Source organism: Afifella pfennigii DSM 17143, from assembly GCF_000688515.1.
Taxonomy (GTDB): Bacteria; Pseudomonadota; Alphaproteobacteria; order Rhizobiales; family Afifellaceae; genus Afifella; species Afifella pfennigii.
In genome coordinates this window covers 111328-166388 of the sequence record NZ_JHZK01000003.1, presented here as the reverse complement: position 1 = coordinate 166388, position 55061 = coordinate 111328, and the positions used below count along the sequence as shown (strand labels likewise).

The following is a 55061-nucleotide window of genomic DNA, read 5'->3' as shown; positions in this document are numbered from 1 at the left end:
CCGAAGAAGGGCAGCATGCGCGTGCAGGCGACCTCCACCTCACCGTCCGGCGTCTTCACCGTCGCCGCCTCCAGCTGGCCGCCCTCGCCTTTGAGGCCCGTCACCTGGCCCTGTTGGAAGGTGAGCTCGTGCTTCTCCTGCAGGGCGAACATCTTGTTCACCGAATCCGGCGCGGCGCGGAATTCCGGCCGGCGATGGACGAGCGTCAGGTTCTTGGCGATGGGCTGCAGGTTCAAGGTCCAGTCGAGGGCCGAATCTCCGCCGCCGACGATGAGCAGATCGTGGTCGCGGAAATCCTCCATCCGCCGCACCGAATAGAAGACGGAGGTGCCCTCATAGGCCTCGATGCCCGGAATCGGCGGACGCTTGGGCTGGAAGGAGCCGCCGCCGGCGGCGATCACCACCACCTTGGCCTTGATGGTGGTCCCGGCATCGGTGCGCACGCGAAAGCCACCTTCGGCCGTGCGCTCCAGCTCCGTCACCATCTCGCCGAAATGAAATTCCGGCTCGAACGGCTTGATCTGCTGCATAAGCTGGTCGACGAGCCCCTGGGCGGAGATTTCCGGCCAGCCGGGAATGTCGTAGATCGGCTTTTCCGGATAGAGTTCGGCGCACTGGCCGCCCGGCCGGTCGAGGATGTCGACGAGATGGCATTTGAGATCGAGCAGGCCGAGCTCGAAGACGGCGAACAACCCGACGGGCCCCGCGCCGATGATGACGACGTCGGTATCGAAAAGCGGTGCAGTCATGCCTGTCGCTCCGGAATGGTGATGACGAGCCCGTCCAGCTCGTCCCTTACTCTGATCTGGCAGGACAGCCGCGACGTCGGTCGCACGTCATAGGCAAAGTCCAGCATGTCCTCTTCCATCGGCTCCGGCGAGCCGGTGCGCTCGAACCATGCCTCGTCGACATAGACGTGACAGGTGGCGCAGGCGCAGGCGCCGCCGCATTCGGCCTCGACGCCGGAAAGGCCCTCTTTGAGCGCCGCTTCCATGACCGTCGAGCCGTTCTCGGCCTCCACTTCGTGACGGGAGCCGTCCTGGGCGATGAAGGTAATCTTGGGCATGTCCAATCCGTGTTGCGAGGCACGGGTTTAGGGACGCGCCCGGCTATGTCAAGCATGCCTCCAAACTGGCGCTGCTTCGTCGCACTCACCGGCCGCTAAGATGCGCCACCACCTCGGCCACGCAAGCGGCGAGTTCCGAAAGTTCCTCATCGCCTTCAAGCGCCCTTGCTTCGGCCGCCGCGGCAGCGTCCGCGAGCCGCTCCGCCCCCACATTGCGCGCCAGCCCCTTGAGGGCATGCACCCTTTCGGCGCGAATTTGCGGCCCGCTCGCCTCCCGGGCCTGGCGCAGGAGACGCTCAGCCTCGTCGATGAACAAAGCGAGGATCTCGCGCTGCAATTCGCCATCGCCCATGGTCTGGCGGGCAAGATGCGCCTCGTTCAGGATGTGTCTTGGCGCCTGCCTTCCACCCGTCATGGCCTTTCCGCCGCCCTTTGCGGCGTCCCGATTGAAGTCGGCGAAAGCGTCCGCGCTCTTGCGGGCTCCGGCTCAGTCTTATGCCCCCACATTGAGACGAGCCTGCAGCGCGTTCATATTATTTGTAAATTGTCGGGGTGGAAAGCGCGCCAGAGTGGATTCGCGCTTCTCACAGCGTTACAGAATGATTAGGATGCCCCTGCCAAATGGACAGAATGGGCGCTGCCCCTCTCAAAGGACGGGCAGCGTTGCAGTATCGGGCGGCGGCGATCCGATGCGTTCGAGGAGGTTGAGGAGCCCCGGCAAGTTTGGCCGGCGTCCGTTATCCTCATTTGCCGGCCAAGGCTGGCACGGCATCCGTTATAGTCGTTGCGTACGGACCGGAGCGAAGTGTCATGGGTAAAATACCGAAAGCGGAATCGACCGAGGCAGCCCTTTCTGCCGTGGAAGAGGCGCTGAAGATCGACTTCGGTGCCGCTGCGCGCAGCTCGGCCGAGAGCCTCGCCTCCTCCGGTGGCGCGCCGAACGGCGGCAACGCCGCCAGGAAAACCAAGGCGGCCACCCAGCCGGCACCCGCTCCGACCCTGGCTCAGCCCAAGCCGGCGGCCCGCGCCAAGAAGCCGGAGCCGGAGCCGGAGCGCTCGCGCGCCAGCGAGCGCAAGGCGCGGCGCGCCGCCAACGACGACGTGCGCTCAATCGGCAATCTCCTCTACGCCCTGCAGCGCCGGCCCTCTTATGCCCCGTTCTGGACCGCCTTCCTGCTTTCCGCCGTCTGGGCGGGCGTCGGCGCCGCCTTCGGCCTCGCGCTCTGGCCCTCCGAGATCGCCGGCATCACCAGCCTGGACGAGTTCAGCCGCGCCCCGCATCTCGTCGCCCTGGCCGTGGCCATCGTCGTTCCGGTGCTGCTTTTCTGGGTGATGGCGCTGATGATCTGGCGCAGCCAGGAGATGCGCATGGTCTCCCGGACCATGACGGAAGTCGCTCTGCGCCTGGCCGAGCCGGAGAATATCGCCAAGGAATCCATCGTCACCGTCGGCCAGGCGATCCGCCGCGAGGTCGCCTCCATGGGCGACGGCATCGAGCGTGCGCTCGCCCGCGCCAGCGAGCTGGAGGTCCTCGTGCAGAACGAGGTGGCCTCGCTGGAGCGCTCCTACACCGATAACGAGATGCGCATTCGCCGGCTGATCGACGAGCTCGTCAGCGAGCGCGAGGCGATCCTGCAGAATGCCGACCGCATCAAGTCGGCGATGGGCGGCGCGCATGAGACGCTGACCTCCGATCTGGCCAAGACCAGCGACCAGATCCTGTCGACCGCCGACGAGGCGGCGCGGCGCATCGCCGATCTTCTGGCCGAGCGCACCAGCTCCGTCACCGTCGATCTCGGCGAGGCGGGCGAAAAGCTCGTCAGCACCTTGTCGGAGCGCACCGACAATTTCCTGGAGCGTCTCGACCAGACCGGCGAGCGCCTGACCAGCGCCCTCGATTATCGCAGCGAGAATCTCGTCGACAATCTGAGCCGCAGCCAGACCGCCGCCGCCGAGAGCTTCACCGAGCGCGGCAACGAGCTACTGGAGCGCATCCGCGAGGCCCAGGACCGCCTCAACCATACGCTGACGGAGCGCTCCAGCTCCCTTCTGGACAATCTCGGCCAGTCGACGCAGCGCATCGAGAACGCCATCACGGTGGAGGGTCCGGCCCTTGCCGAGCGCATGGTCTCCGAAGGCACGGCCCTGGCCGACCGCCTGACCGGCGCCGCGGAGGATCTGTCCGGCCGCCTTTCCGGCCGCGGCGAAGAATTCACCCAGCGCATGACCGGCAGCGCCGACCAGCTTTCAGAGCGCCTCGCCGGCCATGGCGAGGAATATGCCCGCAAGATCACCGAGACCACCGAGGATCTGTCGGAGCGCCTGTCGAGCCACGGCGAGGAGCTGACCCGGCGCGTCACCACCAGCGCGGAGGATCTTTCCGAGCGGCTGGTCTCGCGCAGCGAGGAGCTGACGGGCCGTCTCACCTCTCGCGGCGAGGAGCTTGCCGGCCGCCTCACCTCCAGCGCCAGCGAGCTTTCGGAGCGGATTTCTGGCCAGAGCGAGGAGTTCGTCGAGCGCATCACCTCCAGCGCCGACGAGGCTTCGCACAAGCTGGCGACGCACGGCCAGGAGGTCGCCGGCGCCATCACCGCTAGCGCCGAGGAGACGGGCAGCCGCGTGGAGCGCGCCACCGAGATCGTCGCCGACGTTCTCGACAGCCGCTCGCGCAAGGTCATCGAGCAGCTCGGCGAAACCGGGCGCTCCGTCTCCGCCGCCATGCATGACGAGCTGTCGGGCGTCACCCAGCGGCTTGAAGACGCCCAGAGCAATATCGCCGCCACGGGCGAGCGCTTCTCTGAGACGCTGAGCGATCAGGTCGAGCGCGTGGAGAAGACCTTCGAGGGCAAGGCCGAGCACGTCACCTCCCTCTTCGGCGACAACGTGGAGCGCGTGGAGAGAAGCTTCGAGGACGGCGCCGATCGCATCGCTTCGCGTCTCGGCGAAGAGGTCGAGCGCGTGGAGAAGACCTTCGAGGGCAGCGCCGAGCGCGCCGCCTCCCGCCTCGGCGAAGAGGTGGAGCGCGTGGAGAAGAGCTTTGAGGGCGGCGCCGATCGCGTCGCCGCGCTCTTCGGCGAAGAGGTCGAGCGCGTCAAGCAGAGCTTCGGGGACGGCACCGAGCGGGTGCAGGCGATCTTCGGCGAGCAGGGCGAGACGCTCGGCTCGCTCATCGATGCGCGCGTTTCTGAGATGGGCGCCACCCTCGACAGCCATCTCGGCGGCTTCGACACCCGCATCAAGGAGAGCGCGGAGAACGTCGCCATTCGCCTCGCCAGCTCCGCGGAAACCATCGAAAGCGCCGTTTCCAGCCGTCTTTCAGGCTTCGAGACGCGCGTCACCGCCCGCATCGGCGATGTCACCGATCGCTTCGCCGAGCGTGCCGACGGCCTGACGGAGACGCTGGACGACCGGCTCGGCCGCATCAACACCGCGCTCGACACGCGGGCCCGCCAGATCAGCGAGACGCTGATTGCGCGCACCCGCGAGATCTCCACCGCCTTCTCGGAGGGCCAGAGCGAGATGTCGGCGAGCCTTGAGGGCCGCCTGAACGAGCTCGGCGAGACGCTGACCTCCAAGACGAACGAGCTGACGGAATCCATCGCCGGGCGCATGATCGAGGTCAATCACGGCTTCGGCGAGCGGCTGATCGCCGTGGAGCAGAGCTTCTCCAGCCGCGCCAATCAGCTTCAGGACGCGCTGGAATCGACCAGCGGCACGCTGAACGACAAGACCGAGCAGCTCAATTCCATGCTCGCCCAGCGCCAGAACGAGCTGGCCTCGCTGATCGACAGCCGCTCCTCCACGCTGATGGAGGCGATCGAAAGCCGCGGCCAGTACGTCATCGAGGGCCTGGAGAGCCAGGGTCAGCAGTTCCTCGAGACGGTGACCGGGCAGACGCAATCGCTCGTCGACGGGCTGGACAGCCGCGCCCGCGACATCACCGATGGCCTCGATACCCGCCGCTCCGGACTTCTCGGCGATCTCGACCGTCAGCGCGAGAGCCTGTTTGAGGAGCTGGACCGCCAGCGCCAGGGCCTGTTCGAGGGCTGGGACGAGCGCAGCCGCGCCACCGCCGACACCATCCGCGCCACCAGCGAGGAATCGATCGGCCGCCTCGACGAGAGCGCCCATGCGCTGCTGTCGACGCTCAACACCCATTCGCACAACATCGTGGAGGCCGTCACCGGCACCAACGATCGCTTCCGCAACGACATCCACACCCTGCTGAGCCGCCTGGAGGAGACCAACCAGCAGCTCGGCGAGGTGCTGAGCTCGTCCGGCGAGCAGCTCTCCACCATGGAGAGCAACCTTGCCACCCAGGCGGAGAGCCTGCGCGGCGCCCTCGCCGCGGCGGCGCAGGACACCTCCACCTCCACCTCCGTCCTGTCGGACCAGATCAAGACGCTGCGCGATGTCTCCACGCATGTGCTGCGCGACATCACCGCCATCGCCTCGCAATTCGACAACCAGTCCGACGCGCTGTCCCAGGCGGCGCGCATGCTGGACGAGGCGAACCGCAGCATGGAAGGCGCCGTCAGCGGCGGCAGCGAGGCCCTGGAAGCGGTCGCCGCCGGCCTCACCGGGCAGGCTCAGGCCGTGGAGGAGCAGCTGTCGCGCCTGACGGGCATGCTCTCCGACACGCTGGGCTCGGCCGAGGAGCGCATCAACGCCGTCGCCGACACCCTCAGCGTCCGCGCCTCGCAATCGGCCCGCAGCGCGACGGAGGAGCTGGCGGCGAGCCTGCACTCCACGGAGGACCGCATCGCCGAGGTCGCGCAATCGCTTTCCATGCGGGCCGCGCAATCGGCCGAGAACGCTTCCCAGGAACTGGAGAGCACGCTCAGCGCCGCCGAGGAGCGCATCGCCGCCCTCACCGAATCCCTTTCCGCCCGCGCTTCCCAATCCACGCAGGGCGCCTCACGGGAGCTGGAAAACACCCTCAGCGCCGCCGAGGAGCGCATTGCCGCCGTTACCGATTCCCTTTCCGCGCGCACGTCCCAAACCGCCCAGGGCGCCTCGCAGGAGCTGGAAAACACCCTCAGCGCCGCCGAGGAGCGCGTGGCCCAGATCGCCCAGGCGCTCGGACGCCGCGCCGAGGAAGCGGCCCGCTCCGCCATCGGCCAGTTCGAGACCATGCGTCTTGCCGCGATCGCCGAAGGCCAGCGCGCCGTGGAGAGCGTCGAGCAGGCGCGCGCGCAGCTGATGGAGCAGCTCAATTCGGTCACCGCCGGCTCCGACGAGAAGGTGCGCGAGGCCAATGAGAGGCTGATGGCCGAGATCACCCAGGCCGTCGACGGCGCCACGGAGCGTTTCTCCGCCACCGCCGAGAAGATGCGCCAGGCAGCCCGCGACATGCAGCGCGAGCTGGAATCGGCCCGCCAGGATCTGGAGCGCGGCGTGCGCGACATGCCGGAGGAGGCGCGCCACGCCTCCGAGGCGATGCGCCGCGCCATCACCGAGCAGATCGACGCGATCTCGGCCCTCACCGATATCGTGGCGCGCCGCGAGGGCACTTCCGGCGGCTATCAGATGCGCGCATCCGCTTCCCCGCGCGCGGCTGCGGCCGAGCCCGCCCCCCAGCGCACCGCCGCCGCGCCGGCCGCGAGCTCCTATGAGGCGCCGGCCGAGCGCACGCTGCCGCGCATGGCGACGCTGGACAGCACCCCGGCCGCCGATTTCCGTCCGCGCGAGGCAGAGCCCCGTCCGGCCGAGCCCCGTCCGGCTGCGCCACGCCCGGCCACCCCGGCGGCGGAGCCCGCCCCCTCGCGCAGCTCAACCGCCTCTTCGGGCGAAGCCTACAGCACCCGTCAGACCGGTGCGGAGCGCGCCGCGCAACCGCGCCAGGGCGGCGGCGAACGCGGTCAGGGCGAGCGCCGCGGCTGGGTGGCCGATCTCCTGCGCCGCGCATCCAGCGACGAGGACGATTATCCGCCCACGCCCGATCCGGCCCCCGCCCCGGCGCCGGAGACACCGGGCCGCTCGCCCTCGCAGGTGGTGGAATCGCTCAATTCCCTGTCGGTCGATATCGCCCGCGCCATCGACCACGAGGCCGCCGTGGAGCTTTGGGAGCGCTATCGGCGCGGCGAGCGCAACGTCTTCACCCGCCGGCTCTATACCCTGCAGGGCCAGAAGACCTTCGACGAGATCCGCCGCAAATACGAGCGCGACGGCGAGTTCCGCCGCGCCGTCGACCATTACATCGCCGACTTCGAGAGGCTTCTCGACCAGATCAACGAGCGCGACGAGGATCCGGCGATGGCCCAGCGCTACCTCGCCTCCGATACGGGCAAGGTCTACACCATGCTCGCCCACGCCGCCGGCCGCCTCAGCTGAGCCAAGGCGTATCGGGCGAACGAAGCATCAGGCGAACGAAGAAGGGCGGCCCGCGGGCCGCCCTTTCTTGTCGTCTCGCAGGTTATGACCGAAAAGCCCGCTCAGATGCGCGCCAGCGTCCAGGCGACGATCTCAGAAAAGGCCGCGTCCATCGCCCGGTTGAGACCCGCCACGATATCGGCGTTGGCCTTTCCTTCCACCGGGCTTTCGGCGCGGAAGGTGCGGCTCGCCACGACCCGCCCGTTGCGGTCGTTGAGGAGCTTGACGTTGAATTCGGCGACGGCGAGGCCGCCGATCAGCTCAAAGGCGCGCACGTCGAGCACCACCTGATAGTCGATGAGGAGCCCCTGCCCCGGCAGGCCAACCGCGCGCACCCGGCCGGTGTTCTGCAGCGTCTCCACCAGCCTCGCCTGCAAGACGCGCGGCAGGTTGTCCGGCCAGGCGGCGTTCGGCAGATAGGCGAGTTCCGCCGGCGTCGGCCGGGCGGCGATGCGCGACGTGTCCAGGCTGGCGAGCGCCGCCGGCACCGGCACCAGAAGCTGCGCCGCCGAGCCGGCGCGTCCCCCCACATCGGCGGGCGCCGTCAGGTCGTAGATGGCGTCCGGTGTTTTCGGCAGCGCCGCGCAGCCGGCAAGCAGGCCCGCCGCCAGCATGGCCGCAAGCGTGCCGGCCCGCCGCCGCGCCGACCCTCGGCGGGCGTATTGCCCTTTGCTCGCGCTCATGCCTCTTTGCTCGTTCATTCCCCCTGCCCCATACGCAGCTACGCTTTGCCGTTCAGCGGCTTTGCAGCGCGCTACCGTCGTTGCCCCCGATAGGTCGGCGTGTTGTCGCCGCCGAAGATAACCTGGCTCGGATCGCGCTCCAGGTTGGAGATCAGCGCATCCAGCCTGGATACCGTGCGCCGCCCCTCATTGATGAATTCCTTCAGGTCGCGCAGCCCCCGGTTGGAAAAATCGTTCACGCCCGAGCCGATACTGCGGGCCTGTTGGTCGAAGCTCTGCGCGGCGCTGCGGATATCGGCCAGCGTCGCCCGCGCCTCGGCGATGAGGCCTTGCCCGGCCTCGCCCGCGCCGTCCTCAAAGCCGCCCAAAAGGTTCTCAGCTTCCGCCGTCAGCGCGCCGAGCCGTTCGGAGACGTCGCGGGCATTGGCGATGATGGTGCGCACATCCTCGCGCGATTCGTTGAGCGTGGCCGCAAAGCCCTTCAGATCGTCGATGGATTGGTTGATGGAGGCGGTATCGAGATCGGCCAGCAGGATCTTGCTCGGGTCGATGCCGGAGGCGATCCTGGCGGCATCGTCGACAACGCCGCGCACCTTTGCCGGATCGACGGCCGACAAAAGGTTGTCGCCCTTCTCGCTCATCGCCGAAAGGCGGGTGACGAGCGTATCGATATCCTCGCGCCGCGCCGAAAGCGTCCCGGCGAGATCTGAAAGCCCGTCCACGGTCGCCGTCACCTTCTCCGGCTCGATGGCCGAGGAGATGCGCTCCAGATTGTCGAGCGTGCGCGACACCTTCTGCGGATCGACCGCATCGAGGATCGGCCCGGTTTTCTCGCGCAGCTCCGCCACCAGCTGTTCGGCGTTCTCGCCGACACCGGTCATGCGCTGGGAGAAGGCCCGCACATCCTCCGAGACGCCGGAGAAGTTCTCCACCAGCTTGCGCACCTCTTCCGAAGCCTCGCCGAGCGTATCGGTGAAGTTGCTGACATTGTCGACGGTGCGCGAGACCTTCTGCGGATCGACCGCGCCCACCAGATTGTCGAGCTTCTCCGACAGGCTGCCGAGGCGGTCCGAGGTGGTGGAGACGGACGAGACCAGGCTTGAGATTTGCTCGGAGTTTTGCGCCAAGGCGCCGGAGAAGGTTTCGATATTGCCGACGATCCGGTCGATGCCTTCCGTATTGTCGGTGATCAGCGTCTCCAGGGCGCGCAGCGTCTTGTCGAGCCGGCCGGTGATCTGCCTGGCGCTGGCCATCAGGTCCTGCATGGAGGAGCGGTCCGCCTCCAGCACCGGCACGCCTGGGCTCGCCTGCCAGATATCGGGCTTGTCGGCCGAGCCGCCGACCATCTCCACATAGCCCACGCCCGTCAGCCCCTGGAAGCCGAGGGAGACCTCCGTATCGGCCTTGATCGGCACGTCGTCGCGCACCGCGATTTCCGCCACGACGCGGCTCGGGTCCTGCGGGTCGAGCGCCAGGCCGCGCACATCGCCCACCTTGATGCCGTTGAACAGCACCGCGCCGCCCTTGCTGAGGCCGGTCACCGAGCCCGGAAAGACGAGGCGCAAGGGCTCGCGGTATTGCGTGCCCTCCGTCCCGGCAAGCCAATAGATGAAGCCGAAGGCAGCCGCCAGCACCGCCAGCGTAAAGGCGCCGATGATCGCAGTATTGGCCTTGCTTTCCATGGTCAGACTTCAGCCTCTAAGGCTCCCGCCGCGCGCGCCCGCGCACCGCAGAAGTAGTCGCGCACCCAGGGATGGTCGAAGCTCTCCATTTTCGCGATATCGCCTTCGACCAGGATACGCTTTTCTCCCACGACCGCGATTCGCTCGACGATCGCGTGCAGCGTGTCGAGATCATGGGTTACCATGACCACGGTCAAGCCTAAAGTCCTGGAAAGATCGTCGATCAACTTGTCGAAGGCGGCCGCCGAGATCGGATCGAGCCCGGAAGTGGGCTCGTCGAGGAAGACGATCTCCGGATCGAGGGCAAGCGCCCGCGCCAGGGCGGCACGCTTGATCATGCCGCCGGAGAGCTCGGAGGGATATTTGCCGGCGTCGCTGGCACGCAGGCCGACGAGCTCCACCTTCAGGACCGCCAACGCCTCCATCAGCGGCTGCGGCAGACGCAGATATTCGCGCATCGGCACCATGATGTTCTCCGCCACCGTCAACGAGGAGAACAGGGCCCCATGCTGGAAGAGCACGCCCCAGCGCCGTTCCAGATCCGGATCGCTGCTTTCGGAGATGTCCTCTCCGAAGGCGGTGACCTTGCCCGCCTGACGCGGCAGCAGGCCCAAAATGGCGCGGGTCAGCACCGACTTGCCGGCCCCCGACGCCCCGACGATGCCCAGAACCTCGCCGCGATAGATATCGAGGTCGAGATTTTCCAGCACCGGCTCGCCGCCGAATCCCACCGTCAACCCGCGCACCGTGATGATCGGCTCGCGCCTTGCGGCCGGCGGCGCCTCGTCTTCGGTCAGGATGGCGTGCTGAGACATGGCGTCCTTAAAAGTCGATCGCGGCGTAGAAGATGGCGAAGAGGCCGTCGACCACGATCACCATGAAGATCGATTTCACCACGGCCGCGGTGGTGTGACGGCCGAGCGATTCGGCGCTGCCCTTGACCGCCATGCCCTCCGAGCAGGCGATGAGGCCGATGATCAGCGCCATGAAGGGCGCTTTGTAGAGGCCCGACAGGAAGGTCGACATGTCGATGCCGTCCTGCAGGCGGTCGATGAAGGCGTCGGGCGTGATGGAGGAATAGAACCACAGCATCATCATGCCGCCGGCCAGATTGGCCATGCCGGCGATGAACGACAGCAGCGGCAGCACCAGCAGCAGCGCCATGATGCGCGGCAGGATGAGCACGTTCACCGGGTCCATGCCCATGACGCGCAGCGCATCTACCTCCTCGCGCATCTGCATGGAGCCGAGCTCGGCGGTGATGGCGCTGCCGGAGCGGCCGGCCACCATGATCGCCGTCAAAAGCAGCGACAGCTCGCGCAAGGAAAGAATGCCGATAAGGTCGACGGCGAAGATCTCCGCCCCGAAGAAGCGCAGCTGGAACGCCGATTGCTGTGCCAGGATGGCGCCGATGATGAAGGACATCAGAACGATGATCGGCACCGCCTTGAGGCCGATCACCTCCATCTGCCGCACGATGGCATACATGCGCGCCGAGCGCGGATGCACGATGACATGTCCGAGCTCGGCCATCACCGCGCCGAGAATGGCCAGGAGCCGCCTGGCGTCCGCGCCGACGGAAACCATCGTCTCGCCGACATCCACCAACAGGCTCTTGCGTTCCGGAGGCGTCGGCTCCTCGTCGTCCGCCAGGGCCGCGCGCACGCGCTCGATGAGCGCGTCGCGGCCGTGGCTGGCGCCGCTATAGGTCACTTCCCGGCCGGCGTTGCGCCAGGCCTTCTCCAGCCGCACCAGGAGGAAGGCGCCTGCCGTATCCAGCGTTTCCAGCCGCGACAGATCGATCTTGAGGCTGCGCGCCCCCCTTGCCTGCTCGCCGACGGCCTGCCGCAGCCCGTCGTCGAGACGCGCCGCCTCGCTGATCGCCCAGACCCCGGACGGGGTGAGGACGAGCTGGTCGCCGACAAGCTCCGCGGTCAGTTGTGACGTCATGGCCTCGCGCAACATCTGGACGGCTGACGCTGCCTTAAGGGCGTGCTAACGGTGCCGCCGTCATCGCGCGGAATGTGCCCGCTGCGGTGGGGCATCACAAGCGCATAAGAGCCACAGTTTTAATATGATCGAGCGTCCCTATTTGATTTTCCTCGGCGACGTGCCGGATGCACTCGCCGCCAAGACGGCCTATGGCATCGTCGATTGGCGCCGCGACTGGTGTCTCGGCCAGCTTCGTCTGCCGGGCTGCAAGGCCGATACCGGCCTTGCCGATATGAGCATCGGCGAGGCCGCCGCCGCCGGCGCGCGCACCTTCATCATCGGCGCCGTCAATCCGGGCGGCCGGCTTCCGGAGCATTGGGTGGAGACGGTGGTGGAAGCGATCGAGGCCGGCATGGACGTGGCGAGCGGCCTGCATGTGCGCCTCGCCTCCTTTACGGCGATCCGCGAGGCCGCCGAGCGCAAGGGCGCAAAGCTGCACGACGCGCGCCACGCCAACCAGACATTCTCTCCCGGCACGGGCAGCAAGCGCCCCGGCAAGCGTCTCCTGACGGTGGGCACCGATTGCTCGGTGGGCAAGAAATACGCCGCCCTTGCCATCGATCGCGAGCTTTCGCAGCGCGGCGTCGCCTCGCAGTTCTGCGCCACCGGCCAGACGGGGGTGATGATCGCCGGGCGCGGCATCGCCATCGACGCCGTCGTCGCCGACTTCATCTCCGGCGCCGCCGAATGGCTCTCGCCCGCCACTGATCCGGCCAACTGGCAGATCGTGGAGGGCCAGGGCTCGCTCTTTCACCCCTCCTTCGCCGGCGTCAGCCTCGGCCTCCTGCACGGCGCCCAGCCGGACGCCTTCGTCATCTGCCACGAGCCGACGCGCAAGACGATGCGCAACGTGGAGGCGCCGATCGCCTCCATCGACGCCGTCATCGAACAGACGCAGCGTCTCGGCAGCCTGACCAATCCGGCGATCCGGCCCGCCGGCATCTGCATCAACACCTCCGCGCTCGAGGCGGCGGCGGCCGAGGATTGCCTTGCAGAGACGGCCGAGCGCTACGGGCTGCCGGCCTGCGACCCGATCCGCACCGGCGTGGCGCCGATCGTCGATCATCTCCTGGCCGAATTCCGATGAGCCTTTCCCTCGACCTGGCGGTGGAGGCCTGGCCCATCGCCGGGGCCTTCACCATCGCCCGCGGCTCGCGCACCGAGGCCACCGTCATCGTCGTCACCGTCAGCGACGGCGAGCATCGCGGACGCGGCGAATGCGTGCCCTATGCGCGCTATGGCGAGACGGTGGAGAGCGTCGCGGAGACGATCCGCGGCCTCGATCTTGACGGCCTTGACCGCCAGGAGCTGCGTCGCCGGCTGCCGGCGGGGGCGGCGCGCAACGCCGTCGATTGCGCCCTTTGGGATCTGGAGGCCAAGGCGAGCGGCCGGCCGGCCATCGTCGCCTGCGGCCATATCGCCGCGCGCCCCGTGGAAACGGCCTACACGATCAGCCTCGGCACCCCCGACGACATGGCCGATGCGGCCCATCGCGCCGGCGAGCGCAGCATCTTGAAGCTGAAGCTGGGCGGCGACGGCGACGCGGAGCGGGTGCGGGCGGTGCGCGCCACGGCGCCGCGCATGCGCCTCATCGTCGATGCCAACGAGGCCTGGAGCGAGAAGAACATCCTGGAGAATATGCGCGCCTGCGCCGAGGCGCATGTGGAGCTGATCGAACAGCCGCTGCCGGCCGACGCGGACGAGATGCTGCGCGACATACCCCATGTGGCGCCGATCTGCGCCGATGAAAGCCTCCACACCCTTGCCGATCTCGACGGCCTTGCCGGCAAATACGACGCCATCAACGTCAAGCTCGACAAGTCCGGCGGGCTGACGGAAGCGCTCGACCTGCTGCGTGCGGCCCGCGCGCGCGGCTACCTCGTCATGGTCGGCTGCATGCTCGGCACCTCGCTCGCCATGGCTCCGGCCGTGCTTCTTGCTCAGGAAGCCGATATCGTCGATCTGGACGGGCCGCTGCTGCTTGCCCGCGACCGCAAGCCGAGCCTTGCCTATGTCGGCACGCTCGTGGAGCCGCCGCCGGCCGGGCTCTGGGGCTGAAGCCCGCGCGGCAGCTGCCAGGCAAGGCCAAGGCCGATGAGGCCGAGCAGCGCCATCAGGGCGAAGGCGGCTTGCGGGGCGATAGTGTAGAGGCCGCCGGCCGCCAGCATGCCGGCACCCAGAACGAGGCCCGCCACGAGCTGGTAGAAGCCCTGCAGCCGCGCCGTATGGCCGTTCGCCGCCACCGCGCCGATCGCCTTCATCATGCCCAGATGCGTCGCCGCGAAGGTCAGCGCGTGCAGGGCCTGGAGGGCGAAGACCAGCGGCGCGAAGGTCACGAAGGCAAAGAGCGACCAGCGCAGCAGCGCGCCGAGCGTGCCGGCGATGAGGAAGCGGCGCGCCCCCCAGCTCACGAAACGATGCGCCAGGAAGAACAGACCGACCTCCACCACGACGCCCAGCGCCCATAGCGCGGCGATGGTGAGATCGGAAAAGCCGAGCGAGCGCCAATAAAGGCTGCCGAAGGCGTAATAGGCGCCGTGGCTGGCCGTGCCGAAGCTCGCCGCCACGATGGCAAGGATGAGCCGCCTGTCGCGCGGCAGGTTGAAGACGCCCCTGCCCCGCCCGACGAAGGCCGCCGGGCCGACCGCCGGCAACAGCGCCGCCGCCCCGATACCGGCGAAGAAGGCGGCGAGTTGCAGCCCGTAGACGGCATCGACCGAGAAGACGGCGATGGCCGCGCCGGCGGCGAAATTGCCGCCGATGAAGGCGACGGAGCCCCAAAGCCGCGTGCGCCCGTAATCGATGCCGTGCCGCACCACGCCCTGCAACGCCACCGCATCGCCGAGCGGTATCAGCGCATGCCAGAAGATAAGGGCCACCGAGGAGACGAGCAGGATGGCAAGGCTGCCTTCCGCCAGGCTGAGCGCCAGGAAAACCGCCGTCGCCGCCGCCGCGTAGAGCATGGCGCCGATACGCAGCTCCCCGAAACGGTCGGCTCCCGCCGCCAGCACGCCGACGATCAGCGCCCGCACCAGCACCGGCAGGGCGACGGTGGCGCTGATCGCCCCGTCCGAAAGGCCCTGCGCCTTCAGCCAGACCGGAAAGAAAGGTAGATAGATGCCGATGGCGAAGAAAGTCGCCGCCAGAAATAGCGCGGCGCGAAATGCATAGGCTCGAGCCGATATTTTGCAACCGCCATTAGCGGTTTCTAAGCTCTTGGCGTGCATTCTGGGTCCGCTATGCCGTAAGGCTTCGTCGAAGGGGAAGAAGCATGCCGCGCGTAATCGAGAAAGGGCTGAGCGATATCGAATACGACACCATGCTCGCCACTCTTTCGGCGACGGTGAAGGGCCGCGCCTTTCTGAGCGAATACGTCAACCGCACGCGCCCGGCGGAGATACGCGGTCTGCTCAACGCCATGTCGCAGCTTGCCGGCACCATTGCCGCCGTCAAGGCGGATATCCGCCCGGGACGCCTGTCCACCGAGCTCATCCGCATCGCCGGGCAGATGCCCAACGGTCCGGAGCGGCAGGAGCTCTTGGTGCTCGCCGCCGGCCTCAAGGACCCTCCTCCCAGCAGCCCCGCCCGGCCACCCGCCATCGACGAGGAGCTGCGCGCCGGCATCGCGCCGATGCGCTCGCTGACGGAGGAGGCGCAAGAGGCGCGCGCCCGGCCGACGGAGCCTGCCGAGGCCGCGTCCGATCCGATCGAGGACGACCTCACCTTCGGCGATGAGAACAAGCTACCCTGACCGGTAGACGGCGAGCGCGCGGGCCAGCATGGCATCGTCGATATTGCCGCCCGACAGGACGATGACGACGACGGAGCCGCGCACATCGACCTTGCCGTCGATCAGCGCCGCGAGCGCGACCGCCCCGCCCGGCTCAAGGACCAGGCGGAACCTCTCATAGGCGAAGCCGACGGCCCGCAAGGCAGCCTCGTCGCTGACGGCGATGCTGCCGGAGAGCTTCTGCCGGTTGATGGCGAAGCTCATCTCGCCGGGCTCGGGCGCCAGAAGCGCGTCGCAGACGGAGCCGGAGCTGCGTTCGTTGCCCACGATGCGGTCGGCGGCAAGCGATCTGGCATAGTCGTCGAAGCCTTCCGGCTCGACCGCCATCACCCGGCACGGCGGAGCCCGCTCGGTGACGGCGAGCGCCACGCCGGCGACCAGCCCGCCGCCCGAGCACGGCGCCAGCACCACATCCGGCGCCAGCCGCATGCCGGCCAGCTCGGCGGCGATTTCCAGCCCTACCGTGCCCTGGCCGGCGATCACCTTCGGGTCGTTATAGGGATGCACCAAGAGCCCGCCGTCCTGCGCGATCAGCTCCGCGGCGATCTCGTCGCGATCCTGGCTCGCCCGGTCGTAGGTGACGATGCGCGCCCCGGAGGCCCTGGTGCGCTGCATCTTCACCTGCGGCGCATCGGCCGGCATGACGATGGTCGCCGGCACCCCGGCGAGGCGCGCCGCCTCCGCAAGGCCCTGGGCGTGGTTGCCGGAGGAGCAGGCGACGACACCGGCCCGCGCCGCCGGCCCGGCCGCCATCACCGCGTTGTAGGCGCCGCGAAACTTGAACGAGCCGGTGCGTTGCAGGCATTCCGGCTTCAGGAACACACGGGCGGCGAATTCCTCCGACAGGGCCGGCGAGCCGATCAAGGGCGTGCGCATCGCCCGACCTTGGATGCGCGTCGCGGCGGCCTCGATGTCGCTGAAGGAAACCGGTAGGGCCATGAAGGCGCAATAGAGCCTTTTGCGCCGCAGTAGAAGAGGCTATGCCGCCACGGCCTCGGGAAGGCCCTGCGCGCCCACCAGATTGTCGCGAAACTGCGCCACGCTCGCCTCCCAGGTGAAGCGCAGGGCAAATTCCCGCGCCGCCTCCTTGGAGAGCTTGAGGCATTGCAGCGCCGCTTCGCCGAGATCCTCCGACAGGACGCCGACCGCCGGATCGGTGACGACATCGGCCGGCCCCGTCACCGGATAGGCCGCCACCGGCAGGCCGGAGGCGAGCGCCTCCAAGAGGACGTTGCCGAAGGTGTCGGTGAGGCTTGGAAAGACGAAGACGTCAGCCCCAGCATAGGCCTGGGCGAGTTCCTCGCCATGCATCTCGCCGAGGAAGACGGCATCCGCAAAGCGCGCCTTCAATTGGCCCAGCGCCGGCCCGCCGCCGATGACCGCCTTGGTTCCCGGCAGGTCGAGCGCCAGGAAGGCGGCGAGGTTCTTCTCCACCGCCACCCGCCCGACATTGAGGAAGACCGGGCGCTTCAGCCCCAGATCGGCGCCCGCGCGCGGGCGGAACAGCTCCGCATCGACCCCGCGCGACCAGCGCATGAGGTGGCGAAAGCCGCGCTCGGCCAGCTCCGCCTCCAGGCTCGCCGTCGCCACCATGCAGCCGGCGCCGGCATTGTGGAAGCGCCGCATCAACCGATAGGAGAGCGACAAAGGCACCGGCGCCCTTGCCCGAAGGTATTCGGGGAACCTCGTATGGTAGCTGGTGGTGAAGCTCTGCCCGGCCTTCAGGCAATGCCGGCGCGCCAGAAGCCCGAGCGGTCCTTCCGTGGCGATATGCACGAAATCGGGCGCGGCCGCCTCGATCATCCTGCCGAGGCGGCGCGCGCTTGTCAGCGCAAGGCGGATATCGGGATAGGTCGGCAGCGGCACGGTGGCAAAGCCCTGCGGCGAGATCACCGTCACCTCGTCGCCGCCTTCGCACAGCAGCTCCTCCACCCGCTTCAGCGAGCGCACGACGCCGTTCACCTGCGGGAACCAGGCATCGGTGACGATGACCAGCTTCACGCGCCGAGCCTTTCGCGGCCGGAATGGTTCGTCCCTGTCATGCGCACTATCTAAGCCGCCACCGCGGTGGGCGCGTGCTGCGGCTCGTTCTCGGCCATGCGGCCGCCGAGCTCGGCCCAGCGGATGATCTCCATCCGCCCGTCATGGTGCTCCGCCACCGCGGTGCAGCTTTCCACCCAGTCGCCGCAATTGATGTAGCGGATGCCGCCCTGCTGGCGCTGCGCGGCATGGTGGATATGGCCGCAGATGACGCCGTCGGTGCCCTGCCGCTCCGCTTCGGCGGCCAGCGCCTGCTCGAAGGCGCCGATGAAATTGACGGCGTTCTTCACCCTCAGCTTCGCCCAGGCCGAGAGCGACCAATAGGAGAAGCCGAGGCGCCGGCGGACGAGGTTCACGTAGGTGTTGGCGCCGAGCGCCGTCACATAGGCCCAGTCGCCCAGGAAGGCGAGCCATCTGGCGTGCCGCACCACGACGTCGAACTGATCGCCGTGAATGACGAGGAAGCGTCGGCCGTCCGCCGCCTCGTGGATCGCCGTCTCGAGTACCTCGATGCCGCCGAAATGGCTGCCGAGATAGTCGCGCAGGAATTCGTCGTGGTTGCCCGGCACGTAGATGAGCTTGGCGCCCTTGCGCGCCTTGCGCAGCAGTTTCTGCACCACGTCGTTGTGCATCTGCGGCCAGTGCCAGTTGCGCCGCAGCCGCCACCCGTCGACGATATCGCCGACGAGGTAAATCGTCTCCGCATCGTGCTCGCGTAGAAAGTCGAGCAGAAGCTCCGCCTGACAGCCACGCGTGCCGAGATGGACGTCGGAAAGGAACAATGTCCGGAAATGCTGTGGCGTGGCCATCGCCCTGCCTTTGCCGTGCTTTGCCTGCCGTTTACGAGACTGGCAAACCCGATTCCGGTATCACTTTGATGACAGGAGCGGTAAGGCGGCGGCGACGCGGTGTCGGCCCTGCGAGGGCCGGCACCCTTTGAGCTGAAGCATAGACCGAAGAGGAGAACGCCATGGATCTCGGCATTTCCGGCAAGACCGCCCTTGTCTGCGCCTCCAGTCGCGGCCTGGGGCGCGGCTCGGCGGAGGCGCTGGCCGAGGCCGGCTGCCGTCTCGTCGTCAACGGCCGCGACGAAAGGAAGCTGGAGGAGACGGCCGAGGCGCTGCGCGCGAAGGGCGCGCCGGAGGTCATCGCCGTTCCCGCCGACGTCTCCTCCAAGCAGGGGCAGGAGCGCCTTCTGGCGGCCGCGGGCGAGGTCGACATCCTCGTCAACAACAATGGCGGCCCGCCCCGCCGTGGCTTCAGGGAATTGACGCGCGAGGACATGCTCTCCGGCGTCACCCAGAACATGGTCACGCCCATCGAGCTCATTCAGGCGGTCATCGACGGCATGGTGGAGCGCCGCTTCGGGCGCATCGTCAACATCACCTCGCTGTCGGTGAAGATGCCGATCGCCGGGCTCGACCTGTCCTCAGGCGCCCGCGCCGGGCTCACCGCCTTTCTCGCCGGCGTCTGCCGCGAAGTGGCGCGCCACAACGTCACCATCAACAACGTCCTGCCCGGCAAGATGGATACCGACCGGCTGCGCGCCGGCATCGCCTGGGCGGCGGAGAAGGCCGGCTCCTCGCCGCAGGAGGTCGCCGAGCGCGAGATGGCCGGCATCCCCGCCGGCCGCTTCGGCACGGCCGAGGAGTTCGGCCGCCTTGTCGCCTTTCTCTGCTCGGCCGATGCCGGCTACGTCACGGGGCAGAATTTCCTCATCGATGGCGGCCTCTTCCCGGCCGCTTTCTGAGGATGCCGGGCCGCCGCGGTTGAGCGAAGCGGCCGCCGCGCCGCAAAAAGAAAGAGGCCGGGGACAAACCCCCGGCCCCTTCGCACCCCCAGCCCGACCCGGCCGGTAGAATGCTGAGAAACGCTCAGTATTTGACGACGAGCGGTTCTTCGTAGCGCGGTCCGCCGAACTTCATCTTCACAGCCGCCGAGATGACGTGCACATGCGCATCCGAGGTGCCGCCGAACGGGCCGTTCGCCGTCGGCCCGGTGCCGAACGGCGCCGCCGGGACGATATCGGTGTCGTCGGCCCGGATGTAGGAATAGCCCAGATCGACGGAGAAGCGCTCGCTCGCCTGATAGCTGGCGCCGGCGGAGAACCACCAGCGGTCGTTGTCCGGCAGACGGAAGGTGCGATTGCCGTTGTCGAGCGGCGACAGCTCGCGCGCGATGCCGGCGCGCACCGTCACGGCCTCGTTGAAGTCGTACTCGCCGCCGAGCGAGAAGAACCAGGAATCGTTGTAGTGGAAGCCGAGCGGCACCGGCGCCGGCGCGCCCGTCAGCGTCACCGTCTCAAAACGGCTCCAATTCGCCCATTCGGCGCCGAAGGCGATACGGAAGGCGTCGGTGATGCGCTGGCGCACGCCGAGCGTCACCGTGTCGGGCAGATCGAAGCCGCTGGAATCGACCTGGAACGTGCCGGCCACGCCCGTGCGCAGCGGGCCCTCCAGATCGTGGTCGATGCGCGAGCGGTAGCCAAGACCGATTTCCGTGCCTTCCATCGGCCGGATCTGGATGCCGGCGGTGACGCCGAAGCCGATGTCGTCGCCATCGTCGAAGGCCGAGATGCCGAGGCCGGGCAGCGCCTGGCCGGTCAGGCGAACCTTGGCGTATTGCACGATCGCGCCGACCGCCAGGGTGACGTAATCGTTGAACTGGTAGGCGATGACGGGATTGCCGCTCAGCGTGAAGACTTCCGTCGTGCCCGCAACGCCCGCCCCGCGCACCACCGAGGTGCCGTTGTATTTGGTGGAAAGACCGAAGGGCGCATTGATGCCGAGACCGACAACCACCTGGTCGTTGATGCGATAGGCGGCATAGGAGTTCGGCACGAAGGCGTTGAGGCCGATATCGCCCTGGGACTGGGCGAAGACCGCCGGCCGCGTCACGTCGACGTCGGAATAGGGCGCGATATAGCTGATGCCGGCTTCCGCCTCAAAGCCCATGACGGCGCTCAGCGTCGCCGGGTTCCAGAACATGGAGGAAAGGCTGCCGCCTGCCGCGACGCCGGCGAAGGACATGCCCTGCCCATAGGCGCTCTGCTCGCGCAGGGCGAACCCGCCCGCCTCAGCGGCGGTCGCGCCGATAGCCGCCAGCAGCGCGCCGGCCGCCACGGAATGGGTGAGCGTCTTGGCGAATCTCGTCATGTTCCTCCCTCACGGACTCAGATCAGCTACACAAAACATTTCGCGAATTTAAGCCCGCACATTGCTTACCTGGCAATATTTCGACTTGGCGAAGCCCTGGTGCAGCCACATTCGGATCGTGTTTGTGACAAAAGCGCCACAAATTCCGTTAGGGCATCCGTAACGTTACTTAACGAATAGTTAACTTCATCAACCTCTCGGCGGACCGTTTGACGGCGCCCCATGCGGGGGCTAGGCAGCAGCCCACATAGGTTCAGAAGGTGAATGTGATGAAGCTTTCGCGTGTTGGCGAAGAAGGAAACGAGAAGCCGGCATTGATCGATGCCGAAGGCAAGGTTCGCGACCTTTCCGGCGAGGTGGAGGATTTCTTCCCGCATCTGATGACTTTGGAGCTGCGCGAGCGTCTGGCGCGCCTCGACCCCTCAAGCCTGCCGGTCATCGACAATCCTGGCCGTTTCGGCCCGCCGATCGCGCGGCCGGGTCACTTCATCGCCGTCGGCCTCAATTATGCAGACCATGCGCGCGAGGCTGGCGTGGAGCCCCCCGTCGAGCCGGTCCTCTTCTCCAAGGCGCCGAGCTCGGTCTGCGGACCTGACGACGACGTCATCATCCCCGTCGGTTCGCAAAAGACCGACTGGGAGGTGGAGCTGGCCTTCCTCATCGGTCGCCGCGCCTTCCGCGTCGACGAGGCGGAGGCGCTTCATCACGTCTTCGGCTACATGGTGTGCAACGACGTTTCCGAGCGCGCCTGGCAGCTGGAGGGCACCGGCCAGTGGATCAAGGGCAAGAGCGCGCCGCATTTCAGCCCGCTCGGTCCGGTCCTGGTCACCTCCGAGGAGGTGGGCGACCCGCAGTCGCTCGGCCTTTGGCTCGATGTCAACGGCAAGCGCATGCAGACCGGCTCCACCTCCACGATGATCTTCCCGGTCGCCGAGCTCATCTCCTATATCTCGCAGCTGATGGTGCTGGAACCGGGCGATATCGTCACCACCGGCACGCCTCCGGGCGTCGGCATGGGCATGCGCCCGCAAGTCTATCTGAAGCCCGGCGACGAGATTCGCCTCGGCATCGACAAGCTCGGCGAGCAGCGTCAGAAGGTCGTCGCCGCCACCGCGTGACCTTCATCCGCCGAGGCGTCTTTCTTTGAGCGGGAGAGCCGGACCCGATCCGGCCCCCGCTCCCCTTTCCCCACAAATCCATTCCGCCTTCGCCCCGCTGCGGGGCATGGCCTTGCGCCGATCCGCGCTGCGGCGGCATGGCAGTCCTTTTGGCCGCCTGCCTTGCCCGCCTATAGTGGGCCCAGTTCCAATCCTGATCCGAACCGATCGGCGGCGCGGCGTCCCGCGCCGCCTCGCAGGGAGGCCCTCTTGACCTATCGGCGCTTTATCGACCGCCTTTCCCCCGTCCAGCTCTTGCTCGCGGCGGCCCTCACCCTGGCCGTCCTCATCGGCCATGCCGCTGCGGCGACCACAGGCCCTCTCTCTGGCCCGCTGGTGGAGGCCGACTGGCTGAAGGCCAATCTCGGCCGCGAGGACGTCGTCGTCCTCGACACCCGCAGCGCCAATGGCGAGAACGATCCTTATCTGGAAGGCCATATCCCGGGCGCGCTCTCCGCCCCCTATCCTGGCGGCTGGCGCACCGAGCGCGACGGCATCCCCGGCCAGCTTCCGCCGCTCCCCGCCCTTGAGGCGCATATCGGCGGCCTCGGCATCTCCGGCGAGGAGACGATTGTCATCGTGCCGGCCGCCGCCAGTTCCAGCGAGTTCGGCGGCGCCACCCGCATCTACTGGACGCTGAAGCTTCTCGGCATCGATGACGTGGCCATCCTCAACGGCGGCTATCGCGCCTGGACGGCCGACGCCTCCGCGCCGCTTGAGAACGAGGCCGCAGAAGCGACGCCGGTCGCCTTCAAGGCGCAGCTGCGCCCGCAGCTTCTCGTCTCCAGCGACGAGGTGCGCCAGCGCCTTGGCGAGAGCTCCACGGTGATGCTCGACGGCCGCCCGCTGAGCCAGTTCGCCGGCAAGGAGAAGCACCCGGCCGCCCAGCGCTACGGCCGCCTGCCGGGCGCCGTCAATCTCGACCAGTCGGTCTTCTTCGACGCTGAGACCGGGCGCGTCGTCGCCAAGGACGCGGCGATGTCGCTCGTGCCGCCCGAAGCGGCCAAGGCGGATGCCGAGATCGTCAGCTACTGCAACACCGGCCACTGGGCCTCCATGAACTGGTTCGTCCTTTCGGAGGTGCTGGGCTACGAGAACGTCCGCCTCTTCGACGATTCCATGGTCGGCTGGACGGAGAACCCGGACAATCCCGTCGACAGCGACCGCAGCCGCTGGGACGACATCAAGTCCTGGTGGAACGGCCAATCCTAAGCAAGGCCTGGCGGGGCGGCCAATCCTCGGCCGCCCGCCGCAGCACGAACAAACAGAAACTGGAGCCATCCGGCCAAAATGTCCGTATCGAGTGAACCCCTCAGCGGCGCCCGGCTCGGCGCGACCACCGGCATAGCCGAGGCGGTCGACCGCACGGCGCTTTTCTTCTCGCTCGCCGCCCTTACCCTTCTCACGCTGCTCATCGGCTACGAAGTCTCGCCGAAAATGGCGAGCCTCTTCCTTATCGGCGCCGGGCTCGGCGTCGCGCTCCTGCACGGCGCCTTCGGCTTCACCGCCGGCTGGCGCAACGTCGTAACCCGCCGCGACGGGCGCGGTCTCAGGGCCCAGCTCTGGGTCATCGGCGCCACCGCCCTCCTCTTCGTGCCCTTGATCAACGGGCTGGTTCCGGGTCTTGCCGTACAGGGTGCCATCGCTCCGGTCGGCACCTCGCTCATCGTCGGCGCCTTCCTCTTCGGCCTCGGCATGCAGCTCGGCAATGGCTGCGGCTCCGGCACGCTCTTCACCCTCGGCGGCGGCTCCGGGCGCATGCTGATCACGCTCGCCGCCTTCATCGTCGGCTCCGTCGTCGGCTCCGTGCACCTACCCTGGTGGCTGGACCGACCCGGCTTCGACCCGGTCAACCTCGCCGAATGGCTGAGCGTGCCGGGCGCGCTCGCCCTCATTCTCGCCGGCCTGGCAGCGGTCGGCGCCTGGACGCTGACGGCGGAGCGCAAGGCGGGATTTGCCGCGCCCGTTTCCGCCGCCGGCCGCTTCTGGCGCGGCCCCTGGCCGCTTCTATGGGCCGGCGCCGCGCTCGTTGTCCTCAACCTTCTGACGCTGCTGATCGCCGGCCATCCCTGGACGATCACCTACGGCTTCGCGCTCTGGGGCGCCAAGGCGGCACAGGCGCTCGGCCTTGACATGTCGGCCTATGAGTTCTGGCAATGGCCGAAGGGGGCCGAGGCGCTATCGACCTCGCTGCTCGCCGACGTCACCTCGGTGATGAATATCGGCCTGGTGCTGGGCGCGATGGCCGCCGCCGCCCTCGCCGGCAGCTTCGCCAAGGCGCCCTTTCCCGGCATGCGCTCCGCCCTTGGCGCCGTCATCGGCGGGCTGCTCATGGGATACGGCGCCCGGCTCGGCTTCGGTTGCAACATCGGCGCCTTCCTCGGCGGCATCGCTTCGGGCTCGCTGCACGGCTGGCTGTGGTTCGCCTCCGCCTTCGCCGGCACGCTCGTCGGCATCCGGCTGCGGCCCCTCTTCGGCCTCGGCAATTAGAGGGGCGGGCTCATGCGCATTCTGCTCCTGGCCGCCGTCGCCGCCGGCCTCCTCCTGGTGCTTGCCGACCACCTGATGTCGCCGCCGCTGCAGGCGAGCACGGGCGGCACCTCCACCGCCTGCGCCCCCTGTGGCGCGCCCTGCCCCTCCACGCGCTAGCGCGGGGAGAGGTGTGACGCGGCGCGCGGCCTCAGCCGCGCGCCGAAAGAAGCGCCGCCTGCGAGACCTTCGACCAGGGCGTCAGCCTGGCGCGGGCGGCCCGGTAGCTCTCGATGATCTCAGCGGAGACCCCGCCTTCCTCCGCCAGCATGTCGAAAACCTCCTCGGAGGCCGTCTTGGCCGCTTCCATGAGGTCCTCGGGGTAAGCGTGCAGCGTGACGCCCTTTTCCTCCGTCAGCTGGCGCAAGGCACGGCCATTCTCCCATTCCGCCTCGCCGAGGCCGCGGATGTTCTCCACCGCCAGGACATGGGCGACCACGGCCTTCAGATCCTCCGGCAGCCCTTCCCAGGCGGCGAGCGAGACAAGCCCCTCGCCGGTGCCGTTCGGCTCGTGGAAGCCCGGCCAGTAATAATGCTCGGCCACCTGCCAGAAGCCCATGGCGAGGTCGGACCAGGGTCCGAGGAACTCCGCCGCGTCGATGGTGCCCGCTTGCAGGGCCGGCACGATCTCCGGCGGCGGCAGCGACACGGGTGTCGCGCCGAGCCGGCGCGCCACCTCGCCACCGAGGCCCGGCATGCGGATCTTCAGGCCGCGAAAATCGTCGAGCGTATTGATCTCCCTGGTATACCAGCCGCCCATCTGGAAGCCGGTATTGCCGGCCATGAAGGGCTTGACGCCGAAGGGCTGGTAGAGCCGGTCCCAGAGCGCCTGCCCGCCGCCATGGTCGACCCAGGTGATGTGCTCCAGCGGCGTCAGCCCGAAGGGCGCGGCGGTGTAGATCGGCGCGACCGCCGCCTTGCCGGCCCAGAACAGCGAGGCGGTATGCGCCATCTCCGCCGTGCCCTCGGCCACGGCGTCGAAGACGGCGAGTGCCGGCACCAGCTCGCCCGCCGCCCGCACCTTGATGCGCATGCGCCCGCCGGACGCCGCCTCGATGCCGGTGGCGATGCGCTCGGCGGTCATGCCCGGCCCCGGCAGGTTCTTCGGCCAGGACGTCACCATCGTCCATTCGATGCGCTCCTGCGCCAGAGCCGGGCGTGCCAGCGCCCCGGCGCCGACGGCGAGCGCGCCTCCGGCAAGAAGGCTGCGCCGTGTCGGATGGCTCATGATCGGTCCTCCCATTGTGCGAAGAAGTGGTGCACCGGGCCGTGGCCCTGGCCGATGGCGAGGCGGTCGGCCGCCGCGATGGCGTTTTGGATGTAGGCCTTCGCCTCGGCGAAGGCGGCGGCGAGCGGCAGGCCCTTGGCGAGCCCGGAGGCGATGGCGGAGGAAAGCGTGCAGCCGGTGCCGTGGGTGTTCCGGGTAGCGATGCGCGGCGCGGAGCGCCAGTCCGGCCCCTCCGCCGTCAGGAGAAGGTCCGCCGCCTCCTCGCCCGTGCCGTGCCCGCCCTTCAGGAGCACCGCGCCCGGCCCCAGGCGCATCAGCGCCTCGGCCTGGCGCAGCATCGCCTCGCCGTCGGCCGCCGGCGCCTCGCCAAGCAGCCGCGCCGCCTCCATCAGGTTCGGCGTGATGACGGCGGCGAGCGGAAAGAGCACATCGCGCAGCGTCGCAACCGCCTCCTCCGCGATCAGGGGATCGCCGGAGGCGGCCACCATCACCGGGTCGAGCACCACCGGCGCCGCCTGCCAGCGCTTCAGCCCCTCGGCGACCGTCTCGATCACTTCCGGGCGCGACAGCATGCCGATCTTGGTGGCGTTGACGGCAAGGTCGCAGAAGACGGAATCGATCTGCGCGGCGACGAAATCGGCCGGCACGTCGTGGATGGCGGTGACGCCTTGCGTGTTCTGCGCCACCAGCGCGGTGATGACGCTGGCGCCGTAGACGCCGAGGGCGGAGAAGGTCTTCAAATCCGCCTGGATTCCGGCGCCCCCGCTGGGGTCGGTGCCGGCGATCGTGAGGGCGATCGCGGTCATTTTGCTTCCTTTGCCTTGATGATCTCGGCGCTGAGGGTCCGCGCCGCCGCTTGCGGGTCCGGTGCCGCCATGATCGCCGAGACGACGGCGACGCCCTCCGCCCCGGCGGCGATGCAGGGCGCCGCCTTGCCGGCGGCAATGCCGCCGATGGCGACGGCGGGAAGGTCGATGGCGCTGACGAGCGCCGAAAGCCCCGCCGTGCCGATGGCCGCGCCGGCATCGGCCTTGGTGCCCGTCTGATAGACCGGCCCGACGCCGATGTAGTCGGCTTGCCCGAGGGCCAGCTGCGAGGCGCGATGCTCCGCGGCGCTGCCGACGGAGATGCCGAGGATTTTTTCCGGCCCGATCAGCCGGCGCGCATCCTGCCCGTCCATGTCGCTCTGGCCCAGATGCACGCCGGCCGCCTCCGCGGCGAGCGCCACGTCGGTGCGGTCGTTGACGATGAGCGGCACGCCCCGAGGCGCCAGAAGCTCCACAAGGCGCCGGGCGATGGCGACGAGATCGCGCGTGCCGGCATCCGGGTCGCGCAGCTGCACCAGGCTCACCCCGCCGGCGACGGCCGCCTCCACCGTCTGGAAGAAGTCGCGTTCCCCGGCAAGCCTCGGATCGGTGACGAGATAGAGCGACAGGTCGAAGGCGCGCCTCATGCGCTCTCCTCGCGGATATCGGCATGCGCGGCGAGCGCGCTCGCATTCATGTTCCACAAGGCGTCGCACAGCTCCGCCGGCAGATGGCCCGGCCCGCGCGGGCAGCGCTCGCCGGCAACCGAGCCGGCGGCGCCGTAGATGGCAAGGCCCGCAACGGCCGCGTGAAGCGGCGGGCGCACGGTGGCGAAAGCGGCGATCGTCGCCGACAGGGCGCAGCCGAGCCCGGTGGAGGCCGGCATCATCTCGTGCCCGCCACGAACGGCAAAGACCCTCCTGCCGTCGGTGGCGTAATCGGTCTCGCCGGTGACGGCGACGACCATATCTTCCTTTTTTGCCAGCGCTTTGGCCGCGGCGAGCGCCGCCTTCGAGCCGGCGGTGGAATCGACGCCCTTGCCCGCGCCCGACCCTTCCGCCAGCGCGATGATCTCGCTGGCATTGCCGCGCACGACCGTCGGCCTGAGGCGAAGAAGCTGGCGCGCGGCCTCGGTGCGGAACGGCGTCGCGCCGGTGGCCACCGGATCGAGGACCCAGGGCTTTTCGGCCGCCCGCATCACCGTGGCGGCACGTTCCATCGCCGTCACCCAGGAAGGCGAGAGCGTGCCGATATTGACGACGAGCGCGTCGGCGATGCCGGCAAAATCGCTCGCCTCCTCCTCGGCATGCACCATGGCCGGCGAGGCGCCCAGCGCCAGAAGCGCGTTGGCGGAGACGGTCATGGCGACGAAGTTGGTGATGTTGTGGACGAGCGGGCGCTTCTCCCGCAATTCGCCAAGGGCGGCGAAGGCCTCGTCGATATCAAGCGTCATGCGTTCCTCGCGCTCGCCCGGCAGGCGGCGGCGACAGAACGGAAAAGGGGTGAAGCTCGGCCCATCCCATCCCTACGCCGGTGCGAGCCGGATCAGGTTCGAGGGGTTGGCCTTTTGCCTCTCAGCCGCCTGCCGGATCGCGGCGGCACCCCCTGAGATTTCACGCCAAGACGTAGAGGCAAGCCGGGCCGATTGCAAGCGGCCTTGCGAGGCGCTCTTGCCGCAAGGCAGCTATTGAGGCGCCGCGGCGCCCTCTCCCCTTGCCGACCAGGCCCGCATCGGCTTTTGTCGGGCCGACAGGAGAAGCCCATGATCCCGTTTTTCGTGCTCATCAAATGCCGGCTCGGCAAGGCCTATCAGGTCGCCACCGAGCTCGCCGACGCCGAGATCGCCTCGGAGATCTATTCCACCGCCGGCGACTACGATCTTCTGGCCAAGTTCTATATCGATCGCGATGCCGATATCGGCCATTTCGTCCAGGAGAAGGTGCATTGCATCGACGGCATCCAGGACACCAAGACGATCATCACCTTTAAGGCGTTCTAGCGGGCTGGGGCTTATCCCTGCGGCGTCGTCACGCTCTTCATCCGCGCCCGCTCCAGGCCGAGCTGGTGCTCGCGGAAGATGATGAAGATGCCGGCGGCGATGACGATGGCGCTGCCCACCCAGACATTGAAGCCGGGCACGTCGCCGAAGACGACGTAGCCGAGCGTCAGGCCCCAGATCATCGACACATAGTCGAAGGGCGCGATGATGGAGGTCTCCGCAAAGCGGTAGGCCGCCGTCACCATGATCTGGCCGAGCCCGCCGAGAAGCCCCGCCGAGACGAGCAGGATGAAGTCCCCGGTCGACGGCATCGTCCAGCCGAAGGGCGCCGTCATCAGGGCGGCGAGCGTCGCCGTCAGCGAGAAGTAGAAGACGATGGAGGCCGTCGATTCGGTGCCCGTCAGCCGGCGCACCAGCACCGCCGCCGTCGCCATCGCCACCGTGGAGGCGAGCGCCAACATGGCGCCGACCATCTCCCGGTCGCCGGCAAAGCCCCGCTCCAAGACTTCAAGCCGCGGCCACAGGATGACGGCGATGCCGGCAAGGCCGATGAAGACGGCGCTCCAGCGGAAGATGCGCACCTTCTCCTTCAAGAACAGCGCCGCCAGGATGACGATCATCAGCGGCGTGCCGTAATTGATCGCCATCGCCTCCGGCAGCGGCAGGCGCTCCACCGACATGAACCACAGCGTCATCCCGGCAAGCCCGGCAAGGCCGCGGATGAGATGGCCGAAGGGCCGTCTGGTGCGCACCGCGTCGGCAAGGCGGCCCTGCACCGCCAGCATGACGAGCAGCGGCACCATGCCGAAGGCGGAGCGGAAGAAGACGATCTCGCCCGGCGGCGCCCGGTCGCCGACGAGCTTCACGCAGGCGAGCATCAGCGTGAAGAACAGCGTGGAGCCGATCTTCAGGAAGATGGCGCGGGTGGCGTCGCTCATCGCCGCCCCGCCGACATGATTGCCGAGTTGCCCTCTCGCCGGGCCGCGCGCCTCACCTCTTGCGTCTTTCTAAGGCTCCTCAGGCTTGGCTGCCGCGGCGGGCGGCCTCGATCGCCTCCCAGACCCGCAAGGGCGTCGCCGGCATGTCGAGATGGCGGATGCCGTAGCCACGGTTCAGCGCGTCGATAACGGCGTTCATCACCGCGGGCGTGGCGCCGATCGTGCCCGCCTCGCCGGCGCCCTTGATGCCGAGCGCATTGTGGGTGGAGGGGATGTTGCGCGTCTCGAAATGGAAGGAAACGGCATCCCAGGCGCGCGGCATGGCGTAGTCGTTGAAGCTCGCCGTCACCAGCTGGCCGTCCTCGTCGTAGACGGTGTGCTCCAGAAGCACCTGGCCGATCGACTGCACGATGCCGCCATGCACCTGGCCTTCCAGGAGCATCGGGTTCACCGTGACGCCGAAATCGTCGACGATGGTGTAGCGCAGGATATGGACGCTGCCGGTATCGGGATCGATCTCCAGCTCGCAGACATGCGTGCCGTTGGGATAGGTGGCTTCCGCCTGGCTGACCTCGCCGATAGCCTCCAGGCGCTCCTTGTCCTGCGTCTTTCCGGCCAGATCGGCGAGCGAGATCGCCCGGTCCGTGCCGACGATGCGCGCACTGCCCTCCGCCAGCTCGATATCGCCGGCCGCTGCCTCCAATTCGCCCGCCGCCAGCTCCTTCAGCTTGCCGGCGAGTTCCTGCGCGGCGCGCTCCACGGAGGGCGCGCCGATAGGGATGGAGCGCGAGCCGCCGGTGCCGCCGCCCTTTTCCAGATGGTCGGTATTGCCCTGACGGACATGAACCTTCTCGTAATCGAGCCCCAGCGGGCCGGCGACGAACTGGGCATAGGCCGTCTGGTGCCCCTGGCCGTTCGCTTGCGTGCCGATGAACAGCGACACCGAGCCGTCCTCCTCCAGCCGCGCCTTGGCGGCCTCCGAGCCGGCGAAGGCGCAGGCCTCGATATAGGTGGCAAGGCCGATGCCGCGCAGCTTGCCGCCCGCCTTGCTCTCCTCTGCCCGCGGTTGGAAGCCTTCCGCCTCCGCCACCTCCAGCGCCCGCTCCATATGGCCGGCGAAATCGCCGGTGTCGTAGAGGCGTCCGGTGACGGTTTCATAGGGAAGCTGTTCGGGGCGGATGAAGTTGCGCCGACGGATCTCCGCCGGCGAAAGACCGCAGACCCGTGCCGCCTCGTCCATCAGCCGTTCGATCGTATAGGCCGCCTCCGGCCGCCCGGCGCCGCGATAGGCATCCGTCGGCACGGTGTTGGAGTAAACGCCCTTCACCGTCACCTGGGCGGTGGCGATATCGTAAAGCCCGGTCGTCATGGAAAGGCCGAGCCAGGGAATGTAGGGGCCGAACTGGGAGAGATAGGCGCCCATATTGGCGAGCGTCTCCACCTTCATCGCCAGAACGCGCCCGTTCCTATCGAGGGCGAAGGCGGCCTCCGTCACGTTGTCTCTTCCCTGCGCGTCGGATTGGAAATGCTCGTTGCGGTCCGACACCCAGCGCACCGGCCGCGCCAGTGCCTGCGCAGCCTTCGCCGCCAGCGGATACTCCCGGTAGGCGAAGGTTTTCGGGCCGAAGCCGCCGCCGACATCGGGGGTGATCACCCTGAGGCGCGAGGGATCGATGTTCATCACCTTGGCGATGGCCCGGCGCATGCCGTGGACGCCCTGCGAGCCGACGGTGATCGTCCAGCTCTTCTCCTCCGGATGAAACTCCGCCAAGACAGCCCGCGGCTCGATGTAGTTGCACACCAGCCGGTTGTTGACGAGCCTCAGCTTCGCCACCTTCTCGGCCTTGGCGAAGGCGGCCTCAGTCGCCGCCGCATCGCCCGCCTCGTAGGTGAAGGCGAGATTGCTGCCATGTTCCGGCCAGACCAGCGGCGCCTCCTCATCCAGCGTGCGGTCCGTCTGCGTCAGCGCCGGCAGCGGCTCGTAGTCGATATCGATGAGCTCGGCGGCCGAGCGCGCCAGGTTGATGTCATCGGCGACGACGAGCGCCACCGCATCGCCGACATGGCGCACGATATCCGAGCACAGAACCGGCACCTCGGCCTTGTGCACCTCGCCCGTGGTGGGGCCGACGGCGAGATTGGGCATGGGCGAAAGGTCGCCCACCTCCGCCGCCGTCCACACCAGATGCACGCCCGCCGCCGCCCTGGCCGCCGAAAGGTCGCCGATGCGGAACCTGGCATGCGCCACCGGCGAGCGCAGAATGAACGCCGTCAGCGCCCCTTCCGGCATCACATCGGCGGTGTAGCGGCCTTGTCCGCGGATGAGCGCGTCGTCCTCGACGCGGCGCGGGCTGGCGCCCAACCCAAATTTCGGCGGAGCCATATCGTTCATGACACGGAGACCTGTTCTGCGGGAAGGATAAGGCAGCAACCTAGCGGCAGGGTGCTGCAAGGAAAGAACCGCTCCAGCTTGACGGATCGCCCGCAACAGCGTCAATAGCCGCAATGCATGGGCCGAGCCGGATGAACGGAAAGAGTGCCGGCTTGGCGATGCGCTTTGGCGCCCTGCCCGGCAATCTGCGCGGCGCCGCCTGGATCCTGCTCGCCACCGTGCTCTTCGCCGTCATGATGGCGCTCATCAAGCTCATCGGCACGCATCTGCCGGTCTCCCAGATCCTTCTCGTGCGTCAGGCGGTGATGCTGCTCGCCGCCATGCCCCTTATCGTTCAGGGCTTTCCCGATTCGCTGACGACGAGGCGGCCGGGCCTGCATGCCTTGCGTATCGCCTTCGCCGTCGTCGCCCTGTTCTGCGGCTTTACCGCGGTGGTGCATCTGCCGCTTGCCGACGCGACCGCCATCGCCTTCGCCAAGAGCTTCTTCATCTCCATCTTCGCCATCCTCATCCTGGGCGAGGTGATGGGCATCCGCCGCTGGGCCGCGACCCTCATCGGCTTTGCCGGCGTGCTGGTCATGCTCAGCCCCACCGGCGCCGGCATCGACCTTTACGCCCTGCTTGCCGTCCTCGGCGCGGCGGCCGCGGGCCTCGTCATGGTGGTCATCCGGCTTTTGTCGCGCAGCGACCGGCCGATCACCATCCTTGCCTACCAGACCGTCTTCGTCGGCCTCCTGATCGCGCCGCTCGCCGTCTGGCAATGGGTCTGGCCGACCTGGCAGGAGGCGCTCCTGCTCATCGCCATCGGCCTCGTCTCGGTGCTGGCGCAGACCTGCAACATCCAGGCCTTCAAGGCCGGCGAGGCGACGGTTCTGGCCTCGCTCGATTATCTGCGCCTGTTATGGGCGAGCCTCATCGGCATCGCCATCTTCGCCGAGCTGCCGTCCTGGCGGACCGTCATCGGCGCTTCCATCGTCATCGGCGCGGCGCTCTACACCGTGCACCGGGAGGCGCGGCGCGGCCAGCGCCTTTCCCGCTCGCCCTCCGGCCGCGGCTATTCCACCTGAGCTGGCGGCACCGGCCGCGACCCCTCCTTTCGACGGGACGCGCCGCCTTGCGGGAACGCTGGCCCTGCGGCGCTCGTTGGCAAGGCGAGACGACGAAGGGAGGCCGACATATGGGCGAAGCATCGGTGGAAGAGCTCTTCCGGCTGATTGAGGATATCGATACCTGCATGCTGACCACGCGCGACGGCGGCAAGCTGCGCTCCCGGCCGATGGGCTTCACCGCCAACCGCGAAAGCCACGAATTCCATCTGTTGACGAAGAAATCCTCCCACAAGGCCGAGGAGCTGGCGGCCCATCCGGAGGTCAACCTCGCCTTCGCCCGGCCCGACCGGCGCGAATTCGTCTCCGTCTCCGGCCAGGCCTACCTCACCACCGACCCAAGGCTGATCGCCGCTTTGTGGACGGGCGAGGCGGAAGCCTGGTTCCCCGAGGGGCGCTCCGATCCGCAGGCCGCCGTCATCCGCGTCGTGCCCTCCATCGGCGAATATTGGCAGGGCCATAGCCGCCTCATCCGGCGCTTCGATCTCATCCGCGCCAAGCGCGCCGACGAGGAGCCGCATGTGCAGGAAAACCGGAAGGTCGAGCTTTAGAGACTTCTGCGATGAGATTGAATCGTTCCGCCTGTTCGCATCGGCAACAAGGCGCTTGGGGATCGGCGAGAGCATAGCGGGGTCGCGCACGAGCCGGGCCCGAAGTGCCTTGCCGCAAAATCCCCGCGGCAGAACGTTTCCATCAAGGTGTGACGCGCGCGCTCCAGGAGCGCGCGCCTCGTACCCGGCGGCTCAACGCCGTCAATCGGAGGGCGACGGCTCCGGAAACGTCCAGGTCCCGTCGAGAATCTCCGGCCGCGGCTTGTAGAGGCGGACGGTGTAATTCCAGTCCGGGGTGATCGGGATGCAGTTCATGCGCCCGTCGTCGCATCCGCCGAAATGGATGGTGTAGGAGCCATTCGCGTTCGGCTTCGCCGTGACGTTGTTGTAGCTGTTCCGCTTCAGGTCGTTGGGCTCCAGATAGCCGTCGGCGTTGTAGACGGTGACCGACCAGAACGCGTCCACGGGCACGTCCTTCACCGTGACGACGTGCGCGGTCTCGCCATCGTTCGCCTCGACGCTATCGATGACGGCGCTGGCTACCGTGGCAGGCTGTCCGGCCCAGCCCGCCATGGCGCCGACCATGTGGTCGATGGGATCGACCTCGTCCTTGCGGCCGAAGGCTCGAGCCGCATTGAAGCCAACCGCGCTCGCCAGATGGCTCACGGCCTTTCGCGCCTCTGCAAGGCTCTCAAGGTCCCAGTCCGGCGTCTCGAACGGCCCCTCGCCGCCGCCCCTCACCTCGATCCCGTCCTGCGCGGCGTGCGCCGCCGCGAGGTCATCGGGATCGGCGACGTCGAGGAACGTGCGGAACAGGAGCATCGCGAAGCGCGTGCCCACCTCTTCCTCGGTCAGCTCGTAGGTCCCCGGCGTCGCTTCCACGAAGCTGTAGTGGTCCTGGCTGATCACCAGCATCGACTGAAACCGGCCGCCGATCTCCGGCAGCGTGACGGTCGCCGGCTCAGAGAGATCGAGCACGACCGCGGAGTAGAGCGTGTCCTGGTTGGCGCGGATCACCGGCTGCGGCTTTTCGGGGTCGGTTGTCTCGCGAAAATGAACGAACTCGCCTATCCCGACGTCGTGGGCGTCCAAGTTGAGCTGGAACATGTGATCGGACTCCGCGCGCACGAGGTTCTGGATCGTAACGTCCTCGGCCATGGCGAGCGTCGGGGCACAGAACGCGAGGATCAGCAGAGGTCGCATCTTCCTATCCCTTCTTGTCAGTTCATCGGCTCGACTTCGGGGAAGCTCCAGCTGCCGTCGAGGATTTCGGGACCGGGCTGGTAGAGCCGCACGGTGTAGTTCCACCCCTCCATGATGGGCAGGCAGTTCACCCGCCCGTCGTCGCAGCCACCGAAATGCACCGTCATCGAGCCATCGGCGTTGCGCGCGCCCATCACCGAATTGACGGTGTAGGCGTCAAGGTCGTTCGGCTCGAAGAAGCGTTGCGCATTGTAGAGGCTGATCGACCAGAAGGCGCCGACCGGCACCTCCGCGGGAACCTCGATCCGGTATTCGCCGACCGGCAGTCTTGGCTCCATGCCGAGATAGAGCGCCTCGTCCTCGGGCAGGCCGCCCCAGCCGACCGCAGTGCCGATCAGATGGCGCACCGGCAGGACATGATCGCGCGCGCCGAAGGCGCGCGAGCTGTCGGGAACGAACGGTGCAAGGTCGATGATGGCCCGCACCAGGCGTTCATAGGCCTCTTCGTCGTAGTTCGGAAGGATGAAAGGCTTCGCCGAGGCGGCTTCGATCGCCATCCGGTCCTGGATGGCGTTGACTTCGGCGACATCGTCGGGATCGGTGGCGTCCACGAGGACGCGCAGATAGACGGCGACATACGGCGTGTCGAAGGTCTCCATGTTGAGCGTATAGGTGCCGCCGCCGTGAAAAACCTCGTTGATGTAGTGATCCTGGTTGACGATCATCGCCGACATGTAGCGCTCGCCCACCTCCGGCAGCGTCAGGCTCGCACCCTCGCTGATATCGACGATCGCGGTGCTGTAGAGCGTGTCGCGGTTCATGCTGACCGTCGGCTGATTGTCGCCCGGGGTCGGCTCGCGGAAGTGATAGAAGCGGTTCACGCCGCCGGAGAGCACGACATACTTCTCGAACTCTATGTCGGTCGCGGCGCGCACGAAATTGTCGATGGTGACGGGCACTTGGCGAGGTTCGGCGACAGCCGCGAGGTCACCTCCGACCGTCTGAGCATTCACGTTCAACGCGCATGCAGCGCCCAGCCAAACGATAGCGATTCGACGCATTTGCTGCCTCCCATACGCGACCGCTTCGCCAGGCCGTTTCGTTAAGGCACGATAGCAAATGGGTAAATCTGATCCGGCTTGGCTCCGCTCAGAGCGACATTCGCCGCGCGGGAGCCTATGAAGGAGCAGCTTCACCGCCGCCATATACTACCACCGAGCGAGGCAGCCTCCACGAACTTTCGTGGCGTGCGACAGCGGGTCTCCACATCGCCATCGCCACGCCGCGCCTCGCCGTCACCGAGCGCAGGTCGATGGACGGGCCGCGCATGGCGCTTCGGCGCAATGGCGGACAGCAAGCGCAGCGTCCCGATCGCGCTTCAGAGCGTCTCAGACGCCCGGCAGCCGGCGGGAGGAAGAGGAGCGAGCGCTAGCCGAAATTGCGGGTGATGACGGTCGCCGACATCGGATCGGCGCCATAGGTCTCGCCCTCTTCCAGGGCGAGGATCTCCGTCAGGCGCGTGCGCGCCCGGCTGACCCGGCTCTTGATCGTGCCGACGGCGCATTCGCAGATCTCGGCGGCCTCCTCGTAGGAGAAGCCGGAGGCGCCGACCAGGATCAGCGCCTCGCGCTGGTCGTCGGGAAGCTGCGACAGCGCGGTGTGGAAGTCTCTGAGGTCCATATGCCCGGTCTGCGCCGGCTGCGAGGCGAGCCTTGCCGCATAGGCGCCTTCCGCATCCTCCACTTCCCGGCCCTTCTTGCGCACCTGCGAATAGAACTCGTTGCGCAGGATGGTGAACAGCCAGGCGCGCAGATTGGTGCCTTCCTGGAAGGTGTCGAACTTCGCCCAGGCCTTCATCAGCGTTTCCTGGACGAGATCGTCCGCCCGCTCGCCATTGCCGCACAAGGATACGGCGAAAGCGCGCAGATTCGGGATGGCGGACAGGAGCTCCTGCCTCAGTGCCTCGGATACTTCCATGTGGGGTTAGATAGGGCGCTAGCTGCGGCGTGTCTTCTGCGAAGAGCGCTCTAGCTGCTCCAAAAGCTCGATAAAACGCTGCGGGACGGGCTCGTTCACCACATCGTCATAGGCGGCACGCAGATGCTTTCCGATCTGACTCTGTATCAACGAATGAGCGCCACGGTAGTGGCCGTCATCGGCAAACATGGTGTCCTCCTGCGGGCGACCGCTCCCCTCCCGGTCCGATTGATCCATCAATTCAACTCCGCTCGAGGTTAACTTCGACGCAGGCGATTCTGTTCCGTCTAAGCAAAATTCCTGGCCCGGTATTTCGGGGCCTCGCGACGCAGGCAAAGGCGCGTTCGGGCGTGTCCCACCGGATGGCCGGAATCGGTCTTCACAATCGGCACCCTGCGCAATTGTCGTCACCGGAAAATCACCCTGCTTAACGAAAGGTAGCATCAATGTGGTTAGCGGGACGTTTACGAGCCTTTCGCTTCCATGACTCATCGCGCCTTGTCAAATACAAATGAGGCGGAATTTGGCGCCCACGGCGGCTCTCCGCCCGCCTTTCCCCCGCTGTTTTGCCCTGCACGGAGGGCACTTACGCAAGCCAGGGCAGCCGGCTAGATGGCGAACCAGAGCGCCGCGCCGCCCAGCACGACGATGGCCAGAGCCATCCCCCAGACAAGGGCGTTGCGGTTGGTTTTGCGCTCTTCGGCCTGCTTGGCTTCGACTTCGCTCAGCTCTTCCCGGGTCATCTTATCTCCATGGTTGGCGTGGCCGGACGGGACCGTCCGAACGGGATGTCGGTCCGCATGGGGTGGCGCGGCATTTCGCCTTCCGCGCCTTGCGACGACGCGTCCCTGGGGCCGATCGTGTTTCTAGTGATGACGGATGGCGTCGATGAGCGCGCCCTTGTGCATCTGCGAGCGCCCCCTGATGCCGATCTCCTTGGCGCGCCGATAGAGCTCGTCCTTGGACCACGCCTCGTAGGCCGGGCTCTTGCCGCCCTTCTTGAAGGGGTGCTGTGCGGCGTTGGCCTTCGCGTTGGCGATGCGCGCCGCCTTCTCCTTGGAATGGCCCTTGTCGCGCAGCTCCTCGTAGAGCTCGTCGTCCTTGACCTGGCTGCCGTGGTTTTTCGCCATCGAACGTCTCCCGTTCGCCGGTCAACGTCACCACCGACAATGCGTTGCGCGAAAAACGAAATTTCTTGCCGGCGGGGATCACGCGCAAAGCGCCGGCGCGAGCGATCGCGCGCAAGGAACTGGACGGGCGCGGCGCACATTCCCAGATCAGCATCCCCTGTGCGTCACCCAAACGCGACCGGCCCCACCGAGGCCGGCGCCAAGGAGAAGCGAAAATGAAAAGCGACTGGATCCGACGGCTTGCCGAGCGCACCGGTTTTCCGAAGATCAGCCTCTACCTGCCGATGGAAGTGCGCGGGGCCGAGACCCAGCAGAACCCGATCCGCTTGAAGAACGCCCTCACCAGGGCGCGCGATCTTCTGGAGGAGGCGGGCGTCGGCGGCCGCACCATCAAACAGCTCACCGACGAGGCCGAGGCTCGCATCGAGGATTTCGATTTCTGGCAGCACCAGGACCAGGCGCTCGCCGTCCTCATCGACGCGAGCGGCATCGACTGGATCAAGCTGCCCGGCGAGGTGGAGGAGCTCGTCCTCATCGGCGAGCGCTTCCATCTGCGCCCGCTCATCCGCATCTTCGCCGATCCCGGCACCGGCCATCTTCTCTGCGTCACGCGCGACTTCGCCCGCCTCTACGACCTCACCCGCCACGACATCCGCCCGGTTGAGGTAAAGGGCATGCCGGACGGCTACGACAAGTTCCGTGGCATGAGCGAGTTTGAGGGCAATGTCGGCTTTCATGCCAACGCCGCCGGCTCGTCGGCCCGCGGCGGCGGGGCGAGCGGCGTGCCGCAATACCATTCCCTCGGTCCCAGCCCGGACGAGCAGGCCGAGGCGGAATTCGATTCCTACCTCGGCGAAGTCGCCCGTGCCGTCGACCGCCACCTGGCTGGCCGGGCGCAGCCCCTGATGCTGGCCGCCGAACCGCGCACGCTCGGCCATCTTGCCGCCAAGCTGCATTATCGCGAGGTCGCCGCCGAGCATCTGAACGTCGATCCGGCCTCCAAGCGCGAGACGCAGCTTCACGAGGCTGCCTGGCCGATGCTGGAGCGGCATGTCGACAGTGGGCGCGCCGAGGCGCTGGAGCGGCTGAGGGCCCGCCTCGGCGACGCCAATGCCGAGGGCGCCATGCGCGATATCGACGCCATCGCCCGCGCCGCGGTGGAAGGCCGGCTGGAAGCGGTGTTCATCGCCCGGGGCGCCCATCTCTGGGGCCGCTACGACGGCGACCGCCATCGTACCGAACTGCTGGAGCGAGAGGCGCCGGGCGCCGGCGACCTCATCGATTTCGTCGCCGTCAGCGCGCTCAACGCCGGCGGGGCGGTCTATTCCCTCGACGGCGAGACCGCCGAGGAGATCGGTCCGGTCGCCGCGCTGGCGCGCTATTAGAGGCTTCTAGGCCGTTTTGGCGAGCGGCGCTGTTTCCGGCGCTCGCTCCGCGGCGATGCCCGCCGGCCACAGCACCGGCAGCCCGGCCGGATGCTGGCGGATGGCGAGCGGGGATGTCAGCCGCACCACCTCGCCGTCGACGGAGGCTCTGGCCTGCGCCTGCCGCAAGGTGATGGTGAGGGCCTCAAAGTGCCTTTCCTCCACGATGGCGCTCCCCCTGAGGCGCCCGAGGCCGAAGGCGGCGGCAAGCTCCAGAAGGTCGGTCCAGCGCCGCGACGTCGCCACGTAAAGGCCGAGCTGGGCCGCGCGCGGATCGTCCGCATAGGGCAGATGCCCATCGCCGAGCGGGTTGTTGCTGACGAGGATCACCGCCGTTGTCACCTGTCTCTCCTCGCCCTGCGCGGCGATGCGCGCGCGGATGAGCGGCGGCCGGCGCAGCGCCAGGCGCAGCGCCCTGGCGCTCGCCAGGATCTTGCCGAGGCGCGAGCCGTAATTAAGCTGCTCGCGCAGGCGGATCATCTTCGGGTGCAGGCCGAGCGTCACATGGTGCACGAATGGCCGCCCATTGACCTCGGCGATGTCGACCTTCTCCGGGCAACCATGCGCCAGCGCCTCGGCGGCCTGCATCATATCGAGTGGCATACCGAGCGAGCGCGCGAAGAGGTTCATCGTGCCCAGGGGCAGGATGCCGAGCATCTTCTGCTGGCGGAAAGCCTCCCCGGCCGCGAAGGAGACGCTGCCGTCGCCTCCGCCCACCACGACCGCCTCGATACCGTCCTGCGCGAAAGCGGCGGAAACCGCCCGGATCGCCTGCGCCCCGCTCTCCCAGCTTAGACGGACATCATGGCCGGCGGCCTGGAAGATGCTGGCGATGCGATAGCCGGTGGAGCGGTCGCAGCCCTTCAGCGTTCCTGAATCGCAGTTGAGGACGAGGGCGAGCTTGAGAGGCCGCGCCGCCCGCCCTTCTGCGTCCTCGCACGCCTCCGGGGCGGGATGCGGTTGCGCCATTACCCCTGCGCTCAGCGCACGCGCAGGAGTTCGTTCTGGGATTTCAGGACCCGGCTCTCGTCGTCCTGCTCGATGAGGTATGCCGGGTTCTCCTCATCGGCCGGGCGGGTGATGGCGTGGCCTTCGATGCTGCGCTTGACGGGCGCGGTATAGATCTCGATCACGCGGCCCTTGCTCCGCCCCTCGCCCCAGCGCCATTCCACGCGCTGACCCTTGAAAAAACGCTGACCCATCATTCTGTCTCAGCCTTGCGGCAGGTCCTTTCCGTATTGCTTCAATGTACCCTTCCGGCCTCACAAATCTGGCTTTTTGGAGTCCTTGAAGCGCTTTTCGTCACCATCGCCCTCCGCCCCGGCCAAATCGTCTCTCTCCAGGATCTCATCGGGCCGCTGCGGCCGATCTTCCGGGGCCCATCCGAACCCTTCAGGGCCGCCCTCGCCGGCCGATTCGCGCGACAGCGTCGCCAGAAGCTCGCGGCCGCGCGCAAGCAACGGGTCGAGCTCTCCCGAAACGTCCATCGACCGCCTTACCTCCAATTCATTGACAATCCCTGTGAGCGCCCGGCGGCGCTCTTTCGCGCTGCCGCGCGCGCTATGGGCGAGCGCTTCGATATCGTCGAGCGTGATGGGCTGGGAAAGGCCCGGCTCATCCGCATCGCCGCCGACGTCGTAATCGGCGGCGGTGGGAACGCCGGGACCGTCATGGCGTTGCGTCATCTTGGCTATCTCCCTTTACCGACGAGAATGCCCCCGCTTGGCGCGTGGTTCCTTTCCCGGCCGGGAGCGGGGGCTTGAAGCGCGCGCGCTGCGGCCGATTTTGAGGACCTTGCGACAGAAAGGCGACCATGACTGAAGGCTCCAACCGGTCACAGGCCGAGGATCCTGCCGACCCACGCCATCGCCCGAACGCCAGAAAGCGTGCCGAGCGCGCAGCCGGCCGCGAGCAGCGGGCCCATGGCGGCTCCGCCCTCACCCACCGCGAAGCGCGGGAAGTGGAAGAGCGGCTGCGCCTTTCCGTGCCGGCCATCTACGAGGTCGTCCGCCAGGAGGGCGAGGAGGAGCTGGAGCGTCCCGTCTCATCGCTGTGGTGGTCGGGGCTGGCGGCCGGCCTGTCGATAGGCTTCTCGGTGGTGGCGGAGGCGGTGCTGCGCCATCATCTGCCGGAGGCGCCCTGGCGGCCGCTGGTGGAGAATTTCGGCTACACGGTCGGCTTCCTCATCGTCATCCTCGCCCGCCAGCAGCTCTTCACCGAAAACACCATCGCGGCGATCCTGCCTCTCGCGGCCGATTTCAGCCGCGTCAACGTTTTCGGCGTGCTGCGCCTGTGGTCCGTCGTCTTCCTCGCCAACATGGTCGGCACCATGGGCGTCGCCGCCTTCAACGCCGTTCTGCCCGGCACGGCGCCCGACGTGCTGGCGGCGATGCTTCAGCTCAGCCGCGAGATGATGGACAAGAGCTGGGCGGAGATGTTCGTGCGCGGCATCGGCGGCGGCTTTCTCATCGCCGCCCTGGTGTGGATCCTGCCGAGCGCCAAGGGCAGCGAGTTCCTGGTGATCGTGACCATCACCTATCTCATCGCCGCCGCCGAATTCACCCATATCATCGCCGGCAGCGTGGAGGCCTTCCTGCTCGTCGCCCATGGCGAGCTCGGCCTTCTGACGATGCTGTGGGACTTCACCCTGCCGGTGCTCCTCGGCAACGTCCTCGGCGGCACGGCGCTCTTCGCGTTGATCTCCTACGCCCAGGTTAAGGAGGAGATCGAGTAAGCAACGCTCCCCATTATACGTTTAGCTGGCGAATAGAAATGCCGCCGCCTTTTCGGCGTCTTCTTGGAACTGCGGCGTTCGCGAACCGTTTGTTTGGCAACACAACGAAACGGAGGACAGCAGCGATGAATTGGGATCGCGTGGAAGGTAACTGGAAGCAGTTCAAGGGCAACATCCGCTCACAATGGGGCAAGTTGACCGATGACGAGCTGGACCAGATCCAGGGCAACCGCGAAGCCCTCGCCGGCAAGATTCAGGAACGCTACGGCGTTGCCAAGGACGAGGCCGATCGCGAGATCGACGCCTGGCTTGCCCGCCACTGATCGGCGGCCCGCTGATCGGCGGCAACGCCTGTCATGAATATAGACGGGGTCGGCACAGCCGGCCCCGTTTTCTCGTTGCTTGCGCCGCCGCGCCACCTGCGCATGCGCCGCGCAAACGTTGCAATGAGAAGCCTGACATGTCTTAAGGGCGCCGTCCTCAAATAGGTGCCCAGATGATGCGCATTGCCATGATCGGGACGGGCTATGTCGGCCTTGTCTCCGGCGTCTGCTTTTCCGAATTCGGCTTCGACGTGACCTGCGTCGACAAGGACGCGGCCAAGATCGAGGCGCTCAACCGCGGCGAGGTGCCGATCTACGAGCCCGGCCTGTCGGAGCTCATGGTCAAGAATGCGGCGCGCCTCACCTTCTCCACCGACCTTGCGGTCGCGGTGGAAGAGGCGGACGTGGTCTTCATCGCCGTCGGCACGCCCTCGCGCCGCGGCGACGGCGAGGCCGACCTTTCCTATGTCTACGCGGCGGCACGCGAGGTCGCCGCCGCCATGCGGCCCGGCACCATCGTGGTGATCAAGTCGACCGTCGTCGTCGGCACCACGCGCGAGGTCAAGCGCATCATCGCCGAGGCGGCGCCGGACAAGGATTTCTCCATCGCCGCCAATCCGGAGTTCCTGCGCGAGGGCGCCGCGATCGAGGACTTCCTGCGCCCCGACCGCGTCATCGTCGGCGTGGAGGACGAGCGCGGCGAGCAGGCGCTGAAGACGCTCTACCGGCCGCTCAACCTGCGCCAGACGCCGATCGTCTTCACCTCGCTGGAGAATGCGGAGATCATCAAATACGCCGCCAACGCCTTCCTCGCCATGAAGATCACCTTCATCAACGAGATCGCCGATCTGTGCGAGGCGGCCGGCGGCAACGTCCAGGACATCGCCCGCGGCATCGGCCTCGACAACCGCATCGGCGCCAAGTTCCTGCATCCCGGTCCGGGCTATGGCGGCTCCTGCTTTCCCAAGGATACGCGCGCCTTCGCCGCGCTCGCCCGCCGGCTCGGCAGCCCCGTCAAGCTGATCGAGACGACGATATCGCTCAACGAGACGCGCATCGCCTCCATGGCCGAGCGCGTCGTCGCGGCCATGGGCGGCAGCGTGGAAGGCCGCACCATCGCCATCCTCGGCATCGCCTTCAAGCCGAACACCGACGATGTGCGCGAGGCCCCGGCCCTCACCCTCATCCCGGCGCTGCAGGCGGCCGGCGCCAGCATCCGCGCCCACGACCCTGAAGCGAGGGAAAGCGCCGCGCCCATCCTCTCCAGCCTCACCTGGTGCGCCTCGCCCTACGAGGCGGCCGAGGGCGCCGACGCGCTCGTCATCATGACGGAATGGAACGAGTACCGCGCCCTCAATCTGACGAAGCTGTCGGAGCTGATGCGCGGCAACGTCGTGGTCGATCTGCGCAACATCTACCCCCTGGAGGAGATCGCCCCGCATCGTTTCGACTATCACAGCCTCGGCCGCCCCGATGCCTTGCGGCCGCGCCACAGCGACGGCTTCGCCCCCGCCCCTCCCCGTCAAGTCGGCGGCACCGGACAAGCCTGAAGGATCGCATGCCCCACGGACTTTCCCATCTCGACCGGCTGGAGGCCGAAAGCCTTCACATTATCCGCGAAGTGGCGGCCGAATGCCGCCATCCGGTGATGCTCTATTCGATCGGCAAGGATTCCTCCGTCATGCTGCATCTGGCGCGCAAGGCCTTCTATCCGGCGCCGCCGCCCTTCCCGCTGATGCACATCGACACCACGTGGAAGTTCCGCGACATGTACGCCTTCCGCGATCGGATGGCGCAAGAGGCCGGCATGCGCCTCATCGTGCATGTCAACGAGGAGGGCGTCGCCGCGGGCCTCAACCCCTTCGACCACGGCGCCAACTACACCCGCGTGATGAAGACGGAGGGCCTGAAGCAGGCGCTCTCCCACCACGGCTTCGACGCCGCCTTCGGCGGCGCGCGCCGCGACGAGGAGAAGTCCCGCGCCAAGGAGCGCATCTTCTCCTTTCGCTCCAAGAGCCATGCCTGGGACCCGCGCAACCAGCGCCCGGAGCTCTGGCACCTCTACAACACCATGATCCACGAGGGGGAATCGATCCGCGTCTTCCCGCTCTCCAATTGGACCGAGCTCGACATCTGGACCTATATCGAGCGCGAGAACATTCCCCTCGTGCCGCTCTATTTCGCCGAGGAGCGCCCGGTGGTGCGGCGCGAGGGCCAATGGATCATGGTCGATGACGCGCGCATGCGTCTGATGCCCGGCGAGGAGCCTCAGACGCGGTTGATTCGGTTTCGCACCCTCGGCTGCTATCCCCTTACCGGAGCGGTGGAATCGAAGGCCTTTTCGCTCGCCGAGGTGATCCTGGAGACGATGGGCGCCACCCAGTCGGAGCGCGGCGGGCGCGCCATCGACCGCGAGGCCTCCGCCTCCATGGAGCGCAAGAAACGCGAGGGCTATTTCTGATGGCGCTGCAAGAGCCGCGAACGTTCACCGGCACCGGCGGCGAGACGCTCGCCGCCCCCGACACGTTGCGCATCCTCACATGCGGCTCCGTCGACGACGGCAAGTCGACGCTGATCGGCCGCCTTCTCTACGATTGCAAGCTGCTTTTGTCGGACCAGATCGCCGATCTGGAGCGCGACAGCCGCCGCCACGGCACCGCCGGCGAGGGCATCGATTTCGCCCTCCTCGTCGACGGCCTGGAGGCGGAGCGCGAACAGGGCATCACCATCGACGTCGCCTGGCGTTTCTTCGCCACGCCGCGGCGCCGCTTCATCGTCGCCGACACGCCGGGCCACGAGCAATACACCCGCAACATGGCGACCGGCGCCTCCACCGCCGAGCTCGCCATCCTACTCGTCGACGCCGCCAAGGGGCTGTCGAGCCAGACCCGCCGCCATGCCCTCATCTGCTCGCTGATGGGCATCCGCCAGGTCGTTCTGGCCGTCAACAAGATGGATGTCGTCGGTTTCGACGAGGTCGTCTTTGCTCGCATCGCGGAGGAATTCGGCGCCTTCGCCAGGCGCACGCGACTTCAGACGATCACCCCGATCCCACTATCGGCGCGCGAGGGCGATAACGTCTCCGCGCCGAGCCCCAACATGCCCTGGTGGCAGGGCCCCGCCCTCGTTCCCTTCCTGGAGCAGGCGCCTTCCGCGCCGGGAACGGAGAGCGCGCCGCTGCGCTTTCCCGTGCAATGGGTATGCCGGCCGGACCGCAGTTTCCGCGGCTATGCCGGCACGCTCGCCTCCGGCCGCCTCAAGGCGGGCGACGAGATCGTCGTCGCAGCTTCCGGCCGTGCAAGCCGCATCGCCGCCATCGGCCTTGGCGAGACGCCGCTAAAGGAGGCGCGCGCCGGCCAGTCGGTGATGCTGCGCCTTGAGGACGAGATCGACATCGCCCGCGGCGACGTCCTCGTGGCGCCCGAGGCGCGCCCGGAGGTCACCGATCAGATCGCCGCCCATCTCGTCTGGATGTCGGAGGAGCCTCTCCTGCCCGGCCGGCCCTATTGGCTGAAGGCCGCCGGCCGCACCGTCTCCGCCCAGGTGAGCGAGCTCAAGCACCATGTTTCCGTCGACACGCTGGAGGAGACGGCCGGCAAGGTGCTGGAGCTCAACGAGATCGGCTTTGCCAACCTGTCGCTGGCGCAGCCGCTCGCCTTCGATCCCTATGCGGACAACCGGGAGACCGGCAGCTTCGTGCTCATCGACCGTTTCAGCCATGCCACGGTCGCCGCCGGCATGGTGGAGTTCTCCCTGCGCCGCGCCGCCAACATCCACTGGCAGTCGCTCGATATCGACCGCGAGGCGCGCGCGCGGCTGAAGAACCAGAAGCCGACCATCCTCTGGTTCACCGGCCTTTCAGGCGCCGGCAAATCGACCGTCGCCAACTGGGTGGAGAAGAAGCTCTACGCCGCCGGCCGCCACACCATCACGCTCGACGGCGACAATGTGCGCCACGGCCTCAACCGCGATCTCGGCTTCACCGACGCCGACCGGGTGGAGAATATCCGCCGCGTCGCGGAGACCGCCAAGCTGATGAGCGATGCCGGCCTCATCGTGCTCGTCTCCTTCATCTCGCCCTTCCGCTCCGAGCGCCGCATGGCGCGCGATCTCGTCGCCGAGGGCGAATTCGTGGAGGTCTTCGTCGACACGCCGATCGAAGTCGCCGAAAAGCGCGATCCGAAGGGCCTCTACGCCAAGGCCCGCGCCGGCAAGCTGAAGAATTTCACCGGCATCGATTCGCCCTACGAGCCGCCGGAGAGAGCGGAAATTCGCCTCGACACCACTTCCGGCGAGCCGGAGGAGCTCGCCGAGGCGATCATCGCCTATCTGAAGGCGCATGGCCGCCTGAGTTGAGCCTCGCGCCAGGCGAAAAGCCCGGCGTGCCGCGCCTTTGCCGCCGGGACGGCCGGGACACGATGTCCGTTGACCGGCGCCTTGCGCGCCTCGATATCAACGCGCGGGCCGGCAAGGCTCGATCTTTCCAAGAGGAAAGGTGCAAACGGGATTCGGCGCCAACGCGAGGCTTCGGCTATGAACAGGTCCATGACGGCAGAAAGACCCTCCTCCCTTGTCATCTGGTGGCACGCCATCCGCCCGCACACGCTGAGCCTGTCGGTCTCGCCGGTGCTGGCGGGCCTGGCGCTCGCCTTCGCCGAGACAAGCCGGCTTGATCCTGCCGTGGCGCTGGTGACGCTGCTTGCCGCCATCGCCATTCAGGTCGGCACCAACCTCAACAACGACGCCGCCGACGCCCTCAACGGCACCGACCAGGCGGACCGCGCCGGCCCGCCCCGCATCACCCAGAAGGGCTGGGCGAGCGCCCGCGAGGTCTTCACCGCCGCCCATGTCGCCTTCGCTCTCGCCGCCCTCGGCGGCATCTATCTCGTCGCCGTCGGCGGCCTGCCCATCCTCGCCATCGGCATCCTGTCGCTGGTTGCCGGCTACGCCTATTCCTCCGGCCCCTGGCCGATCTCGCGCAGCCCCTGGGGCGAGGCCTTCGTCATCACCTTCTTCGGCCTCGTCGCCGTTGCCGGCAGCTTCTATCTGCAGACCGGCTGGTTCGATTTGCCGGCCCTCGTTTTCGGGCTCGTCATCGGCTTTCCGGCGGCCGCCGTCCTTCTCGTCAACAACACCCGCGACCGCGAGAGCGACCACCTCGCCGGCCGCCAGACCCTGGCGATCCGCGTCGGCCCGCATGGCGCGACGCGGCTCTACGCGCTGCTTCTGGCGGCGAGCTTTGTGGCGCTCTTCCCCCTCGCCGCGCTCGGCTTTCCCGGCGCCCTTCTCGGCCTTCTCGCCACTCCGGTCGCGCTCAAGGCCGAGCGCTGCTTTCGCGCCGCGCGCCTGCCGCACGATTACAACAACTGCCTGTCGCGCACCGCCTCCGTGCAGATGTCGCTCTGCGCCGCCGCCGTCATCGGCATCGTCATCCTCGCCTGAGGCGTCTCACCCGCCCTTGGTGGCGAGAAGCCGCCGCGAGCGGCCCTCGAGGACGAGACAGGAAAGAATATCGGTGGCGAACGCGCCGGTATCGATGTCGATGCGGTTCGCCCGCGCCTCCACCTGGCGCACCGGCGTGTGGCCATGCACGACGCAGACGCCGAAATCCGCCTCGCTGGAAAGGAAGGGCTCGCGGATCCAGACGAGATCCTCCTCGCGCTGCGCCGTGAGCGGGCGCGCCGGATCGATGCCGGCATGCACGAAGAGATAGTCGCCGATCCGCTCCATCAGGCTGAGATTTTCCACAAAGGCGCGCAGCCCCGGCCCGATTGCCTCTGTGAGCGCGTCGCGGCAGGCAAGAAGCGTCTCGCGCCTTGCATCCCTGGGGGTCGCCACGCCGAAGGAAAGGATGGTCGCCGCCCCGCCCTGGCTCATCCAGTAAGGCAGGAGCTCCGGCTCTTCCAGGACTTGCAGGAACATCGCCTCGTGATTGCCTTTCAGGCAAAGCCGCTCGTCGCAGACCGGCTCGCCGGCGGCGAGGAATTCCAGCACCTGCCGCGAGGCCGGCCCGCGGTCGACATAATCGCCGAGGAAGATTTCGACGCTCCGGCCGACCGGCCGCGCCGCAAGGTCGGCCTCCACGGCCTCGTAGAGCGGCCGCAAAAGGTCGAAGCGGCCGTGGATGTCGCCGAAGGCGTAGACCCTGACGCCCTGCGGCACGGCGAAGGCGGAGCGCTTTTCCTTAGCGGCGGCTTGATCGCGCATGCCGTCGATATGGGCGCCCCCGGCCACGCTCGCCAGTTGCGCGGCGGATGTCGCCCCTATCCGAACTTGAACAGGATGCCGAAGCCGCCGCGCGGATAGTTCCATTCGATGTCGCCGGTATCGGCGCAGACGATGCGGCAGGTGCCGCATTCCATGCAGCCGTCGGGCGTCACTTCCACCTGCCCCTTGTCGTTAAGGGCGTAGCAGCCGGCCGGGCAGATGCGCGTGAGGGCCAGCAGCGCCTCTGAGGGCATGTCGTGTGGCTTCACCTTCACATGCGGCCGGCCCGCATCGACCACGAAGCGGTTGTGATAGAGCTTTTCCTCCACCTTCACGCCGCTCTCCTCCGTCCTGGCGCCCCGCGCCGTTTCCCGTTTCGCTGTCGTGCCGGCCGTGCCGGCCGGATCGCCCGCCGTTCTCATCGCTTCGCCCTCTCAAGATTTCTCATCGCCCTGCCCTATCGCCAAGCCCTATCGCCAAGCCCGCGCCAGCCGATAGGCGTCGCCGAGAAGGCCCTTGAGGCCGCGGCTTTGCCGGAAGGCGGCCCAGATCTCCTTCTCCTTGGCGCGCTTGTCGGTTCCGTCGACACGCAGCCAGGTCTGCGCCGCCTTGGAAAGGAGCTGCGGATAGAGCCCGAAGAGCCTTTCCTTGTTGCCGTGCAAGAAGCCCGGCAGGCGCCGGTACTTCTTCAGGTCCTTCAACACGAAGCTCTCCTCCAGCCGCTTGGCGTAGAGGGAAAGCTCGGCGGCGGTGAAATCCTGGCGCGTGCGCTTCAGCCGGACGATGGTCTCGCCGGCGATGCGCCCGGTCGTCATGGCGAGGTTGGAGCCTTCGCGATGCGCCGCATTCACGAACTGGCCGGCATCGCCGACGATCACCCAGCCGTCGCCATAGAGCTCGGGAATGGCGTCGTAGCCGCCTTCGGGAATGAGATGGGCGGCGTATTCCTTCACCTCCGAGCCTTCCAGAAGCGGCCGGATCGCCGGATGCGCCTTGAATTTTTCCAAAAGCGCGTAAGGCGCTTCGCCGCTCTCCTTAAAGTCGCAGACGAGGCAGCCAATGCCGACGGAAATCGATTCCTGGTTGGTATAGAGAAAGGCCGTGCCGGTCATGCCGGAGGTGACGGTGCCCATCGCCTCGATGACGACGCCCTCGTCGCCTTTGAGGTTGAAGCGCGCCTCGATCACGTCGCTCGGCAGGAAGTGCATCTCCTTCACCGCCAGCGCCACGGTGTCCGGCTTCAGCTCCTCGCGCAGCCCCGCGCGCTGGCCGACGAGGCCGTTGACGCCTTCGGCGAGCACCACCACGTCGGCCATCACCGTCCCTTCCTCACGGTCGGTCTGTACCCCGATGACCCTGCCCTTGGTGTTGCGGATGAGGTCCTTGACCGTCGTCTCGCAGATGACGGTGGCACCCGCCTCGCGCACCTTCTGGCTGAACCATTTGTCGAACTGGGCGCGGATGATGGTGTAGCGGTTGGGCTTTTCCTCGTTGAAGTCGTCGGAGCGGTAATGCATGCCGGTATAGGAGCGGTCGTCCAGCATCCACAGCCGCTGCTCGATGACATGCCGCTCCAGGGGCGCGTCCTCGCGAAAGTTCGCGATGAGCTTTTCCAGCGCGTCGGCGTAGAGAATGGCGCCTTGCACGTTCTTGGAGCCGGGATATTCGCCGCGCTCCAATTGCAGGACCTTCAGCCCTTCCTTGGCCATGGTGTAGGCGGCGGCGTTGCCGGCGGGGCCGGCGCCGACGACGATGGCATCGAAGCGTTCTTCCACCATGGGCTTGCTCCTATCCGGCGAGGCGGTTGACCGAGAGGCGGCGGGAAAAGGCGCGCGTCAGCGCCGGCAGCACTTCCAGCGCGTCGGCGACGATGGCCAGATGCGCGAAATCGAGGATCGGCGCGCCCGCATCGGTGTTGATGGCGAGGATCATGTCGGCCCCCTCCACCCCGACGCGGTGCTGGATGGCGCCGGAAATGCCGGCGGCGATATAGAGCTTGGGGCGGATGGTCTTGCCGGTCTGGCCGATCTGCCGGTCGGCGGTGATCCAGCCCTTCTGTACCAGCGGCCGCGAGCCGCCGTATTCGGCTCCGAGAACCCTCGCCAGATCCTTCACCAGCTGGAAATTCTCCGCCGAGCGCAGGCCGAGCCCGCCGGCGACGACGATATCGGCATAGGCGAGCTGCGCCTTGTTGGAATCGCGGTCGGCGAGGAAGCGCACCACCTTGGTGACGATCTCCTCCTCCGCCATGTTCAGCGGATGCTCGACGATCTGCCCGGTGCGGCCCGCCTCGCGCTTCGGCATCGCCATGACGCGCGGGCGCACCGTCGCCATCTGCGGGCGGAAGTTGAGCGTGTGGATGGTGCACAGAAGCGAGCCGCCGAAGGTCGGGCGCGTCGCCGCCAGCGAGCGCTCCTCGTCGATGGCGAGTTCGGTGCAGTCGGCCGTCAGCCCGGTGGCGAGCGTCGTGGCGACGGAGCCGGCAAGGTCGCGCCCGAGCGTGGTGGCGCCCAGAAGCAGGATCTCCGGCTTGTAGGTGTTGACGAGATCCGTCAGCGCCTTGGTGTAGGGCTGGTTGCGGTAATGCTCCAGCACCTTGTCGGCGACGAGATAGGCGCTGTCCGCGCCGTGCTCGAAGCATTCGCCGGCCGCCGCAAGCAGCGCCTCGCGCGTCCCGCCGATAAGGATGCCGGCAAGCTCCACGCCGAGCTTGTCGGCGAGCTTGCGCCCCTCGCCCAGAAGCTCCAGCGACACCGGATGGATGGCCCCGTGCTCGTATTCCACGAACACCCAGACATGCCGGTAGGCCTTGAAATGCTCCGGCAGCTCCTTCCTCATCCCGGCGCGGCCGGCGGCGGGGGGCGGGCTCGGCTTGGCGCTCATCGCCATTCCTCCTGGCTGGTGGCGGCGAAGTCTCTGAGGTCCGCCTCGATCGTCGGGTGGCGGGCGAAAAGCTCGTCGATGGCCGCTTCCGCCAGCTCCTCGTGCGACATGCCGGCCCGGCCGATCTCCTCCGCCTTCTCCGCCCGCGGCGTCGGCGCGAAGACGCGCTTCACCACCGTCGGCGAGCCGCGCAGCCCGCAGCTCCCGACATCGGGCACGCCGGCCGCTTCCGCGTTCCACACGGTGATGTCGGCGCTCGCCGCCCGCAGCGCATGGGTCAGCGAGCCGCGGCGCATCTCGTTGCAGCCTTCCAGCATGGTGACGAGCACCGGCAGCCTGGTGGAAAGCACCTGCACGCCGCCCTCCGCGCGCCGCTCCACCTCCACGGTGCCGGCCTCCTCGTCGATCTCGTTGATCTTGGCGACATAGGTGAGCTGGTTGAGCTGCAGCCGCGTGGCGATGCCCGGCCCGACCTGCGCCGTGTCGCCGTCGATGGTCTGCTTGCCGGCGAAGACCACGCTGACCGGTCCCCATGCCTCGCCGATCTTCTTGATCGCACAAGAGAGCGCATAGCTCGTCGCCAAGGTGTCGGAGCCGGCAAAGAACCGGTCGGTCAAAAGCACGCCCCGCTCCGCGCCGAAGGTCAGCGCCTTTCGAAGGCTGTCCTCGGCCATCGGCGGGCCCATGGTCAGCACCGTGACCTCGCCGCCGAGCCTGTCGCACAGGCGAAGCGCCTCCTCCAGGGCGAAGAGATCGTAGGGATTGATGATCGTCGGCACGCCCTGGCGCATGATGGTGTTGGTCACCGGATGCACGCGAATCTGCGCGCTGTCCGGCACCTGCTTGATGCAAACGACGATATGCATCGGCTCTCACCCTCGCTTGGCGCCGGCTTCTTTCCGGCGCGGCCTCAAGCGGACCGCAGCAAACGGCGTGCCAATCGCCGCACCCGACCAAGACATTGAAATCGCTTCGTTTTCGCGAAGCGCCCGCAGCGCGCAAACCCGACTGCAATGTCGCAAAGCCGACAGGGCGCTCATTGCCGCCCCTCCGTCAGGCTGGAAAGCGGCACGAAGGGCCGCCGTGTCGCCGGCCTTTCGCCGCCGGCCTCCTTCAGCACCTTGAAGACGCGCTCCTGAAGCGGCGAGGAGCAGGCGAAATCGTCGTAGGCGCGCCGAAGATGCGCCCTTAGCGCCGCCTCGGCCTTTGCCTCCGGCAAGCCCTCCAGCGTCTCGGCGGCAAGGTATTCGCCCATGCGCTTCAGGATATGCAGGCGGGCGACGGCCAGGAGCTGAGGGTCGTAGGCAACGCCGAGCTCGGCGAAGAACTCCTCCGCGGCGGAGAGAGCGCGCAGCCGTTCCAAAATGCTCATGCCACCGGCTCCGCATCGCCGGGAAGCACCTCCGTTTCGCCGGCAAGCGCCCCGGCCTCGGCGCGCATCTCGGCAAAGAGCGCGGCGATTTCGGCAATCGCCAGCGCCGCCTTCGTCTCCGCGGCCCGCCGGCGCACGCATTCAAGGAGTCTCACCGCCTCCGCCTCTTCCGCCGCGATGCCGAGCGTCGCCAGCGCATGGCGCATCGCCGCCATGCCGGAATGCTTGCCGAGCACGATGGCGCGCTGGCGCCCGAAACGGGCCGGGTCGATGCCCTCATAGGTCGCCGGATCGCGCAACAGGCCGCAGACATGGATGCCGGATTCGTGGGTGAAGGCCGCCGCGCCGACGATGGGCGTGCCGGCCGGGATCGGCCGTCTCGCCGCGGCCGCGACGAGCTCGGCCAGCGCCGGCAGCCGCGCCGGATCGAGCCCGGTGCGCAGGCCCGTCCTATGCTCGATCGCCGCCGCCACCGCCTCCAGCGGCGCATTGCCGGCGCGCTCGCCGAGCCCCAGCACGCAGACCGACACATGCCGCGCCCCGCCGAGGACCGCCGCCAGCGTATTGGCCGTGGCAAGGCCGAGATCGTCGTGGCCGTGAAATTCCAGCTCCAGATCGGAGACGGCGCGCAGCCGCTCGAAGATGGCCCTTGCGGCGAAGGGATCGAGAATGCCGACCGTATCGGCAAAGCGGAAGCGCCTTGCGCCGGCCGCCTCGGCCGCACAGAGCGCGGAGAGGACGAAATCGGGCTCGGCGCGGCTTGCATCCTCGCCGCCCACGGCGACGTCAAGCCCCGCCTCTCTGGCATAGGCGACGACCTCGCCGATCTGCGCCAGCACCTTTTCCCGGCCGGCACGAAGCTTGACCGCCATCTGCCGGTCCGACAGCGGCACGGAGAGATTGACGGCCGAGAGCCCTGTCTTCAGCGCGGCATCGACGTCGGCGCGCGTCATCCGGCACCAGGCGATCGCCCGCGCCCTTGAAAGCGCCGCGCCGATGGCGGCGATCGCCTCAATCTCCGCCTCGCCCATCGCCGGCGTGCCGGCCTCGATCTCGTCGACGCCGGCGGCTTCCAGCGCGAGCGCGATCTGAAGCTTCTCCTGAAGCGAAAAGGCGACGCCGGGCGCCTGTTCGCCGTCGCGCAGGGTGGTGTCGTTGACGACGACGCGCGGCAGTTGGGCGAGCATTCACGCCTCCTCGGTGAGAGGTTCGGCGGGCCGCGCGGCCGGGACGGTCTGGCGGAGCGGCGGCGGCGCGCTGAGCTTTTCCATCACCTCCGGCAGAACCTCCAGCGCACGTTCCACATCGGCCTCGTCGCTGTCGCGCGAGAAGGAGAAGCGCACCGCCCCGAAGAGAAGCCGCGCCGGCAGCCTCATCGCCTTGAGGACATGCGAGGGCTCCGCCATGCCGGAGGCGCAGGCCGCCCCGCCCGAGGCGGCGATGCCGGCCTTGGCGAGAAGGGAAATCAGCGCCTCCGCGTCGATGTCGGCAAAGGCGATGAGCGAGGTGTTGGCGAGCCGGTTGCCGGTGTCGCCGAGCACCTGCGCCTCGGGAAAGCGGGCGAGGATCCCCGCCTCCAGCCGGTCGCGCAGGCCGCGCACGCGCTCGCCGTCGGCAAAAAGGTGCCAGGCCGCCAGGCTGGCGGCAGCGCCAAGGCCGACGATGCCCGGCACGTTCTCCGTGCCGGCCCGCCGCCCCCGCTCCTGCCGCCCGCCGCGCATCAGCGGCGAGAACGGCGCGCCCTTGCGCACATAGAGCGCGCCGACGCCCTTCGGCCCGTGCAGCTTGTGCGCCGACAGCGACAGAAAATCGACGCCCGCGGCCGAGACCCTGAGCGGCAGCCTTCCCACCGCCTGCACCGCGTCGCTGTGGAAAAGAGCGCCCGCCTCATGGGCGAGATCGGCAAGCTCCTCGATGGGAAAGATCGCGCCCGTCTCGTTGTTCGCCCACATGATGGAAGCGATCGCTGTCTTTGGTCCGAGCGCGGCTTTGTAGGCCTCGATGTCGAGCCGGCCCTTGCCGTCGACCGGGATGACACGCACCGTCACGCCGCGCTCGCGGGCAAGATGGGCCGCGAGTGCCAGCACCGCCGGATGCTCCACGGCGGAGGTGACGATCTCGTCGCGCCCATCCGCCGTCGCCAGCGCGGAAAGGATGGCGGTGTTGTTGGCCTCCGTGCCGCCGGAGGTGAAGACGATCTCCCCCTCCTCCGCCCCGATCAGCGCGCCGAGGGCGGCCCTTGCCCGGGCGATCGCCGCCTTGGCCGGCGCGCCCAGCGCGTGCGGCGAGGAGGGATTGCCGAAATCGCCGCCGTAGAAGGGC

54 protein-coding genes and 1 riboswitch (2 of these 55 only partly in view) are annotated in these 55061 nt (G+C 67.8%); of the genes, 19 read left to right on the top strand and 35 right to left on the bottom strand.

Features of this window, described 5'->3' with window-relative positions:
• The 3 genes from Q331_RS0104120 to Q331_RS0104110 form a co-directional block, all read right to left on the bottom strand.
• Window positions 1-749, bottom strand: the 5' portion of a protein-coding gene (locus Q331_RS0104120; RefSeq protein ID WP_026379632.1) for an NAD(P)/FAD-dependent oxidoreductase. The gene continues 280 nt to the left of window position 1, outside the view; 749 of the gene's 1029 nt are visible here — the first part of the coding sequence; its start codon is at window positions 747-749; the stop codon falls past the left edge of the window.
• Entirely contained in the window at window positions 746-1066 is a 321-nt protein-coding gene (locus Q331_RS0104115; protein ID WP_026379631.1) for a 2Fe-2S iron-sulfur cluster-binding protein, read from the bottom strand. The genes Q331_RS0104120 and Q331_RS0104115 overlap by 4 nt, the downstream gene beginning before the upstream one ends.
• Before the next feature lie 85 nt (window positions 1067-1151).
• Window positions 1152-1481, bottom strand: coding sequence for an Hpt domain-containing protein (locus tag Q331_RS0104110; protein ID WP_026379630.1), 330 nt, complete (start codon window positions 1479-1481; stop codon window positions 1152-1154).
• Window positions 1482-1876: 395 nt separating this feature from the next.
• Here Q331_RS0104110 and Q331_RS19895 point away from each other — a divergent pair, with 395 nt between their 5' ends.
• Window positions 1877-7399 (top strand): apolipoprotein A-IV repeat region-like domain-containing protein, encoded by a 5523-nt coding sequence (locus Q331_RS19895; protein ID WP_084174735.1) that lies wholly within the window; start codon window positions 1877-1879, stop codon window positions 7397-7399.
• 101 nt (window positions 7400-7500) lie between these two features.
• On the opposite strand, the gene Q331_RS0104100 is transcribed toward Q331_RS19895, so the two are convergent.
• The 4 genes from Q331_RS0104100 to Q331_RS0104085 all read right to left on the bottom strand — a co-directional run bounded on the left by Q331_RS0104100 (window position 7501) and on the right by Q331_RS0104085 (window position 11753).
• Window positions 7501-8121 (bottom strand): ABC-type transport auxiliary lipoprotein family protein, encoded by a 621-nt coding sequence (locus Q331_RS0104100; protein ID WP_026379629.1) that lies wholly within the window; start codon window positions 8119-8121, stop codon window positions 7501-7503.
• A 71-nt stretch (window positions 8122-8192) separates the two neighbouring features.
• Window positions 8193-9803: an MlaD family protein gene (locus Q331_RS0104095; RefSeq protein WP_026379628.1), complete on the bottom strand. Its 1611-nt coding sequence runs from the start codon at window positions 9801-9803 to the stop codon at window positions 8193-8195.
• Between the two features lie 2 nt (window positions 9804-9805).
• On the bottom strand, window positions 9806-10618 hold the full coding sequence (locus tag Q331_RS0104090) for an ABC transporter ATP-binding protein (protein ID WP_051630522.1): 813 nt from the start codon (window positions 10616-10618) through the stop codon (window positions 9806-9808).
• A gap of 7 nt (window positions 10619-10625) precedes the next feature.
• Entirely contained in the window at window positions 10626-11753 is a 1128-nt protein-coding gene (locus Q331_RS0104085; RefSeq protein WP_156953255.1) for an ABC transporter permease, read from the bottom strand.
• Window positions 11754-11877: 124 nt separating this feature from the next.
• Here Q331_RS0104085 and dgcN point away from each other — a divergent pair, with 124 nt between their 5' ends.
• On the top strand, window positions 11878-12882 hold the full coding sequence (gene dgcN / locus Q331_RS0104080) for an N-acetyltransferase DgcN (protein WP_026379625.1): 1005 nt from the start codon (window positions 11878-11880) through the stop codon (window positions 12880-12882).
• Window positions 12879-13853 (top strand): N-acetyl-D-Glu racemase DgcA, encoded by a 975-nt coding sequence (gene dgcA / locus Q331_RS0104075; protein WP_026379624.1) that lies wholly within the window; start codon window positions 12879-12881, stop codon window positions 13851-13853. Before dgcN ends, dgcA begins: the two co-directional genes overlap by 4 nt.
• Here the strand turns inward: dgcA and Q331_RS0104070 are convergent.
• Entirely contained in the window at window positions 13805-15022 is a 1218-nt protein-coding gene (locus tag Q331_RS0104070; protein ID WP_026379623.1) for an MFS transporter, read from the bottom strand. The two genes, dgcA and Q331_RS0104070, sit on opposite strands and share 49 nt — an antisense overlap.
• Before the next feature lie 44 nt (window positions 15023-15066).
• Between Q331_RS0104070 and Q331_RS0104065 the strand changes: the two genes are divergently transcribed.
• Window positions 15067-15546, top strand: coding sequence for a hypothetical protein (locus Q331_RS0104065; RefSeq protein WP_026379622.1), 480 nt, complete (start codon window positions 15067-15069; stop codon window positions 15544-15546).
• Here Q331_RS0104065 and Q331_RS0104060 read toward each other — a convergent pair.
• The 3 genes from Q331_RS0104060 to Q331_RS0104050 are packed head-to-tail and all read right to left on the bottom strand — an operon-like array spanning window position 15538 to window position 18434.
• Window positions 15538-16524: a threonine ammonia-lyase gene (locus Q331_RS0104060; protein ID WP_026379621.1), complete on the bottom strand. Its 987-nt coding sequence runs from the start codon at window positions 16522-16524 to the stop codon at window positions 15538-15540. The two genes, Q331_RS0104065 and Q331_RS0104060, sit on opposite strands and share 9 nt — an antisense overlap.
• A gap of 39 nt (window positions 16525-16563) precedes the next feature.
• The gene (locus tag Q331_RS0104055) at window positions 16564-17586 is read right to left on the bottom strand and encodes a glycosyltransferase family 4 protein (RefSeq protein ID WP_026379620.1); all 1023 of its coding nucleotides are present in this window, start codon (window positions 17584-17586) and stop codon (window positions 16564-16566) included.
• Between the two features lie 50 nt (window positions 17587-17636).
• Window positions 17637-18434, bottom strand: coding sequence for a UDP-2,3-diacylglucosamine diphosphatase (locus tag Q331_RS0104050; protein ID WP_026379619.1), 798 nt, complete (start codon window positions 18432-18434; stop codon window positions 17637-17639).
• Window positions 18435-18595: 161 nt separating this feature from the next.
• Here Q331_RS0104050 and Q331_RS0104045 point away from each other — a divergent pair, with 161 nt between their 5' ends.
• Window positions 18596-19375, top strand: coding sequence for an SDR family oxidoreductase (locus tag Q331_RS0104045; RefSeq protein ID WP_026379618.1), 780 nt, complete (start codon window positions 18596-18598; stop codon window positions 19373-19375).
• A gap of 124 nt (window positions 19376-19499) precedes the next feature.
• Here Q331_RS0104045 and Q331_RS19890 read toward each other — a convergent pair whose 3' ends face one another.
• Window positions 19500-20780, bottom strand: a complete 1281-nt coding sequence (locus Q331_RS19890) for an OmpP1/FadL family transporter (protein WP_034490950.1) — start codon at window positions 20778-20780, stop codon at window positions 19500-19502.
• A gap of 269 nt (window positions 20781-21049) precedes the next feature.
• Here Q331_RS19890 and Q331_RS0104035 point away from each other — a divergent pair, with 269 nt between their 5' ends.
• From Q331_RS0104035 to Q331_RS23885, 4 genes are all read left to right on the top strand, one after another.
• The gene (locus tag Q331_RS0104035) at window positions 21050-21898 is read left to right on the top strand and encodes a fumarylacetoacetate hydrolase family protein (protein WP_026379617.1); all 849 of its coding nucleotides are present in this window, start codon (window positions 21050-21052) and stop codon (window positions 21896-21898) included.
• 249 nt (window positions 21899-22147) lie between these two features.
• Entirely contained in the window at window positions 22148-23149 is a 1002-nt protein-coding gene (locus Q331_RS0104030) for a sulfurtransferase (RefSeq protein ID WP_210164903.1), read from the top strand.
• Between the two features lie 78 nt (window positions 23150-23227).
• Complete coding sequence (locus tag Q331_RS0104025) at window positions 23228-24427, top strand: YeeE/YedE family protein (RefSeq protein ID WP_034490947.1); 1200 nt, start codon at window positions 23228-23230, stop codon at window positions 24425-24427.
• Between the two features lie 12 nt (window positions 24428-24439).
• Complete coding sequence (locus tag Q331_RS23885; RefSeq protein ID WP_169738465.1) at window positions 24440-24586, top strand: hypothetical protein; 147 nt, start codon at window positions 24440-24442, stop codon at window positions 24584-24586.
• A gap of 31 nt (window positions 24587-24617) precedes the next feature.
• Here Q331_RS23885 and Q331_RS0104015 read toward each other — a convergent pair whose 3' ends face one another.
• The 4 genes from Q331_RS0104015 to thiM are packed head-to-tail and all read right to left on the bottom strand — an operon-like array spanning window position 24618 to window position 27953.
• Complete coding sequence (locus Q331_RS0104015; protein WP_156953254.1) at window positions 24618-25694, bottom strand: TRAP transporter substrate-binding protein; 1077 nt, start codon at window positions 25692-25694, stop codon at window positions 24618-24620.
• Window positions 25691-26500 carry a bifunctional hydroxymethylpyrimidine kinase/phosphomethylpyrimidine kinase gene (thiD, locus tag Q331_RS0104010; RefSeq protein ID WP_026379613.1) on the bottom strand — a complete coding sequence of 270 codons (810 nt, stop codon included), beginning with the start codon at window positions 26498-26500 and terminating at the stop codon, window positions 25691-25693. The genes Q331_RS0104015 and thiD overlap by 4 nt, the downstream gene beginning before the upstream one ends.
• Window positions 26497-27147 carry a thiamine phosphate synthase gene (gene thiE / locus Q331_RS0104005; protein ID WP_026379612.1) on the bottom strand — a complete coding sequence of 217 codons (651 nt, stop codon included), beginning with the start codon at window positions 27145-27147 and terminating at the stop codon, window positions 26497-26499. Before thiE ends, thiD begins: the two co-directional genes overlap by 4 nt.
• On the bottom strand, window positions 27144-27953 hold the full coding sequence (gene thiM, locus Q331_RS0104000; RefSeq protein ID WP_026379611.1) for a hydroxyethylthiazole kinase: 810 nt from the start codon (window positions 27951-27953) through the stop codon (window positions 27144-27146). Before thiM ends, thiE begins: the two co-directional genes overlap by 4 nt.
• Before the next feature lie 52 nt (window positions 27954-28005).
• Window positions 28006-28116, bottom strand: a riboswitch (TPP riboswitch).
• Window positions 28117-28262: 146 nt separating this feature from the next.
• Here thiM and Q331_RS0103995 point away from each other — a divergent pair.
• Window positions 28263-28499, top strand: coding sequence for an Lrp/AsnC ligand binding domain-containing protein (locus tag Q331_RS0103995; protein WP_026379610.1), 237 nt, complete (start codon window positions 28263-28265; stop codon window positions 28497-28499).
• 11 nt (window positions 28500-28510) lie between these two features.
• Here Q331_RS0103995 and Q331_RS0103990 read toward each other — a convergent pair whose 3' ends face one another.
• The gene (locus Q331_RS0103990) at window positions 28511-29437 is read right to left on the bottom strand and encodes a DMT family transporter (RefSeq protein WP_026379609.1); all 927 of its coding nucleotides are present in this window, start codon (window positions 29435-29437) and stop codon (window positions 28511-28513) included.
• A 79-nt stretch (window positions 29438-29516) separates the two neighbouring features.
• Window positions 29517-31829, bottom strand: a complete 2313-nt coding sequence (locus Q331_RS0103985) for a xanthine dehydrogenase family protein molybdopterin-binding subunit (protein WP_034490945.1) — start codon at window positions 31827-31829, stop codon at window positions 29517-29519.
• Window positions 31830-31987: 158 nt separating this feature from the next.
• On the opposite strand from Q331_RS0103985, the gene Q331_RS19885 reads away from it, so the two are divergent.
• On the top strand, window positions 31988-32896 hold the full coding sequence (locus Q331_RS19885; protein WP_051630520.1) for a DMT family transporter: 909 nt from the start codon (window positions 31988-31990) through the stop codon (window positions 32894-32896).
• A gap of 110 nt (window positions 32897-33006) precedes the next feature.
• Window positions 33007-33486, top strand: a complete 480-nt coding sequence (locus Q331_RS0103975) for a pyridoxamine 5'-phosphate oxidase family protein (RefSeq protein ID WP_026379607.1) — start codon at window positions 33007-33009, stop codon at window positions 33484-33486.
• Window positions 33487-33687: 201 nt separating this feature from the next.
• Here Q331_RS0103975 and Q331_RS0103970 read toward each other — a convergent pair whose 3' ends face one another.
• From Q331_RS0103970 to Q331_RS0103945, 6 genes are all read right to left on the bottom strand, one after another.
• Window positions 33688-34689 carry a DUF1214 domain-containing protein gene (locus Q331_RS0103970; protein ID WP_026379606.1) on the bottom strand — a complete coding sequence of 334 codons (1002 nt, stop codon included), beginning with the start codon at window positions 34687-34689 and terminating at the stop codon, window positions 33688-33690.
• A gap of 17 nt (window positions 34690-34706) precedes the next feature.
• Window positions 34707-35648 carry a DUF1214 domain-containing protein gene (locus Q331_RS0103965; RefSeq protein ID WP_210164901.1) on the bottom strand — a complete coding sequence of 314 codons (942 nt, stop codon included), beginning with the start codon at window positions 35646-35648 and terminating at the stop codon, window positions 34707-34709.
• Window positions 35649-36117: 469 nt separating this feature from the next.
• Window positions 36118-36666, bottom strand: coding sequence for a sigma-70 family RNA polymerase sigma factor (locus Q331_RS0103960; protein ID WP_026379604.1), 549 nt, complete (start codon window positions 36664-36666; stop codon window positions 36118-36120).
• 18 nt (window positions 36667-36684) lie between these two features.
• Complete coding sequence (locus Q331_RS23880; RefSeq protein WP_034490941.1) at window positions 36685-36903, bottom strand: NepR family anti-sigma factor; 219 nt, start codon at window positions 36901-36903, stop codon at window positions 36685-36687.
• A 371-nt stretch (window positions 36904-37274) separates the two neighbouring features.
• Window positions 37275-37409, bottom strand: a complete 135-nt coding sequence (locus Q331_RS24265) for a hypothetical protein (protein WP_281173883.1) — start codon at window positions 37407-37409, stop codon at window positions 37275-37277.
• A gap of 123 nt (window positions 37410-37532) precedes the next feature.
• Window positions 37533-37796, bottom strand: coding sequence for a DUF7218 family protein (locus Q331_RS0103945; RefSeq protein ID WP_026379603.1), 264 nt, complete (start codon window positions 37794-37796; stop codon window positions 37533-37535).
• Between the two features lie 215 nt (window positions 37797-38011).
• Between Q331_RS0103945 and Q331_RS0103940 the strand changes: the two genes are divergently transcribed.
• Window positions 38012-39181 carry a baeRF3 domain-containing protein gene (locus Q331_RS0103940; RefSeq protein ID WP_026379602.1) on the top strand — a complete coding sequence of 390 codons (1170 nt, stop codon included), beginning with the start codon at window positions 38012-38014 and terminating at the stop codon, window positions 39179-39181.
• Between the two features lie 6 nt (window positions 39182-39187).
• Here the strand turns inward: Q331_RS0103940 and Q331_RS19875 are convergent, their stop codons facing one another.
• Genes Q331_RS19875 through Q331_RS0103925 form a run of 3 tightly spaced genes read right to left on the bottom strand, consistent with a single transcriptional unit; the run spans window position 39188 to window position 40905 of the window.
• A complete protein-coding gene (locus tag Q331_RS19875) occupies window positions 39188-40189 on the bottom strand; it encodes a diacylglycerol/lipid kinase family protein (protein ID WP_051630518.1) in 1002 nt (333 codons plus the stop codon).
• An 11-nt stretch (window positions 40190-40200) separates the two neighbouring features.
• Entirely contained in the window at window positions 40201-40422 is a 222-nt protein-coding gene (locus Q331_RS0103930) for a hypervirulence associated TUDOR domain-containing protein (protein WP_026379601.1), read from the bottom strand.
• A gap of 60 nt (window positions 40423-40482) precedes the next feature.
• The gene (locus Q331_RS0103925) at window positions 40483-40905 is read right to left on the bottom strand and encodes a hypothetical protein (protein WP_026379600.1); all 423 of its coding nucleotides are present in this window, start codon (window positions 40903-40905) and stop codon (window positions 40483-40485) included.
• A 128-nt stretch (window positions 40906-41033) separates the two neighbouring features.
• Here Q331_RS0103925 and Q331_RS0103920 point away from each other — a divergent pair, with 128 nt between their 5' ends.
• From Q331_RS0103920 to menA, 6 genes are all read left to right on the top strand, one after another.
• Window positions 41034-41954 carry a formate/nitrite transporter family protein gene (locus Q331_RS0103920; RefSeq protein WP_026379599.1) on the top strand — a complete coding sequence of 307 codons (921 nt, stop codon included), beginning with the start codon at window positions 41034-41036 and terminating at the stop codon, window positions 41952-41954.
• 125 nt (window positions 41955-42079) lie between these two features.
• Window positions 42080-42277: a CsbD family protein gene (locus Q331_RS0103915; RefSeq protein WP_026379598.1), complete on the top strand. Its 198-nt coding sequence runs from the start codon at window positions 42080-42082 to the stop codon at window positions 42275-42277.
• Window positions 42278-42453: 176 nt separating this feature from the next.
• The gene (locus tag Q331_RS19870) at window positions 42454-43827 is read left to right on the top strand and encodes a UDP-glucose dehydrogenase family protein (protein ID WP_084174731.1); all 1374 of its coding nucleotides are present in this window, start codon (window positions 42454-42456) and stop codon (window positions 43825-43827) included.
• Window positions 43828-43835: 8 nt separating this feature from the next.
• Window positions 43836-44738 carry a sulfate adenylyltransferase subunit CysD gene (gene cysD, locus Q331_RS0103905; RefSeq protein WP_034490939.1) on the top strand — a complete coding sequence of 301 codons (903 nt, stop codon included), beginning with the start codon at window positions 43836-43838 and terminating at the stop codon, window positions 44736-44738.
• Complete coding sequence (gene cysC, locus Q331_RS0103900) at window positions 44738-46633, top strand: adenylyl-sulfate kinase (RefSeq protein WP_026379596.1); 1896 nt, start codon at window positions 44738-44740, stop codon at window positions 46631-46633. Before cysD ends, cysC begins: the two co-directional genes overlap by 1 nt.
• Window positions 46634-46822: 189 nt before the next feature.
• Window positions 46823-47719: a 1,4-dihydroxy-2-naphthoate octaprenyltransferase gene (gene menA / locus Q331_RS0103890; RefSeq protein WP_026379594.1), complete on the top strand. Its 897-nt coding sequence runs from the start codon at window positions 46823-46825 to the stop codon at window positions 47717-47719.
• A 6-nt stretch (window positions 47720-47725) separates the two neighbouring features.
• On the opposite strand, the gene Q331_RS0103885 is transcribed toward menA, so the two are convergent.
• The 8 genes from Q331_RS0103885 to Q331_RS0103850 all read right to left on the bottom strand — a co-directional run.
• Complete coding sequence (locus Q331_RS0103885; protein WP_051630552.1) at window positions 47726-48484, bottom strand: metallophosphoesterase family protein; 759 nt, start codon at window positions 48482-48484, stop codon at window positions 47726-47728.
• A gap of 56 nt (window positions 48485-48540) precedes the next feature.
• Entirely contained in the window at window positions 48541-48819 is a 279-nt protein-coding gene (locus Q331_RS0103880; protein ID WP_026379592.1) for a ferredoxin family protein, read from the bottom strand.
• 135 nt (window positions 48820-48954) lie between these two features.
• Window positions 48955-50262, bottom strand: coding sequence for an FAD-dependent oxidoreductase (locus Q331_RS0103875; protein WP_026379591.1), 1308 nt, complete (start codon window positions 50260-50262; stop codon window positions 48955-48957).
• Between the two features lie 10 nt (window positions 50263-50272).
• Complete coding sequence (locus tag Q331_RS0103870; RefSeq protein ID WP_026379590.1) at window positions 50273-51373, bottom strand: electron transfer flavoprotein subunit alpha/FixB family protein; 1101 nt, start codon at window positions 51371-51373, stop codon at window positions 50273-50275.
• The gene (locus Q331_RS0103865) at window positions 51364-52233 is read right to left on the bottom strand and encodes an electron transfer flavoprotein subunit beta/FixA family protein (RefSeq protein WP_026379589.1); all 870 of its coding nucleotides are present in this window, start codon (window positions 52231-52233) and stop codon (window positions 51364-51366) included. Before Q331_RS0103865 ends, Q331_RS0103870 begins: the two co-directional genes overlap by 10 nt.
• Window positions 52234-52403: 170 nt before the next feature.
• On the bottom strand, window positions 52404-52739 hold the full coding sequence (gene nifW, locus Q331_RS0103860) for a nitrogenase stabilizing/protective protein NifW (RefSeq protein WP_026379588.1): 336 nt from the start codon (window positions 52737-52739) through the stop codon (window positions 52404-52406).
• Complete coding sequence (nifV, locus tag Q331_RS0103855; protein ID WP_026379587.1) at window positions 52736-53926, bottom strand: homocitrate synthase; 1191 nt, start codon at window positions 53924-53926, stop codon at window positions 52736-52738. The genes nifW and nifV overlap by 4 nt, the downstream gene beginning before the upstream one ends.
• Window positions 53927-55061, bottom strand: the 3' portion of a protein-coding gene (locus Q331_RS0103850; RefSeq protein ID WP_026379586.1) for an aminotransferase class V-fold PLP-dependent enzyme. It continues 86 nt past the right edge of the window; 1135 of the gene's 1221 nt are visible here — the last part of the coding sequence; its start codon lies off the right edge, out of view; it ends in the stop codon at window positions 53927-53929.

What these genes read in the sequence shown, in the direction of transcription:
- Q331_RS0103970 (WP_026379606.1), bottom strand. Translation starts at nt 34,689, where the DNA reads ATGCGACCTCTGCTGATCCTCGCGTTCTGTGCCCCGACGCTCGCCATG.
- Q331_RS19890 (WP_034490950.1), bottom strand. Translation starts at nt 20,780, where the DNA reads ATGACGAGATTCGCCAAGACGCTCACCCATTCCGTGGCGGCCGGCGCG.
- Q331_RS0104095 (WP_026379628.1), bottom strand. Translation starts at nt 9,803, where the DNA reads ATGGAAAGCAAGGCCAATACTGCGATCATCGGCGCCTTTACGCTGGCG.
- Q331_RS0104050 (WP_026379619.1), bottom strand. Translation starts at nt 18,434, where the DNA reads ATGGCCACGCCACAGCATTTCCGGACATTGTTCCTTTCCGACGTCCAT.
- Q331_RS0103975 (WP_026379607.1), top strand. Translation starts at nt 33,007, where the DNA reads ATGGGCGAAGCATCGGTGGAAGAGCTCTTCCGGCTGATTGAGGATATC.
- nifV (WP_026379587.1), bottom strand. Translation starts at nt 53,926, where the DNA reads ATGCTCGCCCAACTGCCGCGCGTCGTCGTCAACGACACCACCCTGCGC.
- Q331_RS0104025 (WP_034490947.1), top strand. Translation starts at nt 23,228, where the DNA reads ATGTCCGTATCGAGTGAACCCCTCAGCGGCGCCCGGCTCGGCGCGACC.
- Q331_RS0103960 (WP_026379604.1), bottom strand. Translation starts at nt 36,666, where the DNA reads ATGGAAGTATCCGAGGCACTGAGGCAGGAGCTCCTGTCCGCCATCCCG.
- Q331_RS0103990 (WP_026379609.1), bottom strand. Translation starts at nt 29,437, where the DNA reads ATGAGCGACGCCACCCGCGCCATCTTCCTGAAGATCGGCTCCACGCTG.
- Q331_RS0104085 (WP_156953255.1), bottom strand. Translation starts at nt 11,753, where the DNA reads ATGACGTCACAACTGACCGCGGAGCTTGTCGGCGACCAGCTCGTCCTC.
- Q331_RS0104090 (WP_051630522.1), bottom strand. Translation starts at nt 10,618, where the DNA reads ATGTCTCAGCACGCCATCCTGACCGAAGACGAGGCGCCGCCGGCCGCA.
- dgcN (WP_026379625.1), top strand. Translation starts at nt 11,878, where the DNA reads ATGATCGAGCGTCCCTATTTGATTTTCCTCGGCGACGTGCCGGATGCA.
- Q331_RS0103925 (WP_026379600.1), bottom strand. Translation starts at nt 40,905, where the DNA reads ATGACGCAACGCCATGACGGTCCCGGCGTTCCCACCGCCGCCGATTAC.
- Q331_RS0103920 (WP_026379599.1), top strand. Translation starts at nt 41,034, where the DNA reads ATGACTGAAGGCTCCAACCGGTCACAGGCCGAGGATCCTGCCGACCCA.
- Q331_RS0103985 (WP_034490945.1), bottom strand. Translation starts at nt 31,829, where the DNA reads ATGAACGATATGGCTCCGCCGAAATTTGGGTTGGGCGCCAGCCCGCGC.
- nifW (WP_026379588.1), bottom strand. Translation starts at nt 52,739, where the DNA reads ATGAGCATTTTGGAACGGCTGCGCGCTCTCTCCGCCGCGGAGGAGTTC.
- thiM (WP_026379611.1), bottom strand. Translation starts at nt 27,953, where the DNA reads ATGACGCTTGATATCGACGAGGCCTTCGCCGCCCTTGGCGAATTGCGG.
- thiD (WP_026379613.1), bottom strand. Translation starts at nt 26,500, where the DNA reads ATGACCGCGATCGCCCTCACGATCGCCGGCACCGACCCCAGCGGGGGC.
- Q331_RS0103940 (WP_026379602.1), top strand. Translation starts at nt 38,012, where the DNA reads ATGAAAAGCGACTGGATCCGACGGCTTGCCGAGCGCACCGGTTTTCCG.
- Q331_RS0104060 (WP_026379621.1), bottom strand. Translation starts at nt 16,524, where the DNA reads ATGGCCCTACCGGTTTCCTTCAGCGACATCGAGGCCGCCGCGACGCGC.
- Q331_RS0103995 (WP_026379610.1), top strand. Translation starts at nt 28,263, where the DNA reads ATGATCCCGTTTTTCGTGCTCATCAAATGCCGGCTCGGCAAGGCCTAT.
- Q331_RS0103875 (WP_026379591.1), bottom strand. Translation starts at nt 50,262, where the DNA reads ATGGTGGAAGAACGCTTCGATGCCATCGTCGTCGGCGCCGGCCCCGCC.
- Q331_RS19870 (WP_084174731.1), top strand. Translation starts at nt 42,454, where the DNA reads ATGCGCATTGCCATGATCGGGACGGGCTATGTCGGCCTTGTCTCCGGC.
- Q331_RS0104070 (WP_026379623.1), bottom strand. Translation starts at nt 15,022, where the DNA reads ATGCACGCCAAGAGCTTAGAAACCGCTAATGGCGGTTGCAAAATATCG.
- Q331_RS0103885 (WP_051630552.1), bottom strand. Translation starts at nt 48,484, where the DNA reads ATGCGCGATCAAGCCGCCGCTAAGGAAAAGCGCTCCGCCTTCGCCGTG.
- Q331_RS0104065 (WP_026379622.1), top strand. Translation starts at nt 15,067, where the DNA reads ATGCCGCGCGTAATCGAGAAAGGGCTGAGCGATATCGAATACGACACC.
- Q331_RS0104015 (WP_156953254.1), bottom strand. Translation starts at nt 25,694, where the DNA reads ATGAGCCATCCGACACGGCGCAGCCTTCTTGCCGGAGGCGCGCTCGCC.
- Q331_RS19885 (WP_051630520.1), top strand. Translation starts at nt 31,988, where the DNA reads ATGCGCTTTGGCGCCCTGCCCGGCAATCTGCGCGGCGCCGCCTGGATC.
- menA (WP_026379594.1), top strand. Translation starts at nt 46,823, where the DNA reads ATGACGGCAGAAAGACCCTCCTCCCTTGTCATCTGGTGGCACGCCATC.
- Q331_RS0103930 (WP_026379601.1), bottom strand. Translation starts at nt 40,422, where the DNA reads ATGGGTCAGCGTTTTTTCAAGGGTCAGCGCGTGGAATGGCGCTGGGGC.
- Q331_RS19895 (WP_084174735.1), top strand. Translation starts at nt 1,877, where the DNA reads ATGGGTAAAATACCGAAAGCGGAATCGACCGAGGCAGCCCTTTCTGCC.
- Q331_RS23880 (WP_034490941.1), bottom strand. Translation starts at nt 36,903, where the DNA reads ATGGATCAATCGGACCGGGAGGGGAGCGGTCGCCCGCAGGAGGACACC.
- Q331_RS24265 (WP_281173883.1), bottom strand. Translation starts at nt 37,409, where the DNA reads ATGACCCGGGAAGAGCTGAGCGAAGTCGAAGCCAAGCAGGCCGAAGAG.
- Q331_RS0104045 (WP_026379618.1), top strand. Translation starts at nt 18,596, where the DNA reads ATGGATCTCGGCATTTCCGGCAAGACCGCCCTTGTCTGCGCCTCCAGT.
- cysC (WP_026379596.1), top strand. Translation starts at nt 44,738, where the DNA reads ATGGCGCTGCAAGAGCCGCGAACGTTCACCGGCACCGGCGGCGAGACG.
- Q331_RS0104115 (WP_026379631.1), bottom strand. Translation starts at nt 1,066, where the DNA reads ATGCCCAAGATTACCTTCATCGCCCAGGACGGCTCCCGTCACGAAGTG.
- Q331_RS0103915 (WP_026379598.1), top strand. Translation starts at nt 42,080, where the DNA reads ATGAATTGGGATCGCGTGGAAGGTAACTGGAAGCAGTTCAAGGGCAAC.
- Q331_RS0104100 (WP_026379629.1), bottom strand. Translation starts at nt 8,121, where the DNA reads ATGAGCGCGAGCAAAGGGCAATACGCCCGCCGAGGGTCGGCGCGGCGG.
- dgcA (WP_026379624.1), top strand. Translation starts at nt 12,879, where the DNA reads ATGAGCCTTTCCCTCGACCTGGCGGTGGAGGCCTGGCCCATCGCCGGG.
- thiE (WP_026379612.1), bottom strand. Translation starts at nt 27,147, where the DNA reads ATGAGGCGCGCCTTCGACCTGTCGCTCTATCTCGTCACCGATCCGAGG.
- Q331_RS0104035 (WP_026379617.1), top strand. Translation starts at nt 21,050, where the DNA reads ATGAAGCTTTCGCGTGTTGGCGAAGAAGGAAACGAGAAGCCGGCATTG.
- cysD (WP_034490939.1), top strand. Translation starts at nt 43,836, where the DNA reads ATGCCCCACGGACTTTCCCATCTCGACCGGCTGGAGGCCGAAAGCCTT.
- Q331_RS0104110 (WP_026379630.1), bottom strand. Translation starts at nt 1,481, where the DNA reads ATGACGGGTGGAAGGCAGGCGCCAAGACACATCCTGAACGAGGCGCAT.
- Q331_RS0103865 (WP_026379589.1), bottom strand. Translation starts at nt 52,233, where the DNA reads ATGCATATCGTCGTTTGCATCAAGCAGGTGCCGGACAGCGCGCAGATT.
- Q331_RS0103870 (WP_026379590.1), bottom strand. Translation starts at nt 51,373, where the DNA reads ATGGCGATGAGCGCCAAGCCGAGCCCGCCCCCCGCCGCCGGCCGCGCC.
- Q331_RS0103945 (WP_026379603.1), bottom strand. Translation starts at nt 37,796, where the DNA reads ATGGCGAAAAACCACGGCAGCCAGGTCAAGGACGACGAGCTCTACGAG.
- Q331_RS19875 (WP_051630518.1), bottom strand. Translation starts at nt 40,189, where the DNA reads ATGGCGCAACCGCATCCCGCCCCGGAGGCGTGCGAGGACGCAGAAGGG.
- Q331_RS23885 (WP_169738465.1), top strand. Translation starts at nt 24,440, where the DNA reads ATGCGCATTCTGCTCCTGGCCGCCGTCGCCGCCGGCCTCCTCCTGGTG.